The 57,671-nt window shown below is 40.5% G+C and carries 53 protein-coding genes and 1 tRNA gene (2 of these 54 cut by a window edge); 22 read left to right on the plus strand and 32 right to left on the minus strand.

Annotated features, from left to right (window positions below; translation table 11 throughout):
- Positions 1-218, minus strand: the 5' portion of a protein-coding gene (locus RT138_RS08625; RefSeq protein WP_093098723.1) for an START-like domain-containing protein. Its footprint begins 160 nt before the window's first position; only the first 218 of its 378 coding nucleotides appear in the window; it begins with the start codon at positions 216-218; the stop codon falls past the left edge of the window.
- A gap of 326 nt (positions 219-544) precedes the next feature.
- Between RT138_RS08625 and RT138_RS08630 the strand changes: the two genes are divergently transcribed.
- Positions 545-618: transfer RNA gene (locus tag RT138_RS08630), tRNA-Met, on the plus strand.
- 348 nt (positions 619-966) lie between these two features.
- Here RT138_RS08630 and RT138_RS08635 read toward each other — a convergent pair.
- Together RT138_RS08635 and RT138_RS08640 are read right to left on the minus strand one after the other, a co-directional pair.
- The gene (locus tag RT138_RS08635; protein WP_313190344.1) at positions 967-1,998 is read right to left on the minus strand and encodes an ABC transporter substrate-binding protein; all 1,032 of its coding nucleotides are present in this window, start codon (positions 1,996-1,998) and stop codon (positions 967-969) included.
- 8 nt (positions 1,999-2,006) lie between these two features.
- Complete coding sequence (locus RT138_RS08640) at positions 2,007-4,175, minus strand: TonB-dependent receptor plug domain-containing protein (protein WP_313190345.1); 2,169 nt, start codon at positions 4,173-4,175, stop codon at positions 2,007-2,009.
- 242 nt (positions 4,176-4,417) lie between these two features.
- On the opposite strand from RT138_RS08640, the gene RT138_RS08645 reads away from it, so the two are divergent.
- Positions 4,418-4,801, plus strand: a complete 384-nt coding sequence (locus RT138_RS08645; protein ID WP_313190346.1) for a diacylglycerol kinase family protein — start codon at positions 4,418-4,420, stop codon at positions 4,799-4,801.
- A gap of 11 nt (positions 4,802-4,812) precedes the next feature.
- On the opposite strand, the gene RT138_RS08650 is transcribed toward RT138_RS08645, so the two are convergent.
- Together RT138_RS08650 and RT138_RS08655 are read right to left on the minus strand one after the other, a co-directional pair.
- Entirely contained in the window at positions 4,813-6,111 is a 1,299-nt protein-coding gene (locus RT138_RS08650; protein ID WP_313190347.1) for a serine hydrolase, read from the minus strand.
- A gap of 363 nt (positions 6,112-6,474) precedes the next feature.
- On the minus strand, positions 6,475-8,889 hold the full coding sequence (locus RT138_RS08655; RefSeq protein WP_313190348.1) for an outer membrane beta-barrel family protein: 2,415 nt from the start codon (positions 8,887-8,889) through the stop codon (positions 6,475-6,477).
- Positions 8,890-9,148: 259 nt separating this feature from the next.
- Between RT138_RS08655 and RT138_RS08660 the strand changes: the two genes are divergently transcribed.
- The 3 genes from RT138_RS08660 to RT138_RS08670 all read left to right on the plus strand — a co-directional run bounded on the left by RT138_RS08660 (position 9,149) and on the right by RT138_RS08670 (position 12,994).
- Entirely contained in the window at positions 9,149-10,147 is a 999-nt protein-coding gene (locus RT138_RS08660) for an AraC family transcriptional regulator (protein WP_313190349.1), read from the plus strand.
- A 96-nt stretch (positions 10,148-10,243) separates the two neighbouring features.
- Positions 10,244-11,455, plus strand: a complete 1,212-nt coding sequence (locus RT138_RS08665; RefSeq protein WP_185210858.1) for a bifunctional 3,4-dihydroxy-2-butanone-4-phosphate synthase/GTP cyclohydrolase II — start codon at positions 10,244-10,246, stop codon at positions 11,453-11,455.
- 105 nt (positions 11,456-11,560) lie between these two features.
- The gene (locus RT138_RS08670; RefSeq protein ID WP_313190350.1) at positions 11,561-12,994 is read left to right on the plus strand and encodes an NAD-dependent succinate-semialdehyde dehydrogenase; all 1,434 of its coding nucleotides are present in this window, start codon (positions 11,561-11,563) and stop codon (positions 12,992-12,994) included.
- Between the two features lie 12 nt (positions 12,995-13,006).
- Here RT138_RS08670 and RT138_RS08675 read toward each other — a convergent pair whose 3' ends face one another.
- The 6 genes from RT138_RS08675 to RT138_RS08700 all read right to left on the minus strand — a co-directional run bounded on the left by RT138_RS08675 (position 13,007) and on the right by RT138_RS08700 (position 17,339).
- Complete coding sequence (locus tag RT138_RS08675; protein ID WP_313190351.1) at positions 13,007-13,513, minus strand: outer membrane beta-barrel protein; 507 nt, start codon at positions 13,511-13,513, stop codon at positions 13,007-13,009.
- Positions 13,514-13,523: 10 nt separating this feature from the next.
- Positions 13,524-14,075, minus strand: coding sequence for a protoporphyrinogen oxidase HemJ (hemJ, locus tag RT138_RS08680; RefSeq protein ID WP_313190352.1), 552 nt, complete (start codon positions 14,073-14,075; stop codon positions 13,524-13,526).
- Positions 14,076-14,205: 130 nt separating this feature from the next.
- Positions 14,206-15,231, minus strand: coding sequence for a uroporphyrinogen decarboxylase (gene hemE / locus RT138_RS08685; RefSeq protein ID WP_313190353.1), 1,026 nt, complete (start codon positions 15,229-15,231; stop codon positions 14,206-14,208).
- A gap of 11 nt (positions 15,232-15,242) precedes the next feature.
- Complete coding sequence (locus RT138_RS08690) at positions 15,243-15,758, minus strand: hypothetical protein (protein ID WP_313190354.1); 516 nt, start codon at positions 15,756-15,758, stop codon at positions 15,243-15,245.
- 8 nt (positions 15,759-15,766) lie between these two features.
- Entirely contained in the window at positions 15,767-16,474 is a 708-nt protein-coding gene (locus tag RT138_RS08695) for a response regulator transcription factor (RefSeq protein WP_185210868.1), read from the minus strand.
- Complete coding sequence (locus RT138_RS08700; RefSeq protein WP_313190355.1) at positions 16,464-17,339, minus strand: sensor histidine kinase; 876 nt, start codon at positions 17,337-17,339, stop codon at positions 16,464-16,466. Before RT138_RS08700 ends, RT138_RS08695 begins: the two co-directional genes overlap by 11 nt.
- 120 nt (positions 17,340-17,459) lie before the next feature.
- Between RT138_RS08700 and RT138_RS08705 the strand changes: the two genes are divergently transcribed.
- Entirely contained in the window at positions 17,460-18,161 is a 702-nt protein-coding gene (locus RT138_RS08705; RefSeq protein ID WP_313190356.1) for a YjjG family noncanonical pyrimidine nucleotidase, read from the plus strand.
- A 26-nt stretch (positions 18,162-18,187) separates the two neighbouring features.
- Here the strand turns inward: RT138_RS08705 and RT138_RS08710 are convergent, their stop codons facing one another.
- From RT138_RS08710 to RT138_RS08725, 4 genes are all read right to left on the minus strand, one after another.
- Positions 18,188-19,291: an SGNH/GDSL hydrolase family protein gene (locus RT138_RS08710; RefSeq protein ID WP_313190357.1), complete on the minus strand. Its 1,104-nt coding sequence runs from the start codon at positions 19,289-19,291 to the stop codon at positions 18,188-18,190.
- The gene (locus tag RT138_RS08715) at positions 19,291-20,109 is read right to left on the minus strand and encodes a DUF1080 domain-containing protein (RefSeq protein ID WP_313190358.1); all 819 of its coding nucleotides are present in this window, start codon (positions 20,107-20,109) and stop codon (positions 19,291-19,293) included. Before RT138_RS08715 ends, RT138_RS08710 begins: the two co-directional genes overlap by 1 nt.
- Before the next feature lie 58 nt (positions 20,110-20,167).
- Complete coding sequence (locus RT138_RS08720) at positions 20,168-22,660, minus strand: TonB-dependent receptor domain-containing protein (protein ID WP_313190359.1); 2,493 nt, start codon at positions 22,658-22,660, stop codon at positions 20,168-20,170.
- Positions 22,661-22,747: 87 nt separating this feature from the next.
- Positions 22,748-23,029: an ATP-dependent Clp protease adaptor ClpS gene (locus tag RT138_RS08725; protein ID WP_093098694.1), complete on the minus strand. Its 282-nt coding sequence runs from the start codon at positions 23,027-23,029 to the stop codon at positions 22,748-22,750.
- 68 nt (positions 23,030-23,097) lie between these two features.
- Between RT138_RS08725 and RT138_RS08730 the strand changes: the two genes are divergently transcribed.
- Positions 23,098-24,147 carry a beta-ketoacyl-ACP synthase III gene (locus tag RT138_RS08730; protein WP_313190360.1) on the plus strand — a complete coding sequence of 350 codons (1,050 nt, stop codon included), beginning with the start codon at positions 23,098-23,100 and terminating at the stop codon, positions 24,145-24,147.
- A gap of 59 nt (positions 24,148-24,206) precedes the next feature.
- Here the strand turns inward: RT138_RS08730 and RT138_RS08735 are convergent, their stop codons facing one another.
- The 9 genes from RT138_RS08735 to RT138_RS08775 form a co-directional block, all read right to left on the minus strand.
- Positions 24,207-24,896 carry a sterol desaturase family protein gene (locus RT138_RS08735; RefSeq protein WP_313190361.1) on the minus strand — a complete coding sequence of 230 codons (690 nt, stop codon included), beginning with the start codon at positions 24,894-24,896 and terminating at the stop codon, positions 24,207-24,209.
- Between the two features lie 909 nt (positions 24,897-25,805).
- The gene (gene atpG, locus RT138_RS08740) at positions 25,806-26,687 is read right to left on the minus strand and encodes an ATP synthase F1 subunit gamma (protein WP_185210879.1); all 882 of its coding nucleotides are present in this window, start codon (positions 26,685-26,687) and stop codon (positions 25,806-25,808) included.
- Between the two features lie 153 nt (positions 26,688-26,840).
- Positions 26,841-28,415 (minus strand): F0F1 ATP synthase subunit alpha, encoded by a 1,575-nt coding sequence (gene atpA / locus RT138_RS08745; protein ID WP_254526333.1) that lies wholly within the window; start codon positions 28,413-28,415, stop codon positions 26,841-26,843.
- Positions 28,416-28,473: 58 nt separating this feature from the next.
- Positions 28,474-29,019 (minus strand): ATP synthase F1 subunit delta, encoded by a 546-nt coding sequence (gene atpH / locus RT138_RS08750; protein WP_185210883.1) that lies wholly within the window; start codon positions 29,017-29,019, stop codon positions 28,474-28,476.
- Positions 29,020-29,046: 27 nt separating this feature from the next.
- Positions 29,047-29,547, minus strand: coding sequence for a F0F1 ATP synthase subunit B (locus RT138_RS08755; protein ID WP_185210885.1), 501 nt, complete (start codon positions 29,545-29,547; stop codon positions 29,047-29,049).
- A gap of 109 nt (positions 29,548-29,656) precedes the next feature.
- Positions 29,657-29,848 carry an ATP synthase F0 subunit C gene (gene atpE, locus RT138_RS08760; protein ID WP_093098685.1) on the minus strand — a complete coding sequence of 64 codons (192 nt, stop codon included), beginning with the start codon at positions 29,846-29,848 and terminating at the stop codon, positions 29,657-29,659.
- 38 nt (positions 29,849-29,886) lie between these two features.
- Complete coding sequence (gene atpB, locus RT138_RS08765; RefSeq protein ID WP_185210887.1) at positions 29,887-30,972, minus strand: F0F1 ATP synthase subunit A; 1,086 nt, start codon at positions 30,970-30,972, stop codon at positions 29,887-29,889.
- 89 nt (positions 30,973-31,061) lie between these two features.
- Positions 31,062-31,466: a hypothetical protein gene (locus tag RT138_RS08770; RefSeq protein WP_313190362.1), complete on the minus strand. Its 405-nt coding sequence runs from the start codon at positions 31,464-31,466 to the stop codon at positions 31,062-31,064.
- Entirely contained in the window at positions 31,459-31,686 is a 228-nt protein-coding gene (locus RT138_RS08775; RefSeq protein ID WP_236736511.1) for an AtpZ/AtpI family protein, read from the minus strand. Before RT138_RS08775 ends, RT138_RS08770 begins: the two co-directional genes overlap by 8 nt.
- A 146-nt stretch (positions 31,687-31,832) precedes the next feature.
- Here RT138_RS08775 and RT138_RS08780 point away from each other — a divergent pair, with 146 nt between their 5' ends.
- On the plus strand, positions 31,833-32,066 hold the full coding sequence (locus RT138_RS08780) for a hypothetical protein (RefSeq protein WP_313190363.1): 234 nt from the start codon (positions 31,833-31,835) through the stop codon (positions 32,064-32,066).
- A gap of 37 nt (positions 32,067-32,103) precedes the next feature.
- Here the strand turns inward: RT138_RS08780 and RT138_RS08785 are convergent, their stop codons facing one another.
- The 3 genes from RT138_RS08785 to RT138_RS08795 all read right to left on the minus strand — a co-directional run bounded on the left by RT138_RS08785 (position 32,104) and on the right by RT138_RS08795 (position 35,843).
- A complete protein-coding gene (locus tag RT138_RS08785) occupies positions 32,104-32,496 on the minus strand; it encodes a hypothetical protein (RefSeq protein ID WP_313190364.1) in 393 nt (130 codons plus the stop codon).
- Positions 32,497-32,891: 395 nt separating this feature from the next.
- Entirely contained in the window at positions 32,892-33,506 is a 615-nt protein-coding gene (locus RT138_RS08790) for a hypothetical protein (protein WP_313190365.1), read from the minus strand.
- Between the two features lie 132 nt (positions 33,507-33,638).
- A complete protein-coding gene (locus RT138_RS08795; protein WP_313190366.1) occupies positions 33,639-35,843 on the minus strand; it encodes a helix-turn-helix domain-containing protein in 2,205 nt (734 codons plus the stop codon).
- A gap of 109 nt (positions 35,844-35,952) precedes the next feature.
- Here RT138_RS08795 and RT138_RS08800 point away from each other — a divergent pair, with 109 nt between their 5' ends.
- The 4 genes from RT138_RS08800 (at position 35,953) to RT138_RS08815 (ending at position 41,823) form a co-directional block, all read left to right on the plus strand.
- A complete protein-coding gene (locus tag RT138_RS08800) occupies positions 35,953-36,459 on the plus strand; it encodes a phosphoheptose isomerase (RefSeq protein WP_313190367.1) in 507 nt (168 codons plus the stop codon).
- 558 nt (positions 36,460-37,017) lie between these two features.
- Positions 37,018-38,913 (plus strand): DNA topoisomerase IV subunit B, encoded by a 1,896-nt coding sequence (locus tag RT138_RS08805; protein ID WP_313190368.1) that lies wholly within the window; start codon positions 37,018-37,020, stop codon positions 38,911-38,913.
- A 54-nt stretch (positions 38,914-38,967) separates the two neighbouring features.
- Positions 38,968-39,810 (plus strand): formyltetrahydrofolate deformylase, encoded by an 843-nt coding sequence (gene purU, locus RT138_RS08810; RefSeq protein ID WP_313190369.1) that lies wholly within the window; start codon positions 38,968-38,970, stop codon positions 39,808-39,810.
- A gap of 231 nt (positions 39,811-40,041) precedes the next feature.
- Positions 40,042-41,823: a hypothetical protein gene (locus RT138_RS08815; RefSeq protein ID WP_313190370.1), complete on the plus strand. Its 1,782-nt coding sequence runs from the start codon at positions 40,042-40,044 to the stop codon at positions 41,821-41,823.
- Between the two features lie 230 nt (positions 41,824-42,053).
- Here RT138_RS08815 and RT138_RS08820 read toward each other — a convergent pair whose 3' ends face one another.
- The 4 genes from RT138_RS08820 to RT138_RS08835 form a co-directional block, all read right to left on the minus strand.
- Positions 42,054-42,299 carry a hypothetical protein gene (locus RT138_RS08820; protein WP_313190371.1) on the minus strand — a complete coding sequence of 82 codons (246 nt, stop codon included), beginning with the start codon at positions 42,297-42,299 and terminating at the stop codon, positions 42,054-42,056.
- A gap of 358 nt (positions 42,300-42,657) precedes the next feature.
- On the minus strand, positions 42,658-43,563 hold the full coding sequence (locus tag RT138_RS08825) for a class I SAM-dependent methyltransferase (RefSeq protein ID WP_313190480.1): 906 nt from the start codon (positions 43,561-43,563) through the stop codon (positions 42,658-42,660).
- A 99-nt stretch (positions 43,564-43,662) separates the two neighbouring features.
- Positions 43,663-44,427, minus strand: coding sequence for an ABC transporter ATP-binding protein (locus tag RT138_RS08830; protein ID WP_185210899.1), 765 nt, complete (start codon positions 44,425-44,427; stop codon positions 43,663-43,665).
- Positions 44,428-44,433: 6 nt separating this feature from the next.
- Positions 44,434-45,168 carry an ABC transporter permease gene (locus tag RT138_RS08835; RefSeq protein WP_313190372.1) on the minus strand — a complete coding sequence of 245 codons (735 nt, stop codon included), beginning with the start codon at positions 45,166-45,168 and terminating at the stop codon, positions 44,434-44,436.
- 210 nt (positions 45,169-45,378) lie between these two features.
- On the opposite strand from RT138_RS08835, the gene RT138_RS08840 reads away from it, so the two are divergent.
- Together RT138_RS08840 and ispG are read left to right on the plus strand one after the other, a co-directional pair.
- Positions 45,379-46,296 carry a LiaI-LiaF-like domain-containing protein gene (locus tag RT138_RS08840; protein ID WP_313190373.1) on the plus strand — a complete coding sequence of 306 codons (918 nt, stop codon included), beginning with the start codon at positions 45,379-45,381 and terminating at the stop codon, positions 46,294-46,296.
- Positions 46,297-46,324: 28 nt separating this feature from the next.
- Positions 46,325-48,325: a (E)-4-hydroxy-3-methylbut-2-enyl-diphosphate synthase gene (gene ispG / locus RT138_RS08845; protein ID WP_313190374.1), complete on the plus strand. Its 2,001-nt coding sequence runs from the start codon at positions 46,325-46,327 to the stop codon at positions 48,323-48,325.
- Positions 48,326-48,413: 88 nt separating this feature from the next.
- Here the strand turns inward: ispG and RT138_RS08850 are convergent, their stop codons facing one another.
- The gene (locus RT138_RS08850; RefSeq protein ID WP_313190375.1) at positions 48,414-49,199 is read right to left on the minus strand and encodes an META domain-containing protein; all 786 of its coding nucleotides are present in this window, start codon (positions 49,197-49,199) and stop codon (positions 48,414-48,416) included.
- Between the two features lie 337 nt (positions 49,200-49,536).
- Between RT138_RS08850 and nuoH the strand changes: the two genes are divergently transcribed.
- The 8 genes from nuoH to RT138_RS08890 form a co-directional block, all read left to right on the plus strand.
- The gene (nuoH, locus tag RT138_RS08855; protein ID WP_409529448.1) at positions 49,537-50,595 is read left to right on the plus strand and encodes an NADH-quinone oxidoreductase subunit NuoH; all 1,059 of its coding nucleotides are present in this window, start codon (positions 49,537-49,539) and stop codon (positions 50,593-50,595) included.
- A gap of 3 nt (positions 50,596-50,598) precedes the next feature.
- The gene (locus tag RT138_RS08860; RefSeq protein WP_409529449.1) at positions 50,599-51,159 is read left to right on the plus strand and encodes a 4Fe-4S binding protein; all 561 of its coding nucleotides are present in this window, start codon (positions 50,599-50,601) and stop codon (positions 51,157-51,159) included.
- The gene (locus RT138_RS08865) at positions 51,159-51,701 is read left to right on the plus strand and encodes an NADH-quinone oxidoreductase subunit J (protein WP_313190378.1); all 543 of its coding nucleotides are present in this window, start codon (positions 51,159-51,161) and stop codon (positions 51,699-51,701) included. Before RT138_RS08860 ends, RT138_RS08865 begins: the two co-directional genes overlap by 1 nt.
- Complete coding sequence (nuoK, locus tag RT138_RS08870) at positions 51,698-52,003, plus strand: NADH-quinone oxidoreductase subunit NuoK (protein ID WP_313190379.1); 306 nt, start codon at positions 51,698-51,700, stop codon at positions 52,001-52,003. Before RT138_RS08865 ends, nuoK begins: the two co-directional genes overlap by 4 nt.
- Entirely contained in the window at positions 52,003-54,006 is a 2,004-nt protein-coding gene (gene nuoL, locus RT138_RS08875; RefSeq protein ID WP_313190380.1) for an NADH-quinone oxidoreductase subunit L, read from the plus strand. The genes nuoK and nuoL overlap by 1 nt, the downstream gene beginning before the upstream one ends.
- A gap of 1 nt (position 54,007) precedes the next feature.
- Complete coding sequence (locus RT138_RS08880) at positions 54,008-55,612, plus strand: NADH-quinone oxidoreductase subunit M (protein WP_313190381.1); 1,605 nt, start codon at positions 54,008-54,010, stop codon at positions 55,610-55,612.
- Between the two features lie 11 nt (positions 55,613-55,623).
- Entirely contained in the window at positions 55,624-57,111 is a 1,488-nt protein-coding gene (locus RT138_RS08885) for an NADH-quinone oxidoreductase subunit N (RefSeq protein WP_313190382.1), read from the plus strand.
- A gap of 197 nt (positions 57,112-57,308) precedes the next feature.
- Positions 57,309-57,671, plus strand: the 5' portion of a protein-coding gene (locus tag RT138_RS08890) for a DUF4254 domain-containing protein (RefSeq protein WP_313190383.1). It continues 243 nt past the right edge of the window; 363 of the gene's 606 nt are visible here — the first part of the coding sequence; it begins with the start codon at positions 57,309-57,311; its stop codon lies beyond the right edge, outside the window.

Genomic DNA, 57,671 nt, shown 5'->3' on the forward strand with positions numbered 1-57,671 from the left:
TCCAACCATTTGAACTTTACGCTTTTGTTTTCTTTAGTTGCAATCAACTTAGCGCGGTGGGATTCATTGTCCCAAATAAATTCATAAATACCATCGTGATAATTCACATCATCTGCAAACCATTGAGCAAGCTCATTTGGCTCCTGAAGGTAAGGAAAGAGGATTCTAGGTGAAGAATTTAATACATATTCTAAGTTTAATTTAATCTTTTCTGCCATTTGATATGTATAAGTAGATCTTAATATTTTTGTTAGTACTCGATGTGCATGTTTTACATGCTACTTTTTGTAAGTATAATGAATAAATCCGTTATTCAAAAAAAACTGCAAAAATCTTTTATTCACAAAAACAGCATTATTAACAGTACAGAATTGCTCCAGATCAAGATGGCTGCGGAAATTTAGGTTAATTTCCCTTGAGGCTATCTTTTTGAATATAAATTGATTGTAGCGATTCTGCTGAAAATTGAGGATTTGAAGTCTAAAATTGTATAAAATTTTCTTTGATAATTATTCCTTATTGCTATCTTTGCATACCGAAAAACGGCGGGGTAGCTCAGATGGTTAGAGCGCAGGATTCATAACCCTGAGGTCGGCAGTTCGATCCTGCTCCCCGCTACTGGAAAAAAGCTCATCTTACGATGGGCTTTTTTAGTATTTAGTAGAAAGTATTTAGTATTTAGACTTTCTGCAGCCGTGCCGGGAGGGGGCAATTTCATTAAGTTAAGGTTTTTGTATTGAGATTCATCCGAAGCATCTCGGAGCAATGCGAGCCTTCGAACTCAAATTTTAACCTCAATATTCATCTTTTCATCAATCTTTAAGAATATCAAGGATATAAATTTTAAAAGGTTTTGCAAACTTGGAAAACAAGATCTTGTAAAAATAGAAAGCTCGATTTACATCGAGCTTTTTTCTATATGTAGAATATAGGCCAGAATGGCCTATATGTTGTTTTTCCCAGTCTCTAAAGCAATTCCACCAATCTTTCTGACTTTTCGTTTCCATATAGCTTCTGTAAGACCTCAGTAATCCTTTGCGTGGTCTGCGCACTATCACCTTGGTAGGCCCACTCATTGATCAGAGATGCTGTACAAAGTGCTTTTAGGGTATGTGGATTATAGAAGAACATCGGATCGAGGTTAAAGATCTGTTTGTTTTTAATTGCCGTGATGCCAGCAAACTCCTTTCGGTCATAAAAAAGATTTGGGCTATCATTCCACATGACGATCATATCGGGGTTCCACTCTATCAGGGTTTCAGGATTAATGGTTGGGAATCCGACTTCATAAGGACAGACATTTTCCACAGCTGCCATAGTCAGGCAGGAATGCATCATGCCATTGGTTCCTGTGGTTGAAAAAATCCTTCCATACGCACCTGTAAAATAAACCCTTCTTTTTTCATTGACCCCTACTGCTTCCTGCTGCATCCTTTTCACTTCCGATTTCGTAAAGGATACAATCTCTTTGGCCCTATCCTCTTTACCTGTCAACATACCAATATCTTCAACGGTTTTATAGACCTCTCCCTCAGAGATTGCATTCAAGGCATAGACTTGAATCCCCGCATTACGAAGGGTTTCGATCAAATCGTTTTGAGTAGATGCGGCAATGACCAAATCTGGTGAAAGCTCAATGATATTCTCGATATTTCCTTGGTTGTTCAGGCCCGGAGCTGGTATTTTTCTTTCTGCAATGTCCACACTCATCTTTGAGTAATATGGATAGAGTTCTTGGCTCATGTAGACATCATTAAAAATACCTACCAGGGATTTTTCAGCACCCAAAACAAATAATGCATCCAACCCTGGTTCATCCAGACACACGATTCGCTTCACAGGTTTGTCAAGATTGATTTTGGCTCCCAAGGCATCTTCTACCATGATAGCTGATTGACCCTCTTCCTTTTCCTTGTTTTGTGGAGAATTACAAGATACCGTCAGGAATATCAGCATTATACCTAATAGGCTTGTTATGATCTTAATTGAATTTTTCATGTTGTTGATTATAAGTTAACACGTAGGGAAAGTCTTGCATGGATTGGCGCCATCTGAACCCAATAGTACATATCATTTGCCCCATTTCTCCAAGCTGTAGAATACATCTTCCGGTTCAATACATTATTTACGATCAGGTTTATTTTATATTTTTCGTTATTCCAGCCTGCACCTACATCCAATCGGAAATTATCTTCCAGGGGTTGCGACGTGGCATTTGGAAATCTTTCTGTCCTTCCCATGAGTAACTGGTAGCCAGCAGATAGAGAAAATCCGCTAAGCTTTGGGATAGGTAAATAATAGTTCAGCCAAGTATTCTGGATATGCTTCACCAAATTAGGGGTTGACCTTCCAATAAGCTCTGGATTATATTCATCTTCCGTGATTTCTGAATCCGTATAGGCATAATTGACGATGGCATTCAAGCCTTTGGCAAGCTGCCCTTTCATATCAAATTCGAAACCTCTGGATTGGCTCACCCCTGTTTGATAGATCAAGTTGGAAGTAGGATCGACAGAAACAAGTTGATTACGTTCGATGTGGTATACGGCCAATGTTGTGTTCCATCTTCCTTCCGACCAATCGCGTTTGAAACCTAGTTCATAATTGATACCTCGGATTGGTTTCAATGCATTTCCATCTACCGAAATACCCGATTGTGGTAAGTAGGTGCGGTCATGCAAGAAATATAGGGAAGCATCTTTTGTCAGGGCATAGTTTATCCCTAGTCTTGGGGTCAACACCAGGTCGTCAGTTTCTGTTTTTGCTCCATAGTCTGTAGAATTACCTTTTGATGCTGTCAATCGCAATCCTAGGGTAATCCTCAATTTATCGTTTAGCATGCTCAACTCATCCATGGCATACACCGATGCATAGAACAGTCGTCTTTCCACAATATTTCCCTCAGAATAGAAATCATTCTCAGAGGCAAAGTCACCACCTATGCCATTATTCATGATGGTTGTTGAATAGACCGGATTGGAAATGGAAAGTGGATATACCGCTGTGGCAGTTCCCCAGGTATCCCGGCTGTTGGAAGATTTATTATTGATATCGACTCCTGTAATGAAATTGTGTTTTAGGCTTCCGGTATTGAAGTTCCCGTTCAAATAGAATTGGGTAGAGAAGACATTGTACTTATTGGAATCATAAACCAGATTACGGTCTAGGATATCTGGATTTTGCTTATTCGCGCCATTTACCCAAAAAATAGATCCATCATAGCCCATCTTGATATAACTGGCTTTTGCGGTGAATTCCCAATTGTTTTTAAAGGAATTCTGATAGGTCAGGAACATATTGTGGTCACTGCCTGAAAAGGGACGAACGCTTGGGTCTGTTATGGTAAAATCTACAGGCAATGTGCCATATCCGTAAGGAGACATCTGAGCCTCACTCAACAGCAAATAGTTCAACTGCTGAAAGATATATTCTGCCGTTATGGAGGATTTTTCGTTGATCTGGTACTTGAGGGATGGCGCAAAAAGAATCCTGTTGTTTCGATCATGTTCCATAAAGCCATTGGCTTTCATTCCCATTAAGTTCAAGCGGTATTGAAGCTTTTCTGCTCCATCAAACTTCCCATCTAAGTCAATTGCTGCCCGCATTTGGTTAAAACTACCCATCAGCACATCGATACTTCTCCGGGTCTCGCCTGTTGGTTTTTTAGTGACCACGTTGTAGGATCCAGCTGGATCGCTCATGGCATGCATAAAACCGGCTGGACCCTTCAGGAATTCCACCCGATCGATTACCGCAACATCATCTCCAATTGGGCCTTTTCCCAAAGGTCTAAGATCCACTCCATTTCTTTGTGCTGAAATATAGCCAGCTCTGGAATAGATATCAGGAGAAATACCATTATGCAGTTCTTCACGCATGGTACCACTGACATTTCTGGTCAGGCTTTCGTTCAAGTTGGTTACAGCTTGATCACGGAAAACCTCACCATCCAGGATCTGAATATTTTGGGATGTGTTCAACAAAGAAGTACGAAGCCTTAATCCCTCCGACATCTCTTTGATATTATAGCGTTTGTAATATTTTGAAGTGACTTCTACCTCCTCTACCTGATAAACCTTTAAGGTATCGGGAGCTGTCTGGTCTTGATTTTGAGCCTTTAAAACAAATGGCACAATAAAACATATTCCTAAAAAGAGATTTTTGTTAGTTAGCATAGAAAATGAGTTTGATTTTTTCTCATGCTCAAAGGAAATAAAATGCTATTAGAGGGGTATAAGCGTGATATTAGAATGAAATTAGAAATTAAAAAATCTCGATTTTTGGGTGAAATCTTAATATTTTATGACAAAATATTTTATTCTATCAAATTCTCATTAATTGTCCCTAACTTTTTCTAATAAACAGGAATTGATACCTTTGGGGAAATCCAGTTCGGCAATAATTATCATAAAAAGAAATGTCCAAAGAAAAAGAGCCATTCAGCCTTAAAAAAAGAATCAAGAGTTTCGAATATTCCCTTGCTGGATTAGCTCATCTTTTGAAGCTTGAACATAACGCTAGGATCCATGTCATTGCTGCAATCATGGTCGTGATTGCTGGTTGGTTACTGGAAATAAGCAGTATGGAGTGGGTTGCAATTGTGATTTGCATTGGTTTTGTTTTTACTACGGAGACCTTGAATACTTCAATAGAGAATATCTGTGACCATTTGACCACAGATATTCATCCTCATATAAAGATCATCAAAGATTTAGCGTCTGGTGCTGTCTTAATCAGCGCCGTTACAGCTGTTGTAGTTGCTTTGATTATATTTATACCTAAAATCCTCAGTCTTATCTAAGCACCTTCTGGTTATTTCTTGTTAAGCAGGTAGTTTGCTACGGCATCATAAGCGGGCAAAGAGTACGGGTCATTTGCGGTGTTGCTTGCCACCGGATGGGAAGCCAACCTAACCAAGACCATTTCGGCCGTTGGATCTATGTAAATCGTCTGTCCATGTACGCCCCTTGCACAAAATGCACCATGCTTATTGTTGGATATCCACCACATATTGCGGTAGCTCCAATCCTTTAAATTACTGTAGCCAGCTTTGGCAAAATCCGACTGCTTCCCGCCCTTACGGATATCATCAATGACATCCTTCTTTAATACCTGTTTACCATTGAACTGACCATTGTTTCGGATCATCTCCCCAAACATGGCCAAATCCCTGAGGTTGGCATTAAAGCCACCGCCTGCAAACGCAATTCCAGAACGGTCAATTTGATAATAACCATCGTGATGCGCTCCGATTGGTCTCCAAATCTTTTCTGAAAGCAATTCAGGGATGCTTTTACCAGTTGCTCTACTGATTACCCAGCCCATTGCATCGGTGTTAATGGTTTTATAACCAAAAGCTTCGCCATGCTTCCCTGCTTTTTTTACTGTCTCCAGAAACTCATAATAATTGGTCGGTCCCTGATAATCTTTGGGAACTGGAACTGGATTTCCTGCTGCCGAAAACACCCAAATGTCTGCATTCGGATCAGCATAATCTTCCGAATAATCTAAGGAGGTGGTCATATCCAAGACCTGTCTGACAGTAGCATCTCCGAAGGCCGAGTTCTTGAGTTCTGGGACATAATCCTGGACTAATTTATTTTCATCCAATATGCCCTCAGCAACCAAGCTGGCCCCTAAGGTTCCTGTAAAAGTTTTGCTAACAGACATTACGGCATGGGTGCCCTCCTGATCAAGCTCTGCAAAATATTTTTCATAAACAATTTTCCCTTTATGCAGAATGATAATGCCATCGGCATAGGTCTTATCCAATGACTCTTCAAAGGTAACGGGAGATTTTTCTCCCAAAGGAACAAAGGTCACCTTATCCAGTTCACTGTCTATATTGCTTTCAAAGCTGTATCTATCATTTTGATTTGCCTGAACCACTTTGGTCGGCATAAATTCACGCATATGGCAGACACTGTAGCGTAAGCCTGGAAATTGAAAAAAACTGCCATCAAACAGGGACAAGGTGCTGTCTTTAGCAGGTGGGAAACCTTTCATCCATCCCATTTCTTTGGGATTTGATTGTTCTGCCGTTAAATTGTTTTGTGCGCTCAAGGTAGTACAGATTGATAAATTGATTAAACAGATTAATAGTTTTTTCATAGTATTTCAAAGGTAGTGTATCTGAATTAATAGCTGGAGCCAAAAAATTGTTTGGAATGAATCAATAGTACGCGATAGAATATCGAATCTCGTCAACTACCTGTTAATATAGTGTAGATATTTGTTAATTAAGGCAAAGTTCTTTAAGGTTAATTATATTATTTTCGATTATTCAAAAACATGTAAGAATTTGTAAAAAGATTTGATATGTGGGGAATAATTAACCTAAACCTATTTAAAATGGCTTAATCTATTTCCTCACATTTAACAGATCATCCTTAATAAAGAGTTAGTTAGTCAATATAGTTTTTAATTTGGTTTAAATCCACCTTGGGGAAGGTGGATTTTTCATAATGGGTATTGTTAACTTCCTCCCCTTACCCGATTCTGTTCATCACTTTCCTTTTTCCTCTGGCTGCCATTGAGGTCCTTTCCAAGTTTTATGGTTGCTGAAAAGATGAAAGTCCTACTATCAAGATTAAAATTCTGGTTCATCCTTACTCCGCCGGCATAAGATTCGGTTTGATAGGTCATGGATTTAAAGATATCATTGACTGCCAATTTTAAGGCGACCTTATCGCTCCAAATATTTTTCATTATCCCTGCAGACATAAAACCAAATCCTTTTTGACGTAATACCCCATCTGTTTGTGGAGAATTGTATTGTCCATTTATCTCAAAGGACCATTTTTTTGGCAGTTTAAAGATATTATTGGATTGGATCGTATAGGACCATTCACGGTTATCAATTTCTTCCTTGTTAAACTCACCGAAATAGTGGTTTTCAAAAATATTGGCGTTATTAATGGTTGTCCAAAACTTCAGGGGACCATAGGAATGGTTAATATTCACACCCTTGTTCCGGAAACCTTCAATATTGGCAATGGACCGAATAGTCACGTTTTGAGCAGGGATTTGTGTCAAGACACTAGTCATCACATCCTTCACATCGGTATAATAGAAGGAAGCATGCAAGTTCTTTCCAAAGCTATAATTCAATTCAAATACATTGGCTAATTCAGGTTGCAAAAGAGGATTTCCTTCGTAGAAAACAAATGCATCAATATAATATCGAAAGGGATTCAAGTCTTCATAGTCAGGTCTATTGACTCTTTTACTATATGAAAACTGTACATTATGTTTTTCTCCTATTTTTTTACTGATGGAGGTACTTGGAAACCAGTTGGCATAATTTCGTTCATTTTGGAGTTTGCTGGTCAGTTGATTTCCTAAGGAATAGGTGTTTTCAACCCTTAGCCCAGCTGTGAAATTCCAGTCGTTTGATTCTAAATGGTAATTGGCATATCCAGCATGTATATGCTCCTCGTAAAGGAAATGATTGCTGGTGCTAACATCATTGACCCAGTTACCGGCCTTTAAGGTATCATTTATCGCATTATTATCGGCATTCATAAAACTGCTTTTCCAACCTAATTCCAATCGCTGATGCTCATTGATATGTTGTAAATAGTCAAGCTTGCCTACATATAATTTGGTTATCGAGGGGGTTTGGTTTTTTCTTTTTGAAAGAAAGGCGGGCTGATGGATGGTCTTTTGAAAATCAGAGGCCAATTGTTGATCCGCTTTATAATCGGCATGTAGGTATTCAAAGTCTGCCGAGAGTAGATTCTCATTCGAGCCTATTTTTTGCTGCAAATTGGCCATTAAGGTATGGGTATTCCATTTGCTGATATTGCTGTTATCGGTTAATGAATTGGAAATTAGTTCTTCATTACTGAAAAGGATATTATTGTACCCTTGATTAAAGTTCTTATAGGTTCCAAAGCTTCCTGACCAGCCTATTCCCAAACTGAGTTTTTCAGTTGCCTGAAAATCTATACCTGCCTTTGCATTATTGGTCTGCAGGGGTTCGTTGGTATGGGAATATTGTATCGACTTTCTGCTTAGGGATTCTGTCGGATTCTTTTCAAAGAAACGGCTAAAGGTTCGATATTCTTCTTCTCCTCTAAAGCCTTTGTCAAAACCTAAGATAAAGTTCCATTTGTTCTTTTGACTATTCAGATTGAAACCGGCCCCATATCTTTCTTTCCTTCCAGCACCCCCGTAACTATTGACCGATAGATTGAACCCTGCCTTTTTATCATTCTTCATAACTATATTGATCATACCCCCCATCCCCTGGGCATCGTATTTAGCGGATGGATTCGTTATCAATTCGACACTTTTAATGGATGATGAGGAAGTCCCTTTTAGCAGGGTTGCAAGATCCCGAGGCGATAAATAGGACAATTTACCATTGATCAATACGGCGACATCAGACTTTCCCCGCATACTGATATTACCATCGTCATCCACCTTAACAGCCGGAGCTCGTTGAAGGATTTCTAGAGCTGTCATCCCGTCGGCAAGGATACTGTTTTCAATATTGATTACCATTCGGTCAGAGAGTCTTTCAATTAACTTTCTTTCACCCTTAATTTCTATTTCTTCCAAGGATTGAGAGGAAGGAAAGAGGTTTATGCTTCCCAAATCAACTTGCTTGGAAGCTATGTGCAGATCTTTTTTAATATAATTAGAATAACCCAGATATGATATCTGTAGATCATAGTTTCCATATTGCAGTTCGAAAGTAAAATAACCTTTCTGGTCTGTTGAAACCGCTCGTTGAGTGTTGTTGGAAGTCGATTTAAGCAATACGGTCACTTGACCTAGAGGTTCATTATTTTCATTGTGCACCAATCCTTTAATAACGGACTGAGCTTGAACTGTTAGGGAAAACAACAATAGGATGGTGCATAGTTTGATTTGTAATAGCATAATAAATAATTAAAATTCACTGTTTTATTTGTTGTTTTCATAAGTAGTCTGCGTCTTGTCCGAAGGTATCCTTCATATTCTCCTTCTTATCATCCTGGCATGGAAGCAGACAACTGGAATCCGTATTGATTCCCACGATGAAGACGACAGTTCCCCAAACTGTCCAAGAAATTTATTTAGAATAATTATAAATAATGCTGCAAAAGTATTACTTTTGAATACCTTTTGATAACAAAAAAGGGATATTCAACAACAAATAATGGATAAAATACCGTCAATTACATTAAAGGAATTCTATACGAGGGAGAAACTGAATGATCAATTGACAAATGCTGAAAACTTACAGATAGGCAATGGTTTTTCGAGCAGGTACCTGTCCAATGAATACATGGAAGGAAGGTTGTTAGAGTTTAATGATGAGTCCATTTCCATCAAATATCAAGAATGGAATCTTTTTAAGCCATTTAAATTAAAGGTCCAGCATGATTCACATCTGATAAAAGTCCAATTCGAAATTGAAGGGAACTGCCATTTCGAAAGTAAAAACCATTATTGCATCATAATTCCAAGCAACCACTATCAATTCATAAATATTCCCAATCCACAAGGAAATATTACCTACAATAGCTCTCGAAAAGTATTGGACATCTATATGGATCAGGAATTTCTATTCCAATTGTTAGGGACCCAAGGCTATTCAGAGCAACAGTTAAAAGCGCATTTCCTTTTGAAAAACTACACTTTTTGTAGAGAAGCGACCTTAATAACTGCCCAACAGCATCAGCTGATCCAGGAACTGCTCCATCACCAATACCAATCCGACTTCGCAAAACAATTCATTCGAATCAAGGCCATAGAATTGATGATAACGGTCTTTGCTGGAGCAAACAACCAGATCAACCAAGTCAAATGGAATCAATCTGATATTGATAACATGATGTCATTGAAAGAGTTTTTGGACCAAAACTATCATCAGGACCTTCGTATCAAGACGTTATGTAGGCAATTTGGAATAAATGAATTTAAACTTAAAAACTGCTTTAAAGAACTCTTCGGCGACACTGTTTTTGTTTACATCCGGAGGCAAAAGATGAAAAAAGCACAGGAGCTCCTGAGAAACCCTGAATTAGAGATCAAGGAAATCGCGTATCTAACTGGTTTTAAATATGCACATCACTTCTCTAAAGTGTACTTTGACCATTATCAGATTCGGCCAAGCGACTACAGAAACAAACATATGGCCATTGAGGTCGATTAGATTCAGTTGGTTTGCTTACCCAATAGCGTTTTTATGACAACTTACTTATAAAATAATGGCTAAATACCCCTACCTTTGCATTAATATTTAAAACAAATGAAAATTCAATTAAATACGATTGAAGAAGCAATCGAAGACATTAAAGCTGGAAAGGTTATCATTGTTGTAGACGATGAAGACCGTGAGAATGAAGGAGACTTTGTAACCGCAGCTAGAAATGCCACTCCAGAGGTCATTAATTTTATGGCTACCCATGGTAGGGGCTTGGTATGTGCTCCATTGACCGAAGAACGTTGTAAGGAATTAAACTTAGGTTTAATGGTCAACAACAATACAGCTGTATATGAAACCAACTTCACTGTATCTGTAGACCTTCAGGGTTATGGCTGTACCACTGGTATTTCAGCTTCTGACCGTTCAAAAACAATCAAAGCATTAATTGATCCCAATATAAAGCCGGAGGAATTAGGCCGTCCTGGTCACATTTTCCCATTGATCGCTAAAGATGGAGGTGTCTTGCGCAGGACCGGTCATACGGAAGCTTCAGTAGATTTAGCTCGCCTTGCAGGTTTTGAACCAGCAGGTGTGCTTGTCGAGATATTGAAGGATGATGGTGAAATGGCTCGCCTTCCAGATTTAATTAAGGTTGCGGAGAAATTCGATCTTAAGATTATCTCTATTGAAGACCTGATTGAATATCGCTTGAAGCATGATACGTTGATCCAAGAGGAAGTAAGTGTAGAAATGCCAACAGAATGGGGTGATTTCAAAATGAAAGCATTTACCCAAAAGAATACTGGTGAGCAGCATTTGGCCCTATATAAAGGAGAATGGAAAGAAGATGAACCTATCTTGGTACGTGTGCACAGCTCATGCGTGACCGGTGATATCTTCGGCTCATGCCGTTGTGATTGTGGCCCGCAGCTTCATAAAGCTATGGAGATGATCCAGAAAGAAGGAAAAGGCATTATCGTTTATATGAACCAAGAAGGTAGAGGAATCGGCCTTGTCAATAAATTACATGCCTATAAACTTCAGGAAACTGGTGTTGACACTGTTGATGCGAACCTAGAATTAGGCTTCAAACCAGATTTACGTGATTATGGTGTTGGTGCTCAGATCTTGAGATACATGGGTGTTACTAAAATGCGCCTAATGTCCAACAATCCAACTAAACGTGCCGGATTGATCGGTTATGGTCTTGAAGTGGTTGATAATGTGCCAATCGAAATCATTCCCAACAAATACAACGAAGCATATTTGAAAACAAAAAGAGACAAAATGGGTCACACCCTAAGTAATCTTTAAAAAATAACAATGGAGGCCTAAAAACCTCCATTTTGTTTTTATCCAAGGTCTTTATTCTTGGCTTAAACATTTACCATTCCCATTTGTTCGAATAAAAAATTGACTATGAAGAATTCCCTATTAATAGAAAAAGCATATTTGAATGGATCTTTCATCAGTTCCAAAGACACATTTGAAGTCATCAATCCCTCTACTTTAAAGCCCGTAGGATCATTACCAAACTTAACGGTAAAAGATTGTCAGAAATTTATTGACACAGCCTACAAAGCTTGGGACCCTTGGAAGAATACACCTGTCGGCGAAAGATCTAAAATCTTAAGGAACCTATACAACCTGATCAATGAACATAAACAGGAACTCGCAGAGATCATGACCCTAGAGAGTGGCAAACCAATTAAAGAATCCCTAACCGAGGTCGATTATGCCAATTCATTTATTGATTGGTTTGCGGAAGAAGGAAAACGTGCTTATGGAGAAACCATCCCCTCACTTGCTGGCAATGCTAGGATGCAGACCATCAAACAGGGTGTTGGTGTCGTTGCAGCGATCACCCCTTGGAATTTCCCTTTGGCAATGATCACACGTAAGGTTGGCCCTGCCTTGGCAGCCGGTTGTACCGTCGTATTGAAACCCGCCTCCCAAACTCCATTCTCCGCTATCGCATTGGCAAAATTAGCCGATGAAGCCGGAGTTCCGAAAGGGGTATTGAATGTCATTACCTCCAAAGACAGCAAAGGAATAGGAAAAGAATTAGCCACTAATGAGAAAATCAGGAAGATTTCATTTACAGGATCTACCTCGGTTGGTCGAACCCTTATGGAACAGGCAGCTTCAACGATCAAAAGGATCTCCCTTGAGCTTGGTGGAAATGCCCCATTTCTGGTATTCAACAATGCAGATATCGACAAAGCTGTTGAAGGCGCTGTGGCAGGTAAGTTTAGGAATACAGGACAAACCTGTGTATCCATCAATAGATTTTATGTTCAGGAGGATGTATACGATGAGTTCAGCAAAAAACTGAGCAAAGCCGTAAAAGCATTGGAAGTTGGGGATGGATTAAAGAAAACATCTCAGGTCGGTCCATTAATCAATGAAGAAGGCCTTAAAAAAGTCGAAGAACATGTGCAAGATGCCATTGACAAAGGAGCAAAAATTGAGACTGGTGGAAAAGCAATGAAAGGCTTATTCTTTGAACCAACGGTCCTTTCCAATATGCCCGCCCATAGCATCATCGCAACGGAAGAAACCTTCGGCCCTATATGTGCTTTATTCAAATTCAAGACTGAAGAAGAGGCCATCAAATTGGCCAACGACACCCCTTTTGGCCTAGCATCCTATTTCTTTAGCCAAGATGTACATCAATGTTTCCGCGTTGCCGAGCAATTGGAAGCAGGCATGGTAGGCGTAAATACAGGATTGATTTCGAATGCTTCAGCACCTTTTGGAGGCGTTAAGCAATCCGGTTTAGGTAGAGAGGGCTCAAAATATGGTCTCGATGAATACATCGAGGTAAAATATATCTGTTTTGGAGGCAATTAACCTCCAAAACAATTACCAAATATGATATCTCAGTCCCAACATCACATAATTGGGCTCAGTAACTTCATCTTTAAATTGATATTTCACTTTATACCCTGTGTAAAGTGATAAATCTACACTAGGGAAATAATAACTGATCCCTACTTGTCCATTAGCTTTGGTAAAGTTTTCCTTTCTAGGCATGGGCTCATCTCCTTCAGCGCCAACTGCATTCTCATAGGTAAAGAACTCTTGTCCCAGACCAGCACCTAAGAAGATATTGAAATTGGATTTCTCTTTATTAAAAATACTCACAAGATAATCGGCACCAACAGCCAGTAGGTCTCCCCTTCCATGAATCTGGGCTTGGACCGCAGAGCGATTCGTAAAATCATACTTACCTTGAACACCGAAACTAGCATCATAAGCAGCATCGTCTAATTTTAGATCACTGTAAATCCCAAAGGCCCAATCATGCTCCTGAGCATGTAGTGCAATAGGAAAAATAAAAGCACACAATATCCAAAGTAATTTCTTCATAGCATATAAATTAGTCAACCTGCTCCCCTTTACTCTTCCGGTATTTCTTATAAAGTTTAACAAGTATCATCAGTAAAATTCCCAACCCAAAGATTCCCAGAACACCAAATACCCATCCTATTGCGGATTTAAGGATTACCAAGAAGACAATAGCAAACAAGATAATCGTAGAGACCTCATTCCACATCCGTAGATGCGTTGAGGTCCAATTGGACTTTTCATCCCTTAACCTGTACATGATCTTTTGGGAGATAAAGTGATAGGCTATCAAGGCCGCAACAAAACCCAACTTCACCTGCATCCATCCTGTGGACAAAAGAGCTGGATTAATATAGAGCATGACCAAAGCAGAAATAACGACCAAATACATTGAAGGTGTTGTGATCACCCACCACAGCCTATTCTCCATAATAACAAACTGCTTATGCAGAACTTGATATTCTATTTCAGATTTCTGCTTGGCTTCCGTATGATAGACAAACAACCTCGGCATATAAAAAAGCCCAGCCATCCAGCAGATAACAAAAATAATATGGATTGCTTTCGCGTATAGATAGACCATAATTTGTATTAATCCTCAAAAATATAAATTAAATCAGCAAATATTGACATGATAGGGTAATGAATTAATACCTAAAACGAAAGGAGCTGCCACATCGTGACAGCTCCCCATATCTGAGTTTGATATATTCTTAGTATCTGAATTCCTTAATGGTTTCTACAGCGTATTTCACGTTGTCAAATGGAATATCCGGCATGATACCGTGTCCAAGGTTAAAGATAAATCCATCCTCTCCACGCATACGTTCAAATAGATCTAGGATCTTTTTCTTGATCACTGGCTTATCCGCGTAAAGCACAAATGGATCCAGGTTACCCTGAACAGCCATATTGCTAGGCAATGATTTCTTGATGTTCAATAAATCAGCATTCCAATCCACAGAAACCACATCAGGTTGTGCTTCTGCCATAATCGGTGCAAACACAGAACTTCCCTTACAGAAAGAAATAACCGGTACATCTTTTCTGTTCAATTTAGAGATAATGTATTTATTGTATTTATGTGAAAACTCTTGGTAATCATTCCATGATAATGCCAATGCCCAGCTATCAAATAACTGCAATGCATTAACACCTGCATCGATTTGCATATTCATGTAATTGATCGTTACATCGGCTATCTTCTGCAAAATGGAATGTGCCAATTTCGGTTGGTTGTTCAACAAGGTTTTGGTCAATTTGAAATCCTTGGAAGAACCACCTTCAACCAGATAACTCAAAATGGTAAATGGCGCACCTGCAAAACCGATCAAAGGCACTTTACCGTCTAAACGGCCTTGGATTACTTTGATGGCATCAGCCACATACTGTAGTTTATCCAAACAATCTACCGATAGATTCTCGGCATCTTGCACTGTCCTAATCGGATTGGAGAATCTCGGGCCAACACCTTGTTCAAAGGATAGGTCTCCCCCCATTGCCTCGGCCGTAACCAAGATATCCGAAAATAAAATAGCTGCATCAACACCTAATAGGTCTATTGGCAGCATGGTAACATCTGCGGCAATCTCAGGGGTTTTGCACATTTCCAAGAAAGAATACTTGTTCTTGATTTCCCAATATTCTTTCATAAACCTTCCTGCTTGACGCATCATCCATACTGGAGGTCGTTCCGTAGGCTGCGACAACGCAGCGCGAATCAATAGATCGTTTTTCAAATTTTTGTCCACTACTTATTCTTATTTACTTCGTTTTGTATTTTCTCTATAATTGACTGTTGTCTGGCAGTCAGCCTCAATTTACTCGCCACATCCAAATAGGCCTGCACTCTTTCATAATCATGCTTCCTCAAGTTGATGTTCGCTAGATTGACCAGCACCATCCCCTTCTCATTATCCTTTCGCCAAGGCAACCTCGAGGCTAGCTGAAAATGATATTCAGCCTCCTCGATCCGATCCTCCTTCAAGGCTATATTGCCCATCATAAACTCATAAAAGTTTCTTCTTCCCTTTCGAAGTTTATCCGGATTCTTGATCTCTGCCAGCAATCTCTTGGTTTTCTCGTAATCCTGCTTATGAAAAGCTTGGGTCGCCAGGTAAACGGTTCCCTCTTTCAGGTAGCTCCATACCAAATAGGTAATACCTCCAAAGATGTAGACCGCTATATTATAATGCTTGGCATAAATGGCATACAATAGAAAAGCAATCGCAATTGCGATTACTATTTTTCGAGCTTGATTAGTCATCTATTCGTTTAGTTCGAGTTGTCTGTAAACTTATAACCGACCCCACGGATGGAGTGGAAATAAATCGGATGTTTTTGATCAGGTTCAAAATACTTCCTAAAGGTCAAGATAAAATTATCGATCGTACGGGTTGATGGGTACACATCATAATTCCAAACCGTTTCCAAGATCTGCTCACGGGAAACAGCCTCATTTCTGCGCTCAATCAACAGTTTAAGCAGCATTGTTTCTTTCTTTGTCAAAGAAGTAATGCTACCATCTGCATGATGTAGCTCAAAGGAATTGAAATAGATGGTCTTGTCACCAATACTGTAGGAATTCAATTCTTTAAGGTCATCTCCTTTCATACCACGGCGGATCAGGTTGCTCACGCGCAATATCAGTTCTTCCAAGTTGAATGGCTTCACTAAATAATCGTCTGCTCCTTTTTTAAGGCCTGTGATACGGTCTTCTGAACTGTTTTTGGCCGTCAAGAACATAATAGGAACTTCCGAATTCTGAAGTCTTATGGTTTCTGCCACTTGGAAACCGTCTATTTCCGGGATCATTACATCCAGGATAATCAGGTTAAAACGTTCTTCCTTAAATATTTTTAATGCTTTTTTACCATCTGTTGCCGTAGTCACACGGTAGCCTTCAAGCTCTAGATTCAACTTGATCGCTTCTAACAGATGTTCCTCATCTTCAACTAATAGTATACGTTGTTTAGTTTGCATAATTTTCAAAAATTACTTCAAAGATACTTCCAGTAGGGGTATTATCCTTTACCCTAATGGTTGCATTGTGTTTTTGTAATACTGTCTTAACAATATATAACCCTAAACCAGTGCCTTTGGTTTTTCGGGTCTCTTCACTACCCACTCTATAAAACTTATTAAATATAAGTTTTTTTTCATCATCAGGTATTCCTTCGCCATGATCTGTAACCGAAAATAATAGGTTATTGCCCTGTTTTTTCAACTTGACATAAACAGTAGCACATGGAGGTGAATACTTCACGGCGTTCTCAATCAGATTCGTGATCACATTGCTGATCGCAAATTTGTCCGCTTTCAACTCAATATCACTTTCCAATTCAGGCTTGATGACTTGGGATTTACATGCATTCTTCTGCAATCGATCAACGACCTGCTCAACCAGTTCAGTGACATTAAATGCCTCTTTAGGCAGCTGATAAGCTCTATTCTCTAATTTAGTCGTCAATAAGATATTTTCAACTAGATCATCCAAACGCTCAATATCCTTTAGGGAATTGCCTAAAAAGACCTTCTGCTGCTCTCTATCAAGATCACGCTTCAATATCGTTTGAATATAGAGTTTTACGGATGCTAAGGGCGATTTAAGCTCATGAGTGATGGCCAATAGGAAGTTCTGCTGTTGCTGGCTGATCTCATGTTCTCTTTTTACATGTTTCTTGAGCTTCAAAGCTCCCCATATAAAGATCAACAAGAAAATCAGACCTTCTCCTATGATCATCCCCTTGCGGTCGGGTTCAAATTTTACTAAGATAAATCCCCACCACAATAATTGGGTAATCGCATAGAAGACAAGAAAATAAAATAGAAATAAAGCTTTTCTCATACTTGATGTTTCCTGCGCAAATGTACTCAAATACGGCTTCATTAGGAAGCAAGCCCTACTTTATGACAGTAAACTTAGATTCATGGTTGATTCAGCCAGCTATTGACCTTATATTTGCACATGTTCAACGATAAAAAACACTTATTTTTCGATTTAGACCATACCATTTGGGATTTCGATAGAAATGCCGAAGAAACCCTGCATGAACTTTATTTCAGATATTCCTTTCACGATATCTTCAATTTACCCACTTCAGAAAGGTTTATTGCCACATATACTGAAAACAATCATCGGCTATGGAACCTGTACCACCATGGCAAGATAGATAAACCAACCTTGAGAAAATTGAGGTTTGCCGATACATTCACCCAATTAGGGGTCAATCCAGAATTGTTCCCATTGGCTTTTGAAGAAGAATACCTAGAAATCTGTCCAACAAAGACCAATCTCTTTCCTAATGCACATGAGACCTTGGCCTACTTAAAGGACAGATATACCTTGCACTTGATCTCAAATGGCTTTAAAGAGGCCTGTGAGAAAAAATTACAGCATAGCAACCTAGCTCCCTACTTCGAAACCATTGTCATTTCAGAGATCATCGGCATCAATAAACCCGATATCCGAATCTTTGAACATGCCTTAAATAATGGCGGCGCGAATAAAACTGAAGCGGTAATGATTGGGGATAACTTAGATGCTGATGTGCGTGGAGCACAGAATGCAGGCTTGGAAGCCATTTTCTTCAATCCTCTTGATGTGGAGAAACCTGAAGATGTCAATCACATGATCAAGGATTTAAAAGAATTACAACAGCTATTTTAATCCTGATAGCTGTTGTAACCAATATATTATTTCAAGATTTTCTTCAACAATTTGGTATAGGCAGCAGCGATTTTCTCCATACCATAGTCATTCGGATGGGCATAGTCCACCGTTGAATTCCTATCCAATCCGATTTCCTTTTCTGATAGCCAATAAAGATATTTATCTCCCTGCCCTTGCAAAGCTTTCACGGCCTTCTCCGCAACTCTTGAACGACTTTGGTAGTCAGCATTGGTCTTCATGTAAAAAACCCCTGGAACCTCACTAGAACTATGTGCAGCAATGACGATTGGCGTCTTAGGATGCTGCTCCCTGATGGTCTTAACCGCATTGTTGATCAAGCCTGTCAATTTATCTTTCCCATCTTCTCCAGCTACCGATAGATTAGGGATACAATCCAGAATAAATACAGCAGCATTTTCCTGCTTGATCAAGTCTAAAATGGGTTGCTCCAACCTACCATTTCCACTGAATGCCAGATTAATAACCTCATGGTCAAAGTTCCTACCCATCCAATTGGTCCAGCCTAATCCTGGCCTAGATGCACAGGCGCCTTGAGCAATGGAAGTACCATATACAATGATAGGTTTGCTCTCCTGCTGGATAAAGTTCAAATCGTCGGCTACTCCAATTTCCATCCATTTTACGGAATTATATAGCGGGAGGTATAGTCTAAATATATTTCCCGAAAGGGATCCAAAATCTTCATAGGTATAGCTTATTGTATCTTTGAAACTATATTTCCCGTGTATCCAATTCCATTCCTTCTCGTTAGATGCCTTGGTATAAAGGTCCAATCCACTCACACCCGTAGTTGGCATATGTGGCATATTCAATCCTCCATTAACTTGATAGCGAATGGAAAAGGAAGTTGCTGAAGTCTTGAACTCAACATAAACCCCTGCTGCATCCTGACCCAAATTCCAGACTGCATCCCGAACCTTCCCTTTCAATGACAAAGGCAATCGGGCATAACCGTCATGAGCTCCAATAGCTTTAACCCGGCCCTCCAATGCACTTTCTTTCAGTACATCATGCCATTTGACCTCTTGCGCGGAAGCTATCAATAGCAGCATACAAAAAAGAGAGCTCAAAAAGCTCTCTTTCCAATGTCTTAATAATTTAAACATTATAATTCTTTTACAGTGATATTTCTCAACCATACATCATCACCGTGATCTTGGAATCCGATCACACCTGATTTCGATTTACCACCTACGTTATTCAATAATTCAAATGCCAAAGGCCATTTTTCTTTGCTGAATTTACTAGCTTCCAATAATTGAGTCCACTCAGGAGTCCACAGTTCATATTCAACAACCTTCTCGTCGTTTTGGTAATGCGTTACTTTTCCTTTGTTAACAACAATCTTAGCTCTGTTCCACTCGCCTGCGGGGAATGCATTTTGAGGTTTCGCAGGGATCATATCATACAAGGAAGATGATTTACGGTTTCCATCAACACCTTGTTTTGCATCAGGGTGGTTCTCATTGTCCAATAATTGGAACTCAGGAGATGAAATGTAAATTGGCTGTCCTTTGATTTCTTTAGCCAAGAAGAAGGTACCAGAGTTTCCCCCTTTTGAAATTTTCCATTCAAATTCCAGTTCAAAGTTTTTGAAATCATGAGCGAAGATCAAATCTCCACCTTCAGGATTTTGTACACCTGCAGGTGCTTTTGAAAACTTCAAGGTTCCGTTATCAATGCCCCATTTACTTGGCACATGGTCTTTGCCGTAGCCTCTCCATCCATTCAATGATGTTCCATCAAATAGAACGTATGCTCCAGCGGAGTTCTTTTTAAAATCTTTAAGGGATACTTTAGGCAGGTCCAGTACTTCATAGGCAGGAACATTTGCTCCTTTTTGCGTGGAAGCGTTCTTGGTTGCACATGAGGCAACTGTCAATCCGATTGCGCCTACTAATACATACATAAAGTTTCTTTTCATAGTGTAAAGTTGATTAAGTGAAAATCTAATTTAAATAATCTTATCGTAAAATCAAGTATTAAAATTGTTGACCGCCCATATCGTCCATGTCTGGACCTTGTTGTTCACGGTCTTTTCTTCCAAAATTTTGGAGACCAAATCGGTAGGTAAATGACAAGGTAATCATCCTCTTCATCCATCGATGTGAAAACTGCATTTCACGGTTCGGCAGGTAATTGTGCATTTGGAATTTACGCGTATTGAATGCATCCCTTACATTCAGCATTAAACTACCCTTGTTCTTCAATACTTCCTTTTTCAAGGCTACATCAACTCCATGCATCGGCTTCATTTCTCCTTGCATGGTCTTCATTCCACTTCTATAATCTCCTCTGACCTGAGCCGAAAAGGTAGGTGTGATTTTTAGGTTTGTCGTCAGGTTTCCGTTCCAGTTGAACGACTCTCTGCCTTCAAGTCCCAGACCCGCTTTTGGATGGAAAGTAATTTGTGAAAGATTGGCATTTGCTGTAACATCCCACCACTTGGTTAAATTAACCTTAGAAATCAACTCAAATCCAAAAGCATCCAGATCCGACGCATTTTCCCATTTCATATAGGTTACATTCGTTCTATCCCCTACAATATCAGCAATCAAACTTTCATCATAGATAACAGGTTGGGTTTGGTCGTTCACACGACGATAAAATACCGATGAAATAAAGTTCCATTTCTCATAAAACTTTGAAAAACTCAATTCGGTGGAATGAATATCTTCTGGAAGCAAGTTTGGATTACCTTGACGGTAATTCTGAACATCCGAAACATCGATAAATGGGTTCACTTGCCATCCCCTTGGGCGCTGCACACGGCGTGAATAACTCAACTGCACTTTGTCCCCCTGTCCTTTTCCTATAGCATAACTTAAGAAAACACTTGGGTATAGGCGGAAATAATCCAATTTACCTTGGTCACTCTTAATAATGCTTGGGTTATCTAAATCATGCGAATAGATATTGGTATTCAGGTTTGCTTGCTCGGCTCTTAAGCCAACCTGTGCACCTAATTTCTCTGTAATCTGTTTTTGATAATTGGCATATAGCGCATGAACGGTGCTCGTCATGTCAAAATCGTTCGTAATCCGATAATCAGGTAGAAATTGCTGCGTTAAAGAATCAAGCTCTTCTGAATATTGACTTTCATCGGAATACCTTAAGATACTGCGATATCCCGCCTCGAATTTATGGTTTTCACCAAGTGGCAGAACATAATCCAATTGCATGTTCCAGTTCTTACCGGACTCAGAGGTATTGTTCACACGCTTCAGATCAGCATTTCCGTTTGCAAAGGTCTGATGGAAATCATTTACTCCATCCTCTGTATCATAACCAAAGGAAACATTGGCCGTCAATTCCTCCCCTTCACGCTTTAATGTACGCTTGAAATCTACTTGGGCATCAATTCCCAAATCATCCTCATTCTGCAAGGAATTACGGAAACTGGTCGTGCCTAACCCTGGAACATTCCAATAATTATAGTTGATATCATTCCCACGCTCATTATCCCTTAAGCTCAAATTGGTGGTTAAGCTCAATGTTGTCTTATCGTTCATGTAATAATCCGTACCAAAACGTATCGTATGGTTATACCCTAGTCGATTGCTTTCTTCGATACTTTGGGTTCTAGGGCTTTCATTGGTTATCCCACCATTGATATAATCGATATTATCTGAAAAGCCACTCCCTAAGTTATTACGGCGACTGAAATTATAGTTTCCAAAATAATTCACCTTGCCATCTCTATAATTCAGGGTCACTCCAGCATTTGCATTTTCATAGGAACCACCTGAAGCCGTAACCGATCCATTCAGACCTAAACGTGCGTTTTTCTTAAGGATAATATTGATGATACCCGATTGTCCTTCTGCATCATATTTTGCAGATGGGTTGGTAATGATCTCAACCTTGGCAATCGCATCTGCTGGCAAGGATTGTAGAAATGCATTGATGTCCGAACCTGCCATGGCCGACTCTTTTCCATCGACCAAGAACCGTACACTACTCGACCCACGTAGACTGATGCTCCCATCAGACTCCACTTGCAGCGTAGGTACATTGCCCAACAGGTCCTGGGCAGATCCGCCCACACTGACCATACTTTGGGAAACATCAAAAACTTTTTTGTCAATGCCAATCTGAAGGTCAGGAACCCGACCTTGAACGACTACTTCAGAGATCTTCTCGCCCTCTTCAGCCAAAACTATTGCACCCAAGTCTATATCTTTACCCGCTGTAACAACAAAATTATTACGGGTATAGGTAGCAAAACCAATATAGGTCACTTGAAGGTTATAGGTTCCAGGGTCAACATCTGGGATAGAAAAAGAACCATTGGCGCTAGTTTGTTGGCCACGGATATAGGCATTGTTCACATTCGAGAGCAAGCTTACGCTGGCTCCGATTGCCGGCCTGATACTATCTTGTTCTAAAATTCGACCTTGAATATCGACTTTCTGGGCAAATAAAATAATAGGGAATAATAAAAATAAACTGCTTAGGCATCTTTTCAATAGCATTTTGGATCTTTCTTAGTGTTTTCAGCCACAAAGTTGCGCAATAATTAAGAAAGTTAAATGCTCGTAACTGTATTATTACGAGGGTATTTATTCCACCGAAACGGTTAATCCTTCAGTTTTTAGGATCTTTCGGTAGACCTCGACTTCCGTATAGGTCCCTTCCAATATAGTACACTTACCTTTGGTATGTACGGTCCAGGCGATACGGGATGCTTCAGCTTCGGAATATTGGAGGTAATGCATGAGACAGTGAATGACATGGTCAAAAGTATTGAAATCATCATTCCACAAAATCAACTTGTTGGAATCTTTGGTAACTGCAAGGATTTCTTCAAGGGTAAATGTTTCTTGTTCAACTTCAGTGCTCATACTGCAAAAATAGCTTATTTTTCAAATAAATCAGTAATTTAGCTGAATTGTTTATTAAAGTTAGACCTATGTTTCAATCAAGAATAGCCGGCTTGGGATACTATGTCCCAAAGAACGTATATACCAATAATGACCTGACCCGTTTTATGGACACGAGTGATGAATGGATTCAAGAACGTACGGGGATTAAGGAACGTCGTTTCGCCAATCGAGTGGGTGAAACAACAACCAGTATGGCAGTAGAAGCTTCCAAAATTGCTATTGAAAGAGCAAATACCACCGCAGAAGAAATCGACTTTGTTATTTTTGCTACCCTTTCCCCTGATTACTATTTCCCGGGCTGTGGCGTTTTATTACAGCGCGAAATGGGCATGAAAGAAGTAGGTGCATTAGATGTCAGAAACCAATGTTCGGGGTTTATATATGCCTTGTCCATCGCAGACCAGTTCATCAAAACAGGCATGTACAAAAACATCCTGGTAGTCGGTTCTGAAAAACACTCCTTCGCATTGGATTTCTCAACCCGTGGTCGCGCAGTTTCCGTAATTTTTGGCGATGGTGCTGGAGCTGTGGTATTGCAACCAACCAAAGAAGAAGGAAAAGGCATTTTGAGCACACACCTTCATTCTGATGGTGCCGAAGCAGAGAAACTGGCGATGTACTACCCTGGTGCTTCTGCAGGTTATTATTTGGGCGAACAGATGCCACAATGGCCAGATGTAGAATTGGGCGGTATGTTGATGACCAAAGAAATGCTGGAAGACGGTTCGGCATTCCCATATATGGATGGCCAAGCCGTATTCAAAAAAGCTGTCGTAAAATTCCCTGAAGTAATTGGGGAAGCTTTGGCAAAAAACAACCTGAAAACAGCTGATATTAATATGTTGATTCCACACCAGGCAAACCTTCGTATTTCTCAGTTCGTTCAAAAGACTTTGGGCTTGTCCGATGATCAGGTTTTCAATAACATCCAGAAATATGGCAATACTACTGCCGCTTCGGTGCCAATTGCACTTTGCGAAGCTTGGGAGGAAGGTAAGATAAAAGATGGTGATTTAGTTTGTCTGGCTGCCTTTGGCGCCGGTTTCACTTGGGGATCAGCTTTGATTCGCTGGTAATTCAAAATTAACCATAAAAGAGAAGGGGTTCAGACAATCTGAACCCCTTCTTTATATATTTAATTTAATTGTTGTTGCTTGACTTCCTTGAGTTCATTTGCTTTCTTCTTTTCTGTTTGGACAGCTTTCTTTTTGCTAAACCCTGAACCAAAGATCACATCCCAAATCGCTGAACTCACCCCAAAACCTTTCTCAGGCTCTGAGTAATGGTGCAACATGTGGTGATCCTTTATCCTTTTAAACAAGCCTGATTTAAAATTAGCATGATGCATCGCATAATGGCATTCATCATAGATCAGGTAACCCAATAAGAACCCCGAGAAGAATGCTGCTAAGGTATAAGGCGAAAAGAAAAAGCTAAAGATAAAATAGATGATCGCTGCCATTGGGATACTTGCAGAAAGTGGCATAACCAATCGCAAGCGATCCTTAGGATAGTCATGGTGTACTCCATGGAAAATAAAATGCACCCTTTTCCCGAATTTTGAACTCGGCTCATAATGGAAAACCCATCTATGCAAAACATATTCCGCCAAGGTCCAAAATAACAGACCAAAGATATAGTACATCACAACAGTACCAACAGACAATCCCCCAGGGACCAATGCCCTCCAAATAAAAAAGATCTTAACAGGAATCCAAAATATCAAAGGAACAGAATAATGCACCTTGGTCAAAGATTCAAGAAAATCATTCTTGAACATTCTCGAAGACTCTGTCGAATTGGAAACATATAATTTCTTTGCCATACCCTAAATAATTTCATTTACACCCTAGGTTAATCAAATTAACCCTTTCAAAGCTCACTGAGTTATAAAAACCCTACACAAATTTATAAAATTGCTTCTCAGAGCAAATTGAAAACTAAAATTTTGACAAAATTACGATAATAGTCAGAAATACAGAAGTCAAATGCGTAATATTAAGGTAATGTTGTCATAATATTAATCTTCCTGCTGTTAATAAATAGAACATCACAGAATTGGAATGGTTTGATAGAGATAGATATGAGAAGGGAGATAGGAGAATTGAGAGGGTTTTGAAAATATTCGTAAGGTTGAATTGAATTCAATTGTTTTTGAACCAGGATTAATGGGATTCGAGGATGAACCAAGATCTGGGCATGAACCAGGATGAAAAGGATTCGAGGATAGACCAAGATAATATGCTAATTGATAAATATTCCACCCCTGCTGGATGTTTGGAAAATTAACAAACATTTATCCTTCCGCAGGAAGTCCTTTAGCCTCCGGCTCATTTCCAGTGGCGGAGAGATGGAAAGAATGCCGTTGACCTGTGCGATGGGATTGGCCTTGGAATGCTTTCAATAGATCATCCCCTTAAAAGGGATGATCTATTGAAAGATATTCCCGACAACAAGGCATTCTATCCATGTGCGGGAGCCCGTGCGAAAAGCCACCTTAAATGGGCCGAAGCGTTTACGGATTCGAGTTGTTTTTGGTATCCGTGAGCTCCTTCGTCGGTTTGGTTACTTTTGCGCTTCAAAAGTAACGAAGGATCTAAATTTTGTTTTTCCTTAACTTAATGACATTACCCAGCAGGACTGAAATATTTTTCAAATAATCCAACCATAGCCAACAAAAAAGCCGTTATCGAATGATAACGGCTTTCCTTATACAAATTAATATTTTTATCTATTAGCCATTTGAAAGGGCTGCAGCACCAGAAACGATCTCTGTCAACTCTGTTGTAATTGCTGCTTGACGCGCTTGGTTGTACGACAGTTTCAATTGGCGTAACAAGTCTCCTGCGTTTTCGGTTGCTTTATCCATCGCAGTCATACGGGCACCATGCTCAGACGCATGTGAATCCAATACTGCTTTGTATAACTGAATCTTGATTGCTTTAGGAATAAGCTCTTCAATGATTTTTTCTTTTGAAGGCTCGATGATATAATCCAATTCGGCAACATTGTCCTCTTCTTTATTCTCAGGCAAAAGAGGTAAAATCTGCTCTGATGTCAAGATTTGAACGGCTGCATTACGGAACTGGTTATATACCACCTCTACGCGGTCGATGTTTCCTTCTTTAAACTGTTCCATCACGTACTCCGTAATTTTCGAAACATTTTCGAAATCCAAATTGTTGAACAATTCGTTGTTATTACCGATTACCTTGAAATCACGTTTGCTGAAGAAATCCTGACCTCTTTTTCCGATTGCGATAATACTTACATCTCCTCTTGCGAATTGATCTGCATATTTCGTTGCAATCAAATTATTGGCAGTTTTAATGGCATTAGCATTGAATGCTCCCGCTAAACCTCTGTTTGAGGTCACCACGATGATCAATACCTTCGTAGGGATACGATCTTGCGTGAATGGCGAATTATTACCCTCTACGGAGGCTGAAACCTGAGCCAAGATCTCTCTCAATTTGGTCGCATACGGACGCAATTGGATGATAGCATTGGTTGCACGTTTCAACTTCGCTGCAGATACCATTTTCATCGCTTTGGTAATCTGTTGCGTAGAAGATACGGAGGTAATACGATTTCTAACTTCTTTTAAGTTTGCCATAAGTCAAATTTAGACGTGAGATGTGAGATATGAGTATTAAGATATTAACCTCGATACTGTCCTCAAACCCTTCTGATTTTGAGATCTGAGATTTGAAATACAAAAAGAACCTTTCTGCTCTCTCAAATCTCATATCTCCAATCTCAAATCCTTTTAATATTTCGAAGCTAATTCCTTAGCTACTTTTTCTAATACATCAGTTAATTCATCAGAGAACTTACCAGCTTTAAGTGCTGACAATACTTCTGGATGACGTTGCTCTAGTTGTGTCAAGAACTCTTCTTCGAATTCTCTCACTTTGTTTACAGGAACGTTACGTAATAAACCTTTTGTACCTGCGTAGATAATAGCAACTTGTTTCTCTACTGAAACTGGTGAATACTGACCTTGTTTCAAGATTTCCACGTTACGGATACCTTTGTCCAATACCGCTTTTGTAGCTGCATCTAAGTCAGAACCGAATTTCGCGAAAGCTTCCAATTCACGGTACTGAGCCTGGTCTAATTTCAAGGTACCAGCAACTTTCTTCATTGATTTGATCTGCGCATTACCACCTACACGTGATACCGAGATACCTACGTTGATCGCTGGACGGATACCTGCGTTGAACAAGTTCGACTCCAAGAAGATCTGACCATCAGTGATGGAAATTACGTTGGTAGGGATGTATGCAGATACGTCACCCGCTTGAGTTTCAATGATCGGAAGGGCTGTTAATGAACCACCACCTTTTACTTTGTCTTTCAATGACGCAGGAAGGTCGTTCATGTTACGCGCGATCTCATCAGAACTATTGATCTTCGCAGCACGCTCTAATAAACGAGAGTGAAGGTAGAATACGTCTCCTGGATATGCCTCACGGCCTGGAGGACGTTTCAATAATAATGACACCTCACGGTAAGCAACCGCTTGTTTAGACAAGTCATCATAAACGATCAATGCCGGACGACCTGTATCACGGAAGTACTCACCGATAGCAGCACCCGCCATTGGCGCGTAAAACTGCATTGGAGCAGGATCCGCAGCTGATGCAGATACGATCACTGTGTACGGCATAGCACCTTTTTCCTCTAATGTACGAACGATGTTCGCTACTGTAGAGTTCTTTTGTCCTACCGCTACATATATACAGAATACTGGTTGACCAGCTTCGTAAAATTCTTTTTGATTCAAAATGGTGTCGATACAAACGGCAGTCTTACCAGTTTGACGGTCACCAATTACAAGCTCACGCTGTCCACGTCCGATAGGGATCATGGCGTCGATCGCTTTAAGACCAGTCTGTAATGGTTCAGTTACTGGTTGACGGTAGATAACCCCAGGAGCTTTACGCTCGATTGGCATTTCGAAAGTCTCTCCAGTAATTGGGCCTTTACCATCGATAGGCTGACCTAATGTATTTACCACACGGCCTAACATACCTTCACCTACTTTAATAGATGCGATACGGTTAGTACGTTTGATAGTATCACCTTCTTTAATTTCATCCGATGGACCTAAAAGTACAACACCTACGTTGTCTTCTTCTAAGTTCATCACAATACCTTGTAGTCCATTCGCAAACTCAACCAACTCTCCTGATTGAACTTTTGTTAAGCCGTAAATACGCGCAATACCGTCACCTACTTGCAATACGGTACCCACTTCTTCTAAATCGGCTGCTGACTTAAAGCCTGACAATTGCTCTCTTAGAATTGCCGAAACTTCATCTGGTCTTACCTCTATCATTGTTGTAATTCGTATAAGGGGTTTTTGATTCTATTATATCTTGTTCTCGAACACCGGACTAAACGCCTTGGTTCTCGAAATGTCTCTCTAATTTATTTAGCTTGCCTTGAATACTTGCATCAATCTGCTTGTCTCCAACCTTCACCACAAAGCCACCGATCAATGATTTGTCTACTTTGTTAGCTAAGATCACCTCGGCATTGATCTGGGCAGCAATCTGCTCCTTTAATGCCTGTAGGTTGGCCTCCGATAAAGGACTTGCCGAAACAACTTCTGCATGAACGATACCTTTAACCTCGTTGTATTCACGTACAAACTCTAAGGCTGTCGCATAAACTAATTCTGCACGGCCTTTTCTAACCATGATATTGAAGAACTCCAATATCTCCGGTCTGATTTTACCTTGAAATAAAGCCTTCAAGATCGCCAGTTTCTTATCCGTCTTAATGATCGGATTATTTAAAACTGCTTGCAATTCCGTGTTAGATTTGATTATGGCAATAACTCCTTCGATATCCGCCTTAACCGCGTCCAGACTCTCCTGCTCTACCGACAAGTCGATTAATGACTTGGCATATCTTGAAGCTACTTTGAAAACTGACATACGCTAATTTTTAAATTCGTTAACCAATTAGTTTAATTTAACATCTTTCATCAAGTCAGCTACTAAAGCTTCTTGCTTTCCTTGGTCCTCGAATTCTTTCGTTAATACTTTGCGTGCAATCTCTAAAGATAAGGTAGAAACTTGGTTCTTAACCTCAGCTAAAGCTTTTAATTTTTGGTCTTCAATCTCGCGTTTAGCTTGTTCGATCAATTTACCACCTTCAACTTGAGCTGCATCCTTTGCCTCTGCAACGATCTTATCTTTCAATACTTTTGCTTCTTTCAAGATAACATCACGCTCTTCACGAGCCTTTTTTAACAAATTCTCGTTCTCATTGGTCAAACGTGCCATTTCCAATTTAGCCTTCTCTGCGGAAGCCAAAGCATCGGTAATGCCTTTTTCGCGTTCCTCTAGAGCATTTACAATCGGTTTCCAAGCATATTTCCCTAACAAAAAGATGACGATCAAAAGGATGATCAATTGCCAGAAAAATAACCCGAATGAAAAATCATGAATTAAAGCGTCCATTTATTTACGTTATTATATTTTTGAATTTAAATTTTTTGTCTTTTTGATAAACACAACTTGCAACCAACCGTTGCAAGATGTGTTCATTGTCTTTTGTAATAAGCTTAGCTTATTTACCTAATAGAAGAGCACCGAATGCTAAACCTTCCAATAAGGCACCGATGATGATCATCGCTGTTTGAATTTTAGATGCTGCTTCTGGTTGACGAGCGATAGCTTCCATTGCTGAACCACCGATTTTACCTAAACCTAAACCAGCTCCGATAACGATCAAACCTGCTCCTACTAAATTTGGAATCATAACAATTTTATATTTAAAAATTTAACAAAAAATTCGAATTAATGATGCGAATGCTCTTCCACTGCCATACCGATAAATAGGGATGACAACATCGTAAAGATAAACGCTTGTAAGAATGCTACCAATAATTCCAAGAAGAATAATAACAACGTTAGAATTAAGGATACACTCACTGAACCTACAACGGTCAACTGATGTTGCAACAAATACACAACAGCAATCAGACCCATTACAACGGTGTGACCAGCCGTAATGTTTGCAAACAAACGAACCATCAAGGAGAAAGGCTTAGTAAACAAACCTAACACTTCGATTGGCGCTAGAACAAATTTGAATGGAACCGGTACTCCTGGCATCCAGAAAATATGCTTCCAGTAATCTTTGTTTGCTTTGAAATTCGTAATGAAAAATGTAAACAAGGCTAAACACAATGTAACAGAGATATTTCCAGTTACGTTTACCCCAAGTGGAGTAAGCCCTAATAAGTTCAATAAAAAGATCAAGAAGAATACAGACAACAAATATGGCATGAATTCTTTGTAACGATGTCCAATGTTAGGGATCGCCATCTCATCTCTCACGTATAGAACCAATGGCTCCAATGCACGTCCAATTCCTTTAGGAACCACGTTTGAACCGTTTTTATATGTTTTAGCTAAACTTGTAAATCCAATGAACAACAATAAAGCAGCCAACATCAAACCTAAAACATTCTTGGTAATCGAGAAGTCCCAAGGCTTTGCATTTGTTGGGTGATGTTTGTCATCGTAAGTAATCGTACCTGCAGCATCTGTCTTGTAGATTTTGCCATGGTACAATTTGTAAAATTGACCGTCTTTTTCTACTACTTTATCGCCATGCTCGAACTCACCGGAAGAAAAAACCTTCAGACCACCATCAATCAAGATAACTGGTAAAGGGAAGCCATAATTCTTTCCTGTTTTAGAATCAGTAAAGAAATTGAAATAGTAATCATCCTTTAAGTGGTGTTGAATATGAGCGTTAATTTCCTCAGAACTAGAAGTTTCACCATGTGTATGCCCTTCTTCAGCAACTGAGCGGAATGGATTAACAGTAAACAAAATTACTGCAAATAATAAAAGTACTTTTTTAAGACTCACCATTTTAAAATAATGTTGAATTATGACAAATTTTGCGCAAAATTACAATTTTATTTGGCATAAATTCAGAATTGTTTAAACTTTTTAAAAAATTAGTTTTTATTAACCGTTTCTTGTTGATTTACAATATAATAGGCCGCGAAGGCATCATACATCAAATAAACAAAAAATACGACCAGAAAATTAAGCTCAATAAAATCATTCTCGAGTAGATTTATCCCCTCATGAATGAACACATAACTGCCCACCGCTTTCAGGGTCATGCCGACCAAAAATGCAAAGCCGACCTGTACCGGCATCGTATAATCGATGAGCAATAAAATGATGACCATGACAATGGAAGCAATTGCCCCAAAAGCATACATGCCTTCCAAACTATAGCCCGATCCTATCCACCAATGGTCCTGATGGTTCATCTTCAAAACGGCGTAATGTATTCCGAAACATACACCCGTGACGCCAAGCAGAACTAATAATAAGAGCAGGTATCTATTCATTTCTATTGATATAATTTACTTGTTTAATAAATTGATATAAGGAAAGTCCGACGCCAAACATCGTCAATCCTTTCATCCACCACTCCCCTTCTACTGCGTATTTTTCGTCCAGCCAAGTCCCTAACCAGTAAAACACATAGATGGTCACCCCCATTTGAAATGGCATGGAGGTAAATACCAACCATTTGTTGACCTTCTTATTTGACTTGCTATCCTTCAAACTCTTGTAGTAGGGTTAGCTAACAAAGATAATTAAATCTCATTAGGCTAAACCTTTTGTGTCGATTTTTTGTAAAAAAGCTGTTATTTGACTTCAAAATGATCAATTAACGGGTATTCCAGGCTGTTTGCTGGAAATTGTCAAGGATGTTATGGTTTGAACCAGGATTAAGGGGATGGGAGGATGGACCAAGACCGAGGGAAAGAACCAGGATTTGGCTCGACGGTTATCGAGCGAAGTCGAGATGCCGCTCGCCAACCAGGGATGCGAGGATGGACCAAGATTATGATCAGATGTCGCTGGAAAGTCTACAATACGGTTGGGGCGTATCGAATACGCCCGCCCCATACAAACCTAAATTATTATCAACTTCGGATTAAATAAATACCTCGATTTTCAAATTCTATTGTGTTTTAATCACCACTCAAACTCCATCGGAAGCGAAATGTTTTCTATCATTCTCTTCGTTACTTTTTCGCGGAAAAGTAACCAAACCGCTTCGGCCCATTTAAGGTGGCTTTTCGCATGACCCTCCACACATGAAAAGAATGCCTTGATGTCGGGGATATCTTCCTTCAAAATTCTCCCTTTTGATGGAGAATTTTTTGAAAGCATCCCAAGGCCAATCCCATCGCACAGGGCATCGGCATTCTTTCCATCTCTCCGCCACTGGAAATGAGCCGGGGGGGCTAATGGGCTTCCTTCGGAAGGATTTATGTTTGCATCGTGAACCCCTAGAAGGGTTGAAATATTTGTAGAATTTGGATGTTTGTACCGGCCAACCCACAGCGTGGGTGAAATATTTTTCAAAAATCCCTCTTTATAGGTTAAAAAAAGATGAAAAATAGTTTGTTCATCTTACGATTCACAATGCCAACCACCTCAAAAAATAAAAAAAAGATTCTTCGCATCGATTCTGAATCACTCTTTAGTGCAATTTGATTCTGAACGATCAGTGAGGAATCTGTACGGTTCTTGTATTGAAGATATTGTCATCCCTAACCTTCGGTTAAGGAACTGTACAGCCCTGCAAAAAATGATTTTTTTAATTTAGGATGTTTGCATTTTTCCGAGATTCTTCCTCCGGCAGAATGACACAAAAACTATTAACAAAATGATATTGTCAACATCCTGCTATCAGTTTCCGAAAAATTTTATCCAATTTTTTAATCCTCAGCGTGACACCGGAATTCAAATCATAAACACTAGTTCTGGGAAATAAAAAACTGGTCGGTATTCAGATAAATTATAGGAGGAAATTCCCCTTTATTATGGGCCAAAAGGTTTTCAATGACCACTTCATTGAGATCGGTTACCCGCTTATCCAACAACCTAGACCATAAAACTACAATGACCTCTGGCTCATTAACCAACTTTTCATCGAGGTTGAAATTCTTCAGTAAAGCGGCTAATGTAATATGCTCGCTTGATATATCCACAGCCGTCTTCGGGATATATTTATCAAACCGCCCATCAAAACGCCAATTCAGCGTCCTTAAATTTTTACCAGGAGCGTAACAATTGGCATGAAATGAAACTAGTTTTTGATCCTTAAAATAGAGTAATTGAATCGGCTGGGAAGCATTGTTCTTAAAAGTATCCGTGTACAGCAGCACATAGTTCTGCATTCCCGAATCAGGCACTGCAAAGGAATATTTCGTTCCTTGGTATGGCCCTGTCAGTTCAGCAGCAAACTTTTCATATTTCTCTTGATCAAACTCCTTAATTTCCTTTATTCCAGCCGCTTTGTAAACAATGGCTCTACAGGAAGTCAGGAATAGCAAAAGAAAAAACAAACCCGTAAAAACTCTCATATTCATTTCATTAAGATTAATAACCGTTTCTAGTTACGCTAATTTTTATTGAATTTAATCAATTAGCAATAAACAGAACGAAATCAACTTAAACTTTAAGAATTATTAACAAATCGAGTTTAACCAACTGCTTCAACCTTACTTCCCCGCTACTTCCATATATTTCTGGGCAATCCTGATCTGCGGGTAATCAACTTTCATGTCCATCAAGGTCCTTAGCTCGGTTGCTGAAGCATCAGGATGCGACTTGATGACTTGGACAATGTTTTGCAGCTCGGCATCCGGAATCAGATCCGATGCTTCAATATCGGAACCAATAAAATTGATCAGATGACCATAGATGGTTCCTACCACCATATCGCGTTTCGTAGCAATCTCTTCAATATCCATCCCATCCATAAACATATCCAGTGAAATCTGTTTGGTATCCTTCTCCTTTTCCTCCACTTCCTTCGCCAGATCTTCCTTAGGCTTGTTCCATTGCAACAGCTCCTCTGTCAGTTCATCCGAGGACTTATTTAGGGCTTCGGCAATGGTCAGGCTATGTTTGAGCTGCTCATGTTTTCTCTTGAAATCCAACAAAATACTCTTTAGGGTAGAAATATATTTCTTGGTCCTTTTCTTAACCTGCCATTGCTCAATATGCTTCTCCATCGGCTCTAGGCATTCCTTATCGAACGTGGGAATAAACCAGCTGACCGCAGCTTTAGATCGCTCGCAAATCTTTTCATAGTCAAGGTCTACCTGGCCCAGCATTTTGTACAGTTGGGTGATAAACTTGTTCGCCACCACTTCCTGCGCTTTTAATTTTGCCAGCATATCCTTCAGGAATTCAACGGCCTCTTCTTTACCTTCAATTTTCTTCCCTTCTTGCTCCAAGATCAGGGATTCCATTTCTTCACACATACTGTTCCAGCGGAAACTCTGCAATAAGATCTGACCGAGATATCGTTTTTGGGACTCCTGTAGGATCGGTTCTAAATCGGTGATGGCCTCCATCTGTTTCATAAAGCTGACTACCTGATAATCCGTACGGATGGCATAGGATGGAACCCTGGAACGCAACACCAAACCTTCCAGTCCAGTCAACCTACTCAAGGCTACATAGACCTGTCCAGCAGCAAAGGAAGTCCCTGCATCAATGATGGCCTTTTCAAAAGTCAGACCCTGGCTCTTATGGATGGTAATTGCCCATGCTAAGCGCAAAGGAAATTGCGAAAAGGTACCTAATACCTCCTCCTCGATCTTATCGTCCCCTTTATTATAGGAATAGCGGATATTCTCCCAAGTTTCTCGCTTGACTTCCACATCCTCCTCTCCATTCGGGAAGGAAACAATGATCTTATGCTTTTCAACCTGGATATCCTTGACCGTACCGATCTTTCCATTAAAATAACGGCGTTCTTCTCCCACATCATTCTTGATAAACATTACCTGGGCACCGACCCTCAGGCTCAAAGTCTCCTCTGCTGGAAACAGCCCATTCTGAAATTCATCCTTGATAATGGATTTGATCTGATGCAGCTTGCTGTCCAAGCTTTCCAGCTTCTCTTGGTTGATCTGGTCCGCGAGCCTATTATGCGAAGTCAAGGTAATATATTGTTCTCCTTCTGGGGCGATAAAATCCGGTTTGTAATGGGTATTCAATTCATCGAGATCAGCATTTGTGGTCTCATTATTCCTGATTTTATTCAAGATATTGATGAAAGCATCATCCTGCTGTCTATAGATTTTCTGAAGTTCAATCAGTACCGGTGGCTGCTGCTTGAAAACCTTGGCATCAAAGAAAAACACACTGGAATAATAATCCCGAAGGACCTGCCATTCGCGATCTTGGACCACAGGCGGCAATTGGTATAGGTCACCAATAAATAGGACCTGAACGCCTCCAAATGGGCGCATATCTCGACGTACACTTTTCAAGATGACATCAATGGCATCCAAGGTATCCGCGCGGACCATGGAAACTTCATCAATTACCAACAGTTCCAATTCTTGCAGGATGGCACGACGGTTCTTGGTTAATTTAATCGTGCTAAACAACCTGTGCTTGTTGTAAATAAATTGGTCTGAATCTCCCCATTGCAAGGGGTAATCTTCGATAAACACACCGAATGGCAGCCAGAACAGGGCATGAAGCGTTGTCCCGCCGGCATTCATCGCAGCCACACCTGTCGGCGCAGTGATGGCCATTTTCTTGTAGCTATTCTCTCGGATGAACTTCAAAAAAGTGGTCTTTCCAGTCCCTGCTTTCCCTGTTAGAAATATGGGTTGCTGGGTCTGGTTAACGAACGCGACGGCCTTGGAAAAAATATCATTTTGTGTATCGAATGCTTGTGACATGAGGAAATTTCTTATTTTGCAAATATAAGGTAAATCAATCGATAGACTGATTTATGGCTTGTATTAATACAAAAGTTATATTATCTTCACATAAGTAAACATCGTAACCATGACATATATAGATAAAAGCGAATTATTTCAAGAGATTTCAAATAAATTGACCAATAAGGGATTCAAGATTGAAAGCGAAGATCAGAATAGACCTTGGGGTGGATTTTTTGTGATCAACGAAGATCAGGCACAGGAATTTGCCGACGCTTATTTTGAAGGCCTAAATGTTCAAGACCTGAGAATATCTGGTAAATTAAGCCCAAAAGTTTTGATTGTAGGCCCTAACAAACGTTTATCATGGCAATATCACCACCGTAGAGCTGAAATTTGGCGTGTCATCCGTGGAGAAGTTGGTGTAGTAACCAGCCCTACTGATGAGGAGCATGAACTAAAGATCTTAAAAGAAGGGGATTCCATCCGCCTTTCCCAAGGTGAAAGACATCGTCTCGTGGGATTGGGTTCCTATGGAGTTGTTGCTGAAATCTGGCAACATACCGACTCTGCCAATCCATCCGATGAAGATGATATCGTAAGAGTTCAAGATGACTTCGGAAGAGGGGTCTAAGGAAACCTTAACATATACAAAAGGGAGATTTTCATGAAAATCTCCCTTTTCGTTTGAAAGCCTTCTTGAAGAAATTAATCTATCCTCTTTACCTCCATAAGTTTCTTTCCGACCTTGTTCGAGACACATTCCGAATTTTTGCAACCTGCGTGGAACAACATTAAGTCTAAGTCCGAACCATTCTCGAATATGTCTCGAATAAGACCTCCTTTCATTTCTAAAAAAAACCAGGGCAAACCTAGGCAATAGAAGCTCCAGAAAGCAACAAGATGATGTTGAAAAAAATCCAAATAGGATAGTTTTATCAACACAATAACCTACGAATCAAGAACTTAAAACAACTTTTTCACGTGAAATAACAATTATTCAGCCATTAGATGTGGAAAACTCTAATTGACAAAGCAGTCAAAATTCCATTTTAGACCTATCAATTGACAAGAATATTCCTGGTTTTGTGATGTGCAATTCTATTGCTGAATTAAATGTGCAAAAGTGTTGTGCAAAAGTCGATTAACTTTTTTATATTTTTGCGATGGTTCAAGCATATCGAAAAACATTATGAGTACATATAACGAAGATAGCATACGGTCCCTAGATTGGAAGGAGCATATCCGACTAAGACCGGGGATGTATATTGGTAAGTTGGGAGATGGATCGGCCTATGATGATGGTATCTATGTGCTATTGAAAGAGGTAGTGGACAACTCGATTGACGAGTTTGTGATGGGAGCCGGAAAGATCATCGATATCACCGTGAATGAAAACAGGGTAACGGTACGTGACTATGGTCGTGGTATTCCAATTGGATCGGTGGTAGACGTTGTTTCCAAAATCAATACGGGCGGTAAGTACGACAGTAAAGCCTTCCAAAAATCGGTAGGTCTGAACGGTGTGGGTACCAAAGCGGTGAATGCCCTGTCCAATCAGTTTTCCGTACAATCATATAGACAGAACGTAACGCGTATTGCGCAATTCAGCAAAGGGGAACTGATTTCTGACGAACAAAAGGATACTACCCAGCGCAACGGTACATCAGTGACCTTCTATCCTGATGACAGCATTTTCCGTAACTATAAATATAGATTGGAATTTGTGGAGAACATGATCTGGAATTATGTTTTCCTAAATTCTGGACTGACCATTAACTTCAACGGGCAGCGTTTCATCTCTGAGAATGGCCTAAAAGACTTATTGGAGCGCAATGTAGATACCGAAGGCATGCGATATCCGATCATTCACCTGAAAGGGGATGATATCGAGATCGCCATGACCCACGGTCAGCAATATGGTGAAGAATACTATTCTTTTGTCAACGGGCAACATACCACTCAGGGTGGTACGCATCAAGCAGCCTATCGTGAGGCGGTCGTAAAAACGATCCGCGAGTTCTACAAAAAGGAATTCGATGCTTCTGATGTGCGTGCATCCATCATTGGAGCGATTGCCATCAAGGTACAGGAACCTGTATTCGAATCGCAGACCAAAACCAAGCTAGGTTCCCAAAGCGTCGGTCCTGAAGGTCCGACCGTGCGTACCTTCATCAATGACTTTGTCAAGAAGGCATTAGATGATTATCTGCACAAGAATCCGGCAACTGCAGATGCTCTGCAAAAGCGAATCATGCAATCGGAGCGCGAGCGTAAGGATATTGCTGGAATCAAGAAACTGGCCAATGAACGCGCTAAAAAAGCTTCCCTGCACAATAGAAAATTAAGGGACTGCAAGGTTCACTTTAGTGACAAGCATGAGCGTAACTTGGAAACTACCTTATTTATTACAGAGGGAGATTCTGCATCGGGATCGATCACCAAATCCAGGGATGTATATACACAAGCGGTATTCAGTCTTAAAGGTAAGCCATTAAATTCTTATGGCCTGACCAAAAAGATCGTTTACGAAAATGAAGAATTCAACTTATTGCAGCATGCCCTGAACATTGAGGATGGGATCGAAGGCCTTCGCTATAACAACATCGTGATCGCAACGGATGCCGATGTGGATGGTATGCACATCCGCCTTCTGTTAATGACCTTCTTCCTGCAGTTCTTCCCTGAATTGGTAAAAGCAGGACATGTGTCCATCCTTCAAACCCCATTATTTAGGGTTCGTAATAAAAAGGAAACGATCTACTGCTACTCCGACGAAGAGCGCGTGAATGCCATCAAAAAATTGGGTTCCAAACCGGAGATTACCCGATTCAAAGGATTGGGAGAGATCTCGCCTTCGGAATTTGGTATGTTCATCGGAGAAAATATCCGTTTAGAGCCAGTAATCTTATCAAAAGACAATAAGCTTCCACAGTTGCTGGAATATTATATGGGTAAAAACACCCCGGACCGTCAAGTTCATATCGTCAACAACTTACGCGTTGAGTTGGATACCGAGGACGACTTGGTGACCACAAAAGATGGCGTTGAAGAGGCTGCAATAGAGTCTGTTCAGGAAGCCGTTTAATAAAATATTTTTGGGGGAGAGGTCTTACTTCTCCCCTTTTTCAACCTAACCAACATGAATACGCAAACCTTAATTCTCATCCAGTGTACGGATGCAGTTGGCCTTGTCGCCATCATTTCCAATGTTTTGGCTGAACAGGAGCTGAACATCGTGAGCATGCGCGAGTTTGTTGATGAAGCCAACAAGAAGTTCTTTGTTCGGGTAGTATGCGCTGGCGAACTATACCACAAGGAAGTCCTACAGCAGGCTTTAACAAACAGACTGCCGGCCAACAGCCAAGTCATGATCAACCCTGACCAAAGGAAGCGCTTGGTGATCCTGGTTACCAAAGAGCATCACTGTTTGGCAGATATCTTGGTCCGCAATTATTTTGGAACCTTCCAAGCTGAAGTCCTTGCCGTGGTTGGGAATTATGACAACCTGCAAGAATTCACGGAAAAGTTTAACCTCCCTTTCCATTATATCAGCCATGAGCATAAGAGCAAGGAGCAGTTTGAAGATGAACTGGCCGAAGTAGTTTCAAGTTATCAAGCGGACTATATTGTCTTGGCGAAATTCATGCGTATCCTCTCCCCTAGTTTTGTTTCCCAGTTTAAAGGAAAACTCATCAACATTCACCATTCCTTCTTGCCAGCCTTTATCGGAGCGAATCCCTATAAGCAGGCGCATGATCGCGGCGTGAAGATCATTGGCGCTACGGCCCACTTCGTGACCGACGACCTTGATGAAGGACCGATCATCGTCCAGAACACCAAGTCCGTCGACCACAGCTACGACGTCAGCGGTATGCGCACCGCAGGATCTGAAATCGAAAAAGCCGTCCTGAGCCGCGCCATCCAGCTCCTCTCCGAAGACCGAGTAATGCTGCACGGAAATAGGACGATTGTTTTTAAATAAGATCTGAGATATGAGATGGGAGATATGAGACCTATACATTATCCAGCCAATTTTGGATATAAAATTGTAAAGCTGCTTCTGTTTTCCAATTAATTTGACATTTTCCTATCTCAAATCACAAAGCTCACATCTCATATCTATTCAAAGTGACCAACATCACATTTTCCTTTTATCACCTGTTACTTTTTGTATGGGGATTGTTTTGTTATTTGCGGACAGTAAAAGATATACATGACGCATTCATTTCATATTCCTGTTTTAGGCCTTGCATTTTCGATTGATACGCCGATTAAAGTTGCTCAATTTGGTATTTCTTCGGTTATTTCGATCGTGGATGATGAGTTGATTGAGCGGATGCGTGAGTATTATTCGAAGAAGTATGAGCTGGCCTACGAGGCAATCAGCAAGAAGCATGCTGATTACCGTGCAACACGTATTAGTAAATATTTGGATTTAGTTCAGGATTTGGTTTCTGAACAGGTGGAGCGTTTGAAACGTGTGGACTGGAAGGAAGATAAGGATGCCCAGCGTTATTTTGAGTTGCTTCCGGAGGCACATCCGAGCAAGGCAAAATATGCGCTCTGGAAATCATTGAAGCATGGCTACGAAAAGCATTTGGTTGCCAATGATATCCGCGAGGCCATGCTTCCAGGGGAAATCGACGTGAACATCATGTCTAAAGTGGACAAGATCAATAGAGATGCCGATGGCAATGAGTTGCCGGAAGTATTTTCGGATGCATCAGCGGCGGTACGAGGTTTTGCGATGAGTAAATTGCAGTCCTCATTGGTCCTTTCCGCAGGGATGAATCCAAGGTTATATGCGTACCTATCAGAGTTGGGTACCTTCTTTCCAGATGCCGATGGAAATTTCAAGAAGAAGATCACTCTGAAGGTGTCAGACTATAGGTCGGCACTTATCCAAGCCAAGTATTTGGCAAAAAGAGGTATTTGGATTTCCGAATACCGGATTGAATCGGGCTTAAACTGTGGCGGTCATGCGTTTGCCACCGACGGATTTCTTTTAGGCCCGATTCTCGAAGAATTTAAGAACAATAAGGAAGCACTGATTGCGGAAATATTCCCGCTCTACCAAAGTGCCCTTCAAGAATTAGGTCTAAATAGTGAAAACGCTCCTGCAATCAAGTTTTCCGTCCAAGGAGGTGTGGGAACTTCGCAGGAGCATTCTTTCTTATTGGATTATTATAACATGGATGCTGTAGGTTGGGGTTCGCCCTTCCTGCTGGTTCCGGAAGCTACAACGGTAGATGAGGAAACCCTCAATAACCTAGCAACAGCTACAGCGGATGATTTCTACATTTCCCAAGCTTCTCCATTAGGGGTTCCATTCAATAACTTCAGGAAGAGCACTGCAGAGCAGAGCCGTCTGAAAAGGATTGAACAGGGCAAACCCGGATTCCCTTGCACCAAGAAATACTTGGTTTCAGATACGAGCAATAGTACTGAACCAGTTTGTACTGCTTCCAGGGTCTATCAATTGAACAAGATCAATGAACTAAAGCAACAGGAACTCGATGAAGCCAGTTATCAATTGGCTTACAACAAGATCGTTGAAAAACAATGCCTATGTGAAGGCTTGGCAACACCAGCATATTTGAAATATGGTATCCTCAAACCTAGGGAAAGGGATGCTGTTGCCATCTGCCCTGGGCCGAACACCGCATATTTCAATAAAGTTTATAGCCTAAAGGAAATGGTTGACCATATTTATGGACGTGTCAATGTCTTAAATGGTGTGAATAGACCATCTTTCTTTATCAACGAACTCGACCTATATGTTAAACACTTGGCAGGATATATCAATGAAAACCTGTCAAACCTGGATGTGAAGAAGAAAAAGTACATCCAGAAATTCCATACTCAACTCTTGGATGGTATCAGCTATTACCGTTCCCTTCAATCGAAAGTAAACTCAGCCTTTGGAGAATCCAAAACTGCATTTTATGAACAGTTGAACAGACTTGAGTCCCAACTTAGCCCCTTAAATGTGTAATAATAAGAAACCTACCTATGAAGAACGAAAGAGGTTGCCGAGCATGGCAACCTCTTTTTTTTGTTTGAACCAGGATTAAGGGATGGGAGGATGGACCAAGATTTGGGAAGAACCAGGATTTGGCTCGGCTCCGCTCGCCAACCAGGGATTCGAGGATGGACCAAGATTGATATTTCGTCTGAACGACATCAAACGGGGTAGGCGTATTGAATACCGTTGCCTACTTGGATTCAATGGAACACATGGTAAGGTTGCTTGGAATTAGCGAAAAAACAAAATTTAGATTCTTCGTTACTTTTGAAGCCCAAAAGTTCCAAACCGACGAAGGTGCCCACCGATACCAAAAAACAACTCGAATCCGTAAAGGCTTCGGCCCAATTAAAGTGGCTTTTCGCACGGACTACCACACATGGATAGAATGCCTTGCTGTCGGTAATATCTTTCAAAGCCAATCCCATCGCGCAAGTCAACGGCATTCCATCCATTTTTCCGCCAAGGAAATGAGCCGGTTGCTAAAGGACTTCCTGCGGAAGGATTGTTGTATGTATAGATTGGGAACCCTTGGAAGGGGTTGGGATGAGGAAAGTTATGATTATGTGAATTTGAAATTGGAGGGATTCCTTTTATCAGATGGTATTATTAAATGTTTGTATGGGCGGGCGTATGCGATACGCCCCGGCGAATTTTAAATATTTACAGGAGTCAAAATCTTGGTCTATCCTCGAATCCCTGGTTGGCGAGCGGAGCCGAGCCAAATCCAGGTTCTTCCCACGATATTGGCCCATCCTCCCATCCATTCCATCCTGGTTCAAATACCCCTCTTATGTCTTATGTCTAATCAGCTATTTTCCTGAACTTCCCAAAAACACCTAAAGGTAATTTTGGACCTGCAGTTGCTTGTAGGTATAGCTCTCCAATCTCTAGGTTTTCGACCTTCGGGAAGGAGGTTTTGATAAGGTTTTCGACGATAACGGAAGAGAAACCTAGGGAGTATGTATTGAGGATCAGGAAGTGCTCTTTAGGGTCCAATAGTTGAACGACATCGCGCATCATTTCCATGATATGGTCTTCCAATTTCCATTTCTCACCTTTAGGACCGTGTCCATAGGCTGGTGGATCAAGGATAATTCCATTATAGGTATTCCCGCGTTTCAGTTCGCGTTTCACGAATTTCAAAGCGTCTTCAACAACCCAACGGATATCGCTGATTCCAGAAAGCTCCTGGTTCTCATTGGCCCAGGTCACGACTTGCTTAATGGAATCCACGTGAGTGGTATCAGCACCGGCAGCTTTGGCGATTAACGATGCTCCACCTGTATAAGCAAAAAGGTTTAATACCTTGGGATTAGGAGTCTTGAAGGATTTCACGGAATCGGAGATATAATCCCAATTGACAGCTTGCTCAGGGAATATCCCGACGTGCTTAAATGAGGTAAGACCAAGTCTGAACTTAATGGCTACATCTTCATTTTTATATTGTATATGCCAACGGTCTGGAGTCTTCGGGTTCTTTTTCATCCAGTCTCCAGAGGTTGCCGAACGGCCTTTGAATTTGATATGATAACGTTTGTTCCATTCTGCATCGCCTAGTGCTTTAGGCCATACTGCCTGCGGCTCAGGACGGATAAGGATCAGTTCGCCAAAACGTTCAAGTTTTTCAAAATCACCACAGTCGATCAGTTCATAATCTTTCCAGTGTTGCGGCGTAAGGAGTTGAATTTGGGTATCGTTGTTCAAGATGCAATATTTAAAGGACCATAAAAGCCATCATAAAACATGCCGTTGGCATTGTTTTATGCAGTTTTTTTCTGCAAAGATAGAAAAATCGAAGGAAAAGAATTACTGTTCCTTTTTCAAAGTATTTCGAGCTGCTTTCATCAAAGGGCTGGCGAACACAAAGTCATTCAATTCCTTGTTGTCAGATTTCAACATATCCTGGTTGGAACCTTCCCAATATTTCTTCCCTTTATAGAGGAACAGGATGTAATCTCCAATCCCCATTACCGAGTTCATATCATGTGTCACCACGACGGTAGTACATTGATATTCTTCGGTCAGGTCCTGTACCAATTCATCGATTAGGATGGATGTGGCAGGATCGAGTCCGGAATTGGGTTCATCACAGAAAAGATATTTGGGGTTCATACTGATTGCACGGGCAATACCGACCCTTTTTTTCATACCGCCGGAAAGTTCTGATGGATATAGGCCATTTTTTCCGGCAAGGTTTACACGTTCCAGGCAGAAGTTGGCCTTGTCAATCTTTTCAGATTTGCTCATTTCGGTAAACATATCCAAAGTGAAGACGATATTCTGTTCCACGGTCATGGAGTCAAATAGGGCGGAATTCTGAAAAAGCATTCCAATTTCCTTACGGATTGGAACTTTTTCTTCGAAATCCATTTTGGTAAATTCCTGTTTGTCAAAGAATACCTTCCCTTGATTAGGTTGGTGCAATCCGACAATACATTTTAACAGGGTACTCTTTCCTGATCCAGAGCCACCGATAATCTGGCTGACTTTTCCAGGTTCGAAGATGGCATCGATTCCATCCAATACCACATTATCCCCAAAAGACTTATGAATATTTGTTATTTCAATCATAGAGAATTACAACATTAATGCAGTGATCAAATAGTCACATGCCAAGATGGAAATACAACCAATCACTACTGCCCTTGTTCCAGCCTGTCCAACTTCCAGAGCACCACCACGCACATAAAAACCTTTATAAGCAGGCACAGAGGTGATAATAAACCCAAACACCGTAGCCTTCACCATCGCGACAACCATGGTAAACCCATTGAATCCCCCGCGGATACCTTCGATATAATCATCGGGCGTTACAGCACCAGAAAGGGCACCACCTAGAAGACCGCCAACCAAGGCACAAGCGATAGCGACAATGACCAGAACCGGTACCATGATCACTCCGGCAATAATCTTAGGGAGGATCAGATAGCCCGCGGCATTGATACCCATGATCTCCAGGGCATCAATCTGTTCGGTCACACGCATAGAACCAATTTGGGAAGAGATGGAAGATCCTACTTTACCCATCAACACGAGGGCAGAAATGGTAGGTCCAAGTTCCAGGATATTGGAGTCACGGTTGATCTGTCCGATTACAGAGGTTGGAATCAGGTCAGAAACCAACTGGAATGCAATCTGCATGGTCATAACCGCACCAATAAAGGTAGAAATGATCACAATTAAGCCCAACGACCCCACTCCTATCTCTGTCATTTCATGGAAGACCTCCTTTAGGTAAATCTTCATTTTCTCAGGTTTTCGAAAAACCTTCTTCAGTAACAAGAGATATTCACCAAAATAATAAAATATCATACGTTGGTTTTATTATATATTTTGTTTTAAATCACTAATTCTAACGAATCCTCGGCAAAAATGTTTTGGATAAGTTCAAGATACAAATTCTCGATGAATCTTTTCACCGACAAAACTAATTGATTTACCGAAAAAATGAAGCGTCAAGCCTATTTTCCGTTATTATATTTGTAATATCGTAGTAGTTTTGGTCAACAAAGCTAAGAAACAATGAACAATAAAATTGCAACAGGTATATGGTTGGTATTCGCAGGATTGGTATTCTTGCTACACAACTTGAAAGTAATAGATTTTAATTTCTTCTCCATAATCAGTTTATGGCCATTGATCCTTGTGTCTATTGGGGTCAGTTTGCTATTGCAGGGAAGGACTTATGGAAAATACATCGTTATTGCAACCAACATCCTATTATGTGGTTTTATTTTCTTCAAGGGGGTAACCAGTAAGGAAAGCATGTATGACCATATCGGCAATATAGATGTATCCACAGGCGATGATGTGAAGGGACCATTTACCCAAGTTGTCTCCCATCCTATCGGTTCAGAAACAGAATCCGCTAAACTGACCATCAATGGCGGTGCAGCAAAGTATAATTTCGCTCCGGGAACAGACTCGAGTTTAGTCCTCAGTGCGAAGACGGCACAACCAACTGCCTCATTGAACTTGCAGACCAAGGGCGATAAAGAGATGAAAATGGAGTTGACCAGCAAAATGAAGAACAACAAGTACAACAATAGCTTGATTGAGGTCGGCCTTAGCAGTAAACCTGTATGGGATTTGGAATTCAATGTAGGTGCAGCTGCAATCACAGGAAATTTCAAACAAATGAAACTTGGCAAATTGGAAGTAAATTCTGGTGCGAGTTCACTGAACTTATACTTACCAAAACCAGCATCTGGTACTTCTGATATTGAGATCAATACCGCTGCATCCAAAGTGATCTTGTACCTTCCGAAAGGAGCTGCCTGTCGTGTTGAAACGGATGCTTTATTCTCAAACAACAAATATGAGGATGTGGATGTGGTTATGGATGATGTTCGCAAGAGCAAAAACTATGATCAAGAATCCAACAAGTACGACATCAAGATTGCGGGTGCTGCAAATTCATTATCTATCTTACGCTATTAAACCCGAAATTAGCTAACTTTGCCTTGATATGGAAAGTAAGCCTTTGACAACGCTAGCCGGCGGTTATTGCAACAGCAAAACAGCCTATTCAAGATTCTATACCCGAGAGGTGCAGATTGGCGATATCCCAATGGGGGGCAATAACCCAATTCGGATACAAAGTATGACTACGGTCGATACGATGGACACGATGGGTTCAGTAGAACAGACCATTAAGATGGTAGATGCGGGTTGTGAGTATGTTCGTATTACTGCACCGAGTATCAAAGAGGCAGAAAACCTAGCAAACATCAAGAAGGAATTACGGGCCAGAGGGTATAATGTTCCCTTGGTTGCTGATATCCATTTTACGCCCAATGCTGCTGAAGTAGCGGCAAGGATCGTAGAAAAAGTAAGGGTTAACCCAGGAAATTACGCTGACAAAAAGAAGTTTGACCAAATCGATTATACCGACGCTGCCTATCAGGCAGAATTAGATCGAATCCATAAAAAATTCTCCCCTTTAGTAAAGATCTGTAAGGAATATGGTACTGCCATGCGAATCGGCACCAACCATGGCTCACTTTCTGACCGCATCATGAGCCGATATGGCGATACTCCGGAAGGAATGGTAGAGTCAGCGCTGGAATTCATCCGAATCTGTGAGGATTTAAACTACTATAACCTTTGTGTTTCGATGAAATCTTCCAACCCTATGGTGATGGTTCAGGCCTACCGTTTATTGGTTGAAAAGATGGTTGCCGAAAACATGAACTATCCCTTGCATTTAGGTGTGACTGAAGCAGGTGACGGAGAAGATGGTCGGATCAAATCGGCAGTAGGCATCGGGACTTTATTGGAAGATGGCTTGGGAGATACCGTCCGTGTATCCTTGACAGAGGAACCTGAAAAGGAAGCTCCAGTAGCCATTGCCCTAGTAAATCGGTACAGTAAACGCGTAAAGGACCTTGCTGAAACTCAAGAGCGAGAGATCATTCAAATCGCTCCTGTGCAAGAAACCAAGCCCTATATTTCTCAGGAAATCAATGCTTTTATTGGCGGATCATTAGTTCCTAGGATTGTCGTGGATCTTTCTCAAAAGAACCTAAAAGATCCATTTATCCTATCTGATGTTGGCTATAAGTATGATGCTTTGTTGGATAAATACCACATGGGCGATCAGTCAGTCGATTTTGTATTTTTTGGTGATTCCTTACCATCCTTTACGATGCCTGGAAACCTAAAGCAATTATACAATTACCAAACTTGGAAAGAGCTTAAGAATAAAACGAATATTCATCCCATTTATACTTTAGAGGAATTCAACCAAGCGGAATTGAAAGATCCTGCCATGAATTTAATCTATGTCAGCAACGATCTTTTGGAAACAGATGCGTTTGCCAATCTACAGATGGACAAGACAATTGTCTTTATCCTGGAAACGGATCACCTGCATGGGATGGCAGACCAAAGGCAATTCTTTGCAAATCTGCAGGAAATCGGTATTGACTGTCCAGTTATCATCAAAAGAAGCTATGCTGCTGCTGAATTTTCGGGTCCCATTGGAGACATCATGAATCCGGAAGAGCCAATTTCAAAAATCCAACTCTATTCGGCAACTGATTTTGGCGCTTTATTGATAGATGGTTTAGGTTCTGGGATTTGGTTAGACTCAGAAGCTACCGCAACAGATAAAATAGCCTCCATCTCATTTGGTATCCTTCAGGCTACACGCTCAAGAATATCCAAAACGGAATATATCTCCTGCCCTAGCTGCGGAAGAACCCTATTTGACCTTCAAGAAACTACCCAAATGATCCGCAGTAGAACAAACCATTTAAAAGGTTTGAAAATCGGTATCATGGGTTGTATTGTAAATGGTCCGGGTGAAATGGCCGATGCTGATTATGGTTATGTAGGTGCAGGACCAGATAAGATTACCCTGTATCGTGGGAAAGAAGTTGTAAAACGTAATGTGTCTTCTGCAAAAGCCCTGGATGAATTGATAGACATTATCAAGTCAGATGGCCTATGGGTGGAAGAGGGATAATCCTGAACGAATAAGAATTTGAATAAAAATATAAAAGGGAGATGTTTGCTATAAACATCTCCCTTTTTATCTAGATAATTGTATGATCTTATTTGATTTTCTTGAACCTCATGGTTGCAATATCACCAACGATTAAAGTAAGTTGGTCTCCATTGACACTTTGAACATTTACCTTTTCAATAGATTGAAGGAACAGAGGTTCCCCTTCGCCTGGACAAGCCATTCTAGTGGTCGCCATCGGACCGAACTTAATGTTCTTTCCATTAATTGTTACAGAACTGTTGAATGTGTTACAGCCAGCATTTCCAGACACTTTGTTTGATGAAGAATCAAAAACAAGGGTCGGTTTTTTATCCGGATACAATTCATTGAATGGTTTTGAAGAATTAGCGATATAATCCAATTCCCAAGTACCTACCAAGCTATTCTCTGCATCTACCTTAGCAAATTTTGCTAATGGCATTCTGCGGCCTACATTTAAGGATAAGATACCATCTGCTAATGTATAGTTATTGGTGGTTTTGAAAACTTCAGCCAACAATTTATCTGTTTCCATATCTTCACATGCCATCATGGTAGAAATACCAGGTTTGAAAGATATCCTATTGGTTCCAGCAAAAACATATTCGCCAGACATAGTATTACAGCCACCTGAAGCAGAATAACGAGACTCTTCGGCCATAAAAACTAAGAAAGGCTCTTTGCCATTCAGTTTTTCAGGCACTTCTTTTCCATTTAATTCGATCAAACGCCATTTGTTGCCAGTGATTTCAGCAAAGTCTGGGGATTGGTTTTCAGTCGTTTTCTTAGCACCAGCACAACTTGAAAATAAAATTGTTACTACCGCTAACACACTAAAAATTGATTTTTTCATAGATATCATTGTTTAAACTCTAATATTAATACGTAAAATTTGCCAAAAGGTTTAAAATATTTTTTAAAATTACCTGTTTTCCATATCATATTCTGTTTTTTGGCCATTTTATAAAATGGATAGATTGGAGAATCAGATTTAGTACCACAACAAATTCTAAAAGCATAAGGCAAATACCATGCAAGATTTTTAATATTGTCAAAACTTTAAAAAATAGCTTAGAAAATAAGGCAAATCGCTGTTCTAAATGATTTTAGTTATGGCTTATTTGCTCCTATTTCCTTATGTTTGTAGCTAATTAAGAATTAATCTAAAAAGAAGATTGGACAGCTTAATCTTGAATATCCTAACACCTGTTGCAATATTTTTGTTTATTGCTTTATTTACGCTTTTTGCAGTTTATGCGGAGCGTAAGATTGCAGGATTTGTTCAGGATCGATTAGGTCCGATGGAAACGGGTAAATTTGGTTTATTACAGACCATTGCAGATATCTTAAAATTACTTCAAAAGGAATTTATCTCCCCGAGTGCCTCTGACAAGATTTTGTTTGCTGTAGCACCGATCATTATTTTTGTTGCGGTTTTCATTGGTTATAGTGTAATTCCCTGGGGACCTGACCTATTACCTTCCAATACCCATACAGGTTTATTCTTTATTATGGCTGTCGTATCCATTGATGCCATTGGTATCTTGATGGCTGGTTGGGGATCTAATAACAAATACTCCTTATTAGGTTCTATCCGAGCGATTGCGCAGATGATTTCTTACGAATTACCGGTTGGTCTTTCCTTAATCTCTGCGGTGATGATTACGCAGACCTTAAATTTAAATGAAATCGCACTTAATCAAGGAGTCTGGGCAGATCAAGACCTTTATTTTCTTGGATTTTGGAAGGTGAATGATATAGGTGGGATCCTGTCCTGGAATATTTTTCAGGCTCCCCATCTCTTAGTCAGTTATGCCATATTCTTTATCGCATCGTTGGCAGAATGTAACCGGGCGCCATTTGATATTCCAGAAGCGGAGAGTGAGTTGATTGGTGGATTCCATACCGAATACGGTGGGATCAGGTTTGCTTTTTTATTTTTGGCGGAATACGCCATGATGTTTTTGGTAGCCATGTTAGGTGTTGTGATATTCTTGGGAGGCTGGAACAGTCCACTACCGAATATTGGAGCAGCCAGGTTGGCTGATTGGACTACAGGCCCAATTTGGGGTGTGTTTTGGACATTAGCCAAATCGCTATTTATTGTGGCTGTTCAGATTTGGATCCGTTGGACCTTACCTCGTTTCCGTGCTGACCAGTTGATGACTTTATGTTGGAAAATCCTTATTCCCCTAGCTTTTGTATGCATGGCCATATCAGGGCTTTGGAGAATATTAATCATGCTATAATTGATCTTAAAAACGACCATACAAGGGCTGACAACAGCAATCAAAGGACTTACCCTAACGGTGAGACACCTGTTCAGTGCCCGCAAATCACGTCGTTCCCTAGATATCAAACAAGATAATTACTTTGAAGAGCAGTCCGGAGTAACGACTGTTCAATATCCAAAGGTAAAAATGCCTATTCCAGAAGTGGCCAGGTACCAGTTGGACGTAGTAATTGATGATTGTATCGTCTGCGATCTTTGCGCAAAAGCATGCCCAGTAGATTGCATTACGATTGAAGCCATTAAATCGCCAGAAGCCATAGGGAAAACCTCAGATGGATCTGTAAAGAGACTTTATGCTGCCGAGTTTGATATTGACATGGCAAAGTGCATGTACTGTGGACTCTGTACGGTAGTCTGCCCGACGGAATGTATTACCATGACCGATAATTACGATCGAGTAACGACCAATCTTGCAGATTTGACTTATTCCTTTGCGGACATGACGGATGATGAAATCAAGAAGCGTAAAGAGGAATGGACGAAGTTTCAAGCTGAGAAGGAGGCAGCAAAGAATAAATAATGGAGTTAGCCATATTTTATGCTTTTGCCGCATTGACCATTGGTTCAGCCTTGTTGGTAGTCAGTTTAAAAAATACTGCAAGGGCATTGTTCCTGTTCTTTGTCGTGCTATTCGGGATGGCGGGATTATTCATTTTCGCATTGGCGGACTTTGTAGCCATTACCCAAATCATGGTCTATGTAGGTGGGGTACTGATCCTGATGATCTTTGCCTTTATGCTTTCCAATAAAGAGCTATTGGCTGATTTACAGAATACCTCCAGTAAATTCCTTTCCCTTCCGAACTGGCAAACCTTGCTCTTAAGCCTTGGATTTCTTGCTGTAATGATCTATGGGATCATAGAATGGCAAGAAAATACACCAAAATGGATAACCGAAAACATTAGAAGTGGGAATGTTATCAAATCCACCGACAATAATATCAATCAATTGGGATTAAGATTTATGACCCAATATCTTTTACCTTTTGAGGTCATTTCCATATTCTTATTGGCCGCCTTGATCGGTGCAGCACACCTTTCCAGAAAGGAGGATACGAAATGATTACATTAACCCATTTTTTGGTCGTATCTGCCTGCCTTTTCTGCATAGGCCTATATGCTATTGTCGCAAAGAGAAATGCCATCATGATCCTCGTGGGGATTGAATTTATCATAAACGCCGCCATCCTAAATCTGGTGGCATTTGGCCGATACGACAAGGTGAACTATGGCGGACAGATCTTTGCGCTCTTTGCCATTGTATTGGCTGCAGCAGCGGTGGCTGTTGGACTAGCCATTATCTTAAACCTGTATAGGAATTATAAAAGTATTAACCCTGATAACATAACTGATTTAAGGGACTGATGGGCGATTTACTGAACATATCACCTGTCTTAGGAAGTATACTGGTTGTACTTCTGCCCTTTGTTGCATTCTTGATCCAAGCAATGCTTGGCAAAAGAGACCAATCAGGCAACATCTCTTTGGTCGCCATCATATTAAGTACCCTTTTGAGCTTATTGTTCGTGTTTTCTGAAGTCTGGAAAAGCGACCCTATATCCGCTAATTACGCTTGGTTTACCATCGGAAGGAACACATTCCAAATTGGGGTATTGCTAAATAACCTCAGTGTTTTGATGCAATTGATCGTTTGTGTGATTGCATTACCTGTTCATATCTATTCGAGAGCCTATATGAAAGGTGATCCGGGAATCCATCGTTATTGGATGTACCTAAGTCTTTTCTGCTTTGCAATGTTAGGACTTAGCATTTCCAACAACCTGTTTATGATGTATATCTTCTGGGAGCTGGTTGGATTTGCGTCCTATCTGTTGATCGGATTTTGGTTTACCAAGGAGTCCGCAGTTCAAGCCAACAAAAAGGCATTTATCATCAACCGGATTGGGGATTTGGGCTTTTTATTAGGGATAGCATCCGTTTACAGTATGTATGGAAGCCTGAACTTGGTAGAGCTTTTTGGAAAAGAAGGGCTATTCTACGAAACGGCACAGGCTTCGGAAGGCTGGATGACCTTTACAGGAATCTGTTTCTTTGTAGGAGCAATGGCAAAATCTGCACAATTCCCTTTGCATGTATGGCTACCAGATGCCATGGAAGGACCAACTGCGGTATCATCCTTGATCCATGCTGCGACCATGGTGGCTGCTGGGGTATTCCTGATCTGTACCGTTTTCCCTTTATTCAATGAAACGGCCTTACTGTTTATAGCGATTATTGGCTCTATTACGGCATTTATTGCCGCTATCTTTGCCCTAGGCCAGCGAGATATCAAGAGGATTTTGGCATTCTCCACGATTTCACAATTAGGTTTTATGGTGGTTGCTGTAGGGGTTGGGGCTTGGGATGCGGCCATGTTCCATTTGGCAACGCATGCATTTTTCAAATGTTTACTATTCCTTGCCGCCGGAGCGGTAATCCATGAAATGGCGCATCTAAAAGAAAAGAATAATCTTGATATAGACCCTCAGGACATAAATAATATGGGGGGATTGAGGAAATGGATGCCGAAAACATTTATCCTGATGAGCATAGCCTCTTTGGCATTGGCAGGCTTCCCATTGACATCTGGATTTTTATCTAAGGATGCCATATTGATCTCCAGCTATGAATGGGCAATCCATCATGGTGCTTTATATTTATTGATACCCATAACCTTGACCTTGGTCAGTATCTTAACGGCTTTTTATATTGGAAGATTGATCTTTAAGGTCTTCTTTGGCGAATTCAGGATCAAACTTGAGCATACCCACATTCATGAAGCCAGCAATAGCATGCTCGGACCGATGATCTTTTTAGGGATCTGCTCCTTGTTTGTGGTTTTTTCATGGAATCCGCTCGCCTATCACCATTCCTTTATTTTAGGCGGGTTTAATGTGCAATATCCATTTACTGAAATACATTCTTTGCATCTGATATTACCCATTGTCCTGACCCTTGGGTCTGCAATTTCTTGGGCAATAGGTTGGAATTGGTATGTAAAGAATAAATATCCATTGCAAGCAGGCAATCCTTGGATTGCGTTTTCCTTAAACCAAGGCTATCTCAATGAGGTTTACCAAAAGCTTTTTGTAAACAGCACCTTGCGTCTTGGCAATGGGTTATATTTATTTGACAAGCATATTGTGGATGGTTTGGTCAATAGCTTAGGCACAGTCACAAGAGGATTGGCAAATTTCAGTGCCTGGATAGACAAATATCTGGTCGATGGTCTGGTGAATAGCATTGGAGGAACGACCTATTATATTGGCCATTTATTGAGATGGGTGCAAAACGGGAGGCTTCAAAACTATTTGGGTTTTGCCTTTACGGTATTATTAATTGGAATAATTTATTTGATAATAAAATAAGATGGGTGCATTATCCTTACTTATATTTCTGCCTTTGATTGCTGTTGTAGGCATTCTGTTACTACCAAACCGGATGGGACAGAGCTACAAATATCTATCCCTAGTGGTTACATTGATCCAATTTGGATTGGCAGGATACTTATATGCTAACTTTCAAGGTTCGACAGGCGCATTTAATGATGTTGCTTCCTATCAGTATGTGGAGCAGCTTCCTTGGATCAGGTTAGACCTAGGCTCCATAGGTAAATTAGAGATCGATTATTTTCTTGGAGTCGATGGCTTCTCCTTGCCATTATTGCTATTGAGTGCATTTGTCATGTTAATGGCGGTAGGTGCCTCTTGGAATATGGAAAAGAGTAAAAAGGGTTATTTTGCGCTGTTAATGTTATTGAATACAGCAGTAATGGGCATATTCTGTGCTTTGGATTTCTTCCTGTTCTATGTATTTTATGAAGTCATGTTGCTACCCTTATACTTTTTAATCGGTATTTGGGGAGGAGCGCGAAGGGAATATGCAGCGATTAAATTCTTTATATACACCCTATTTGGGTCGGTGTTTATGCTTTTGGTGATTGTTGGACTTTATTTTTCCGTTCAAAATCCGCAAACCGGAGCCCATACTTTCAATATGTTGTATATGATGAATCCGGAGAATTATATTCCAGGCTCATTCTTTGACTTTTTAGGAAATGCCAACGAGATATTAGGTATTCCGGCCAGAATGATCGGGTTTATCGTTCTTTTCATTGCTTTTGCGATCAAGATTCCAATTGTTCCATTACATACCTGGTTGCCTGATGCGCACGTAGAAGCCCCCACCCCTGTCTCCATTATTCTAGCGGGTATCTTATTAAAGATTGGTGGCTATGGGATCATCCGTATCTGTATGGGAATCTTCCCTGATGCGATGGCCGATGCGAATTGGTGGTTAGGATTGATAGCTGTGGTATCCATTATTTATGGTGCACTGAACGCTTTGGCACAGACCGATCTAAAGCGATTGATTGCATATTCTTCAGTTTCGCACATGGGTTTTGTCCTGTTGGGTATTTCCTCCTTGACAGCAGAAGGTATTTCAGGGGCGATTTTCCAGATGTTGAGCCACGGTTTCTTGTCAGCAGCCTTATTCTTTTTGGTCGGCGTTCTATATGACCGGGTTCACGATCGATATATCTATAATTTTAGGGGATTGGCGAGCATCATGCCAAAATATACGGCTTATGTTGCCATTGCTTTCTTTGCCTCATTAGGTCTTCCAGGGTTTTCCGCCTTTATAGGAGAAGCTTTTGTGATCATTGGAACATTCAACGCGGAAAGCATGCAAACAGGTATTCCACGTTGGATGGCGATATTTGGGTCCTTAGGTATCCTCATGAGTGCAGCCTATTTCTTATGGACCTTGCAGCGCATGTTTTTCGGACAGACCCGTTTGAAGGGCGGTGAAGAATGGGCAGCGGAATTGAAAGATCTAAACAGCAGGGAGCAGATCATTCTATTCCCAACCTTGGCATTGGCTTTAATCTTGGGAGTCATGCCTTCCCTAGTATTTGGAGTATTGAACAACTCTGTATTGAGTTTATTGGATTTGGTAACAGCTTATTTGTAGGGGTAAGATAGATGAACGAGTTTGCATTGCAGGTTTCAGACCATATAGATCAGATTATTCGATCGATACCTTTGTTCAAAGTAGAACTGAGCATGTCCATTGGATTTCTGCTCAGTATAGCCTGTACGCTAATATTTGATAAATACTGGAAGCATTCTTCCTTTTTTATCAGCATCCTAACGATCGTTTCCTCTTTTGCCATTCTTTTAACCCAATATGATTATGCGAATTTTGGGTTCTATGGGATGTTGACCCTTGATAAGACGTCGTTTTATGCCCGGGCATTTATTGCTTTAGGTTTATTGGTCTCTGCCATATTCCTGCAACAGCATTTTGCACAAAAGGAATTCAAGAAAAGAAAGGGCGACATCTACAACATCCTTTTGGCAGCAGGGATAGGTATGAACCTGTTTTCCATGACGACCCATTGGTTGATGGCTTTTATTGCCATTGAGATGGTATCCATCAGTTCCTATATCATGGTGGGATATTTCTCGGAAAACAAGAAACAATCTGAGGCTGCAATGAAATATGCTCTATTTGGTTCGGCATGTTCTGCAGTGATGTTATATGGACTTTCTTTGATTTATGGCTTTACAGGGGATCTGAATTTTGCTAGCCCTCGACATATACAAGGTTTGATTGCTGCGCCTGAGGTGATGAGCAGCATTGCCATCCTCTTTGTATTTACAGGGATTGGTTTCAAATTGAGTTTTGTTCCTTTCCATTTATGGGCACCGGATGTTTATGAGGGCGCTCCTACCCCCGTAACAGCATTTCTGTCTACAGTACCAAAGATTGCAGCCATTGTCTTGATGAGCAGATTGGCAGCGGCGTGGATCAGTACCCCATTCTATTTTAGCGAACTGACCTTTATGTTTGTTTCCATTGTGGCAATCATCACGATGCTCTTTGGTAACTTGATAGCCTTAAGGCAGACCGATATGAAACGATTGATGGCTTATTCCTCCATCGGGCATACCGGATTCCTTTTGATGGCCATTATCGGCTATGTAAATGGCCAACAGGATATTCTATTCTTCTATATTTTCATCTATGTGCTGATGAATTTGGCAAGTTTTGCATTCATCGATGTCCTGGAACAGAAGCTGGGCAGCAGCAATTTACAGGCTTATATTGGTCAAGGAAAGAAACTGCCATTAATATTTACCTGTTTCTCTATAGTAGGTATATCGTTGATCGGTATCCCGCCAACGGCCGGCTTTGTTGGAAAACTATTGGTCTTCACCAGTATTTTTGAAATCTACCAATCTGGGGGCGACCTCATCTTCTTGTGGCTCTTGATTATCGGTGCCCTAACTTCCGTAATTTCCCTGTTTTATTACTTCAAAATCCCATTGTATTCCTTCCTAAAAACCAATAAAGAGGAAGAAATCACCGCTAAAGACAACAACATTTCCGTTATGCTGGTTATTGGGGTTGTTTTGACCATCCTTGTGTTGGTATTTGGGTTGTTCCCGGGGCTAATCTTGAGGTAGAGTATTTAGTATAAAGTATTTAGTATTTAGACCTTTATGGTCTTGAAGTGCTGAAGCTGTTTTTTTCAAAAGGGAAATTTCCTTTCCTATAATATTAGCTTTTCGGCTCAAATAATTGATATTTGATGATAGTCTATTTAATGGACGTTATATTGTTCTAAATACTAATTACTAAATACTAACTACTATATTTGTACATGATATCTTCAGCAGCAAACAAAATTTTTCAAAAGGTAATTGAAGATTACCATGTTTATGATAAGATTGATCAGCCGATCGAGAATCCATATGGTCGCGAGACTTTAGAGCATTTATTGTATTTGAAATGTTGGATTGATACGGCGCAATGGCATATGGAGGATGTAATCCGTAATCCTAATATTGATCCGCGTGAAGGTCTATATTGGAAGAGAAGAATCGACAGGCAAAATCAGGAGCGCACGGATACCGTTGAGTTTATCGATAGTTATTATCTTCAGAAATTTGCGGATGTGGTTGCGCTAGCTGATGCGAAGATCAATTCGGAAAGTCCGGCATGGGCAATTGACCGATTATCGATC

It is taken from the genome of Sphingobacterium sp. (genome assembly GCF_032065005.1).
In the GTDB taxonomy this organism is placed as follows: Bacteria; Bacteroidota; Bacteroidia; order Sphingobacteriales; family Sphingobacteriaceae; genus Sphingobacterium.

Coding starts and splice junctions, on each gene's coding strand:
- purU (WP_313190369.1), top strand. CDS start 38,968: ATGAATACGCAAACCTTAATTCTCATCCAGTGTACGGATGCAGTTGGC.
- ispG (WP_313190374.1), top strand. CDS start 46,325: ATGGAAAGTAAGCCTTTGACAACGCTAGCCGGCGGTTATTGCAACAGC.
- RT138_RS08800 (WP_313190367.1), top strand. CDS start 35,953: ATGACATATATAGATAAAAGCGAATTATTTCAAGAGATTTCAAATAAA.
- RT138_RS08755 (WP_185210885.1), bottom strand. CDS start 29,547: ATGGACGCTTTAATTCATGATTTTTCATTCGGGTTATTTTTCTGGCAA.
- RT138_RS08835 (WP_313190372.1), bottom strand. CDS start 45,168: ATGATATTTTATTATTTTGGTGAATATCTCTTGTTACTGAAGAAGGTT.
- RT138_RS08655 (WP_313190348.1), bottom strand. CDS start 8,889: ATGCTATTACAAATCAAACTATGCACCATCCTATTGTTGTTTTCCCTA.
- RT138_RS08805 (WP_313190368.1), top strand. CDS start 37,018: ATGAGTACATATAACGAAGATAGCATACGGTCCCTAGATTGGAAGGAG.
- RT138_RS08675 (WP_313190351.1), bottom strand. CDS start 13,513: ATGAAGAAATTACTTTGGATATTGTGTGCTTTTATTTTTCCTATTGCA.
- RT138_RS08715 (WP_313190358.1), bottom strand. CDS start 20,109: ATGAAAAGAAACTTTATGTATGTATTAGTAGGCGCAATCGGATTGACA.
- RT138_RS08815 (WP_313190370.1), top strand. CDS start 40,042: ATGACGCATTCATTTCATATTCCTGTTTTAGGCCTTGCATTTTCGATT.
- RT138_RS08795 (WP_313190366.1), bottom strand. CDS start 35,843: ATGTCACAAGCATTCGATACACAAAATGATATTTTTTCCAAGGCCGTC.
- RT138_RS08725 (WP_093098694.1), bottom strand. CDS start 23,029: ATGAGCACTGAAGTTGAACAAGAAACATTTACCCTTGAAGAAATCCTT.
- RT138_RS08735 (WP_313190361.1), bottom strand. CDS start 24,896: ATGGCAAAGAAATTATATGTTTCCAATTCGACAGAGTCTTCGAGAATG.
- RT138_RS08650 (WP_313190347.1), bottom strand. CDS start 6,111: ATGAAAAAACTATTAATCTGTTTAATCAATTTATCAATCTGTACTACC.
- RT138_RS08790 (WP_313190365.1), bottom strand. CDS start 33,506: ATGAATATGAGAGTTTTTACGGGTTTGTTTTTTCTTTTGCTATTCCTG.
- hemJ (WP_313190352.1), bottom strand. CDS start 14,075: ATGGTCTATCTATACGCGAAAGCAATCCATATTATTTTTGTTATCTGC.
- RT138_RS08885 (WP_313190382.1), top strand. CDS start 55,624: ATGAACGAGTTTGCATTGCAGGTTTCAGACCATATAGATCAGATTATT.
- RT138_RS08840 (WP_313190373.1), top strand. CDS start 45,379: ATGAACAATAAAATTGCAACAGGTATATGGTTGGTATTCGCAGGATTG.
- RT138_RS08730 (WP_313190360.1), top strand. CDS start 23,098: ATGTTTCAATCAAGAATAGCCGGCTTGGGATACTATGTCCCAAAGAAC.
- RT138_RS08640 (WP_313190345.1), bottom strand. CDS start 4,175: ATGCTAACTAACAAAAATCTCTTTTTAGGAATATGTTTTATTGTGCCA.
- RT138_RS08780 (WP_313190363.1), top strand. CDS start 31,833: ATGTTATGGTTTGAACCAGGATTAAGGGGATGGGAGGATGGACCAAGA.
- RT138_RS08830 (WP_185210899.1), bottom strand. CDS start 44,427: ATGATTGAAATAACAAATATTCATAAGTCTTTTGGGGATAATGTGGTA.
- RT138_RS08705 (WP_313190356.1), top strand. CDS start 17,460: ATGTTCAACGATAAAAAACACTTATTTTTCGATTTAGACCATACCATT.
- RT138_RS08710 (WP_313190357.1), bottom strand. CDS start 19,291: ATGTTTAAATTATTAAGACATTGGAAAGAGAGCTTTTTGAGCTCTCTT.
- atpB (WP_185210887.1), bottom strand. CDS start 30,972: ATGGTGAGTCTTAAAAAAGTACTTTTATTATTTGCAGTAATTTTGTTT.
- RT138_RS08770 (WP_313190362.1), bottom strand. CDS start 31,466: ATGAATAGATACCTGCTCTTATTATTAGTTCTGCTTGGCGTCACGGGT.
- nuoK (WP_313190379.1), top strand. CDS start 51,698: ATGATTACATTAACCCATTTTTTGGTCGTATCTGCCTGCCTTTTCTGC.
- RT138_RS08660 (WP_313190349.1), top strand. CDS start 9,149: ATGGATAAAATACCGTCAATTACATTAAAGGAATTCTATACGAGGGAG.
- nuoL (WP_313190380.1), top strand. CDS start 52,003: ATGGGCGATTTACTGAACATATCACCTGTCTTAGGAAGTATACTGGTT.
- RT138_RS08700 (WP_313190355.1), bottom strand. CDS start 17,339: ATGAGAAAAGCTTTATTTCTATTTTATTTTCTTGTCTTCTATGCGATT.
- atpA (WP_254526333.1), bottom strand. CDS start 28,415: ATGATAGAGGTAAGACCAGATGAAGTTTCGGCAATTCTAAGAGAGCAA.
- RT138_RS08635 (WP_313190344.1), bottom strand. CDS start 1,998: ATGAAAAATTCAATTAAGATCATAACAAGCCTATTAGGTATAATGCTG.
- atpE (WP_093098685.1), bottom strand. CDS start 29,848: ATGATTCCAAATTTAGTAGGAGCAGGTTTGATCGTTATCGGAGCTGGT.
- RT138_RS08670 (WP_313190350.1), top strand. CDS start 11,561: ATGAAGAATTCCCTATTAATAGAAAAAGCATATTTGAATGGATCTTTC.
- RT138_RS08695 (WP_185210868.1), bottom strand. CDS start 16,474: ATGCAAACTAAACAACGTATACTATTAGTTGAAGATGAGGAACATCTG.
- RT138_RS08665 (WP_185210858.1), top strand. CDS start 10,244: ATGAAAATTCAATTAAATACGATTGAAGAAGCAATCGAAGACATTAAA.
- atpH (WP_185210883.1), bottom strand. CDS start 29,019: ATGTCAGTTTTCAAAGTAGCTTCAAGATATGCCAAGTCATTAATCGAC.
- atpG (WP_185210879.1), bottom strand. CDS start 26,687: ATGGCAAACTTAAAAGAAGTTAGAAATCGTATTACCTCCGTATCTTCT.
- RT138_RS08720 (WP_313190359.1), bottom strand. CDS start 22,660: ATGCTATTGAAAAGATGCCTAAGCAGTTTATTTTTATTATTCCCTATT.
- RT138_RS08865 (WP_313190378.1), top strand. CDS start 51,159: ATGGAGTTAGCCATATTTTATGCTTTTGCCGCATTGACCATTGGTTCA.
- RT138_RS08880 (WP_313190381.1), top strand. CDS start 54,008: ATGGGTGCATTATCCTTACTTATATTTCTGCCTTTGATTGCTGTTGTA.
- RT138_RS08645 (WP_313190346.1), top strand. CDS start 4,418: ATGTCCAAAGAAAAAGAGCCATTCAGCCTTAAAAAAAGAATCAAGAGT.
- RT138_RS08850 (WP_313190375.1), bottom strand. CDS start 49,199: ATGAAAAAATCAATTTTTAGTGTGTTAGCGGTAGTAACAATTTTATTT.
- RT138_RS08820 (WP_313190371.1), bottom strand. CDS start 42,299: ATGCCGTTGACTTGCGCGATGGGATTGGCTTTGAAAGATATTACCGAC.
- RT138_RS08690 (WP_313190354.1), bottom strand. CDS start 15,758: ATGACTAATCAAGCTCGAAAAATAGTAATCGCAATTGCGATTGCTTTT.